A 57671-nucleotide genomic window follows, 5' to 3' on the forward strand; every position below is an offset into this window, starting at 1 on the left:
ATTTGAGAATAAGAAATTTGTGTTGCGGCTCGCAATCCACGCGAACCGCAACACTTTAATGCGACGAAAAATAGTTGGAGTTAAGTATCTCCTACCTAGAGATACTTTTTTAAGATTCCGCAAAGATAAAACATTTATTTGAAACAGCAAAAAACATTTTAACTATTGACACTGTTAAAAATATCGTGTAAAATATACACTAAAAGTATAAATTACTGATTGTATGGTTATTGCTTGGAATGTTAATTTGATTTTATGTCAATATTTAAGTGTTTTTAACCTTATTGGGCGGGGGTATATTTGATAACATTCAAACATTACCAATTTTAAACTTATATATACTTATATGTGTAAACATTTCTGACAAATCGACTATTCAATTGTTATAATGAATATTGCACTTAGTATCTCTAGGTAGGAGATATTTTACTATGGAACTATCGATGTGTGGAAGGATATGTGTTTCCTTTATCTGCTTGGATGTTAGCGTTTTATTTTGTTGCGTTTATGCCGTATGTGAAGGGAATGCACATTGTTTTTGACATGGGGTAGCTGCTATGACAGTGCTTAATATTGAATTAATATAACTATAATCTTTACATCAATGAAAAAGAGGATTGCAGTAGCGTTATTGTCATTACTGGCAGTTATGCAATTCAGTGCATCAGCTCAAGAGGTGGCTGTTAAGACCAATTTGATATATGATGCCACACTGACTATCAATGCTGGAGTCGAGGCTCGCTTGGCGCCAAAATGGACTTTTGACCTATCGGGCAACTTCAACGGCTGGAAGGTAAATGAACACTATTGGAAGCATTGGCTCATTCAACCCGAAGCCCGTTATTGGCTATGTGAAACATTCCAGGGGCATTTCTTTGCAGCTCACGCATTGGGCGGACAGTTCAATCTGGGCAACATCCACAACTCAATCAAGTTTCTCGGAAGCGATTTCAGCAAGCTCACCGACCGCCGTTACCAAGGCTGGATGGTAGGTGCCGGAGTGGCCTACGGTTACTCTTGGATTCTCAACCGTCACTGGAACATCGAGGCTGAGTTTGGATTCGGTTACATCTACACCCATTACGATGTATATCCATGTGCCAAGTGCGGAACCAAGATTGCCAAGGATCGCTCCCACAACTATGTAGGGCCCACCAAGGCGGCAATTAACCTTGTTTACACATTCTAATTCACGATTTCAACAAGCAAAATCATTTCAGCATTTACAACAATGAAACTCAAGAATATCATCATGTCATGCGTGGCGCTGTTCATGGGCCTCTATGCCCAGGCTGCCGCTACATCGCTGCTTGCCGGCTCCGTGAAAATCGACGACCTTAAGGTTGAGCGCTCCGAGAGTCGTTTGTTGGTGTCGATGAACATCGATGTCGCCGCCTTGAAGCAGGGCGCGAGCAGGGAAACCGTACTAACTCCCGTCCTCAAGGACGACGAGGGCAACCGTGTCGCATTCCCTTCGGTTACAGTGGCCGGACGCAACCGCTACTACAGCCATCTCCGCAACGACGGCAACAATCCCACCCCCAATCTCTACCGCTCGGGCAAGACTTCAGTGATTCCCTACTCGGCCAACGTGGCCTATGAGCAGTGGATGGAGCAGGCTGAGCTCGCCATCGAGGAAGATGAATGCGGATGCGCAGGCCGCACCCTCCTTTCATCCGACGAACTCCTTCAGCAGCTCGACTTCAAGGAGAGGGTATTCGCTCCGCAGTTTGTGTTCATCACTCCCGAAGCCGAAGTGGTGAAGGCGCGCGAGCTTCGCGGCTCGGCCTACATCGACTTCCCCGTCAACCGCACTGAGATATATCCCGACTATCGTCGCAACCCCGAGGAGCTTGCCAAGATTCGCAAGACTATCGATGTCGTGCGCAACGATGCCGACACCCGCATAACCGCCCTCTCAATCAAGGGTTACGCTTCGCCCGAAGGCTCATACTCCAACAACGTGCGCCTCGCCAAGGGCCGTACCGAAACTCTGAAAAACTACGTGCAGAGCCTCTACGCCTTCGAGCCGGGACTCATACGCACATCTTTCGAGCCTGAGGACTGGGAAGGCCTCCGCCGTTATCTCGAAACATCAGGCATCGAAAACCGCGACCTCATTCTCGCACTTGTCGACAGCGACCTCGAGCCCGACGCCAAGGACGCCCGCATCAAGCGTGACTTCCCCAAGCAGTATGCATTCCTTCTCGCCGAAGTATATCCCGGACTCCGTCACTCCGACTACACAGTCGAATACGTAGTGCGCTCCTACACCGATGTCGAGGAGATAAAGGCCCTCATGCTCACCGCCCCGCAGAAACTCTCCCTCCAGGAGCTATTCCTCGTGGCTCAGTCAATGGAGCCCGGAACGCCCGAGTACATGGAAGTGTTTGAAATCGCCGTGCGCATGTACCCCGACGATCCCGTGGCCAATCTTAACGCCGCCAACTCCGCAATGCAGATTGGCGATTACGCGAAAGCCGCACGTTACCTCCTCAAGGCGGGCAACGATCCTCAGGCCATCTACGCGCGCGGTGTCCTTGCCGGACTTCAGGGCGATTACGATGCCGCCGAGCGCTACCTCAAGCAGGCCGCTCGCCTGAAAGTTGCAGTCGCTCCCGATGCCGTAGAGCAGCTTGAAGAGATGAAAAAGTACAACTCTAAAAAGTGACCAATCACAATTAACCCGATATAAATACTATAGCAAATAAAAAAATCAAATCATTTAACGAATCATTATAACGATGAAACACTTTAGCAAATTATTCGTAAGCGCATTCGCCGCCTTCTCAATGGTGGCTTGTAGCGAAGACCTTCCCGAGGGTGGCAACAATAATTTCTATCCCGGAAGTGAAGACGACAAGGCTTATATTCAGGTTGATGTTAAGCTTCCCTCTGCTCCCGGCAGCCGTAGTGAAACCATTCCCGGTGGTGACGGCAGTCAAAGTGATGCTGGTGTTGAAGTAGGTAAGGACTATGAAAACAACGTACACACAATCCTCCTCGTTCTTGCCACTCCCGATGGCGGGTATGTTGACCACGGTCTTGTAGGCGGTCTTGGCACCAACGACAACAACAATCCTTCTACTGCAGTAAAGCCCAACGTAAAGGCTACTGCCTCTATTTCGCGTTCCAATTTGCAGGCTTTCTATGACAAAGATAACGTAAACCTGCTTCCTGAATATTCTGAAGGAATAAATGTATATGTTATCTGCAATCCTCTGCAGGAAATGATTGAAGTTCTTAACAAGGCTACTCGCTTATCTACTGAATGGCTCGATGCAAAATATAAGATAAAGGATGATGTCAACAGTGCTATATGGGCCAAGAAATCATTCCTTATGGCAAGCCATGATGTTGCCAAGCGTAAACTTCCTGCAACATTCGCTGCATGGGACAACTATGCTTCTGAAAACTCTCCATTTGACCTTTGCGGCAATAATGAGAATGGCGTTGACAATTCTCTTAACCAGACCACAAATTACATCGATGTAGAGCGTGCTGCCGCCCGTTTCGACTTCAAGGATGGAAGTGAGCTTGGCAATAACACCTACGACCTTGGCAAAACCACTGCCGATAAGGAAGTGATGAAGGTGCAGCTCGTGCGCATGTCACTTGTCAACCTCAGCAAGGAGTTCTTCTTCCTTCGTCACACCTCAACCGACGGAACTTTGGCTGGCGCAATGATCGGCGGTCCTGAATATGGTCGTTATGTTGTTGACACCGATGCTGAATTCAAAAAGAATGAAAAGCTCATCGAGCATGCTGCTGAGTTCCCCAACTACGTTTTCTATCCTATGTTCAATTCCGAAGGTAAAATCGATGAAAATCAGCGTAACTTGTGGCATAATCACACTCTCGATGACGTACTTAACGGGGCCGAACAAGACACTGATGATTCTTGGAACAATCCTAAAGATGGTAAGAAGCCTTACGGCGATTATGTAATCTGGCGTTATGCTGTAGAAAACACTATCCCCGCAGTTGAAGATTATCAGCGCAACGGTATATCTACCGGTGTTGTATTCAAGGGTAAGCTTTTGTCAGGTAGCAATACTGCCACAAAACACCCGAAATTGAACACTGCCATTAATGGTACCTACACCGTGCCTATGAAGGACGGAAAAGTTAATGGTTACGTTTACACTGTTGACGGAAAGACCTATCCTATTATCTATGAGTTCCAGTCACAGATTTATGTAGGATGGAACGATGAGGTTATGGTACATGCCGCTGAGTACGGTCCCGGTTCTCCCCTTCACACTGCAGCTACTGTCGCTCCCGCAGGTGGCAAGAGCGTCAACGAGCTCTACCAGGCTCTTGTTGCAGCCGTACAGGAGAACGACAAGGCCAAGGAAGAAGCTGCACTTGCTGCATTCCGTGCCGGTGCTACCGCTGCCGGATTCACTCTCTATCAGGCAAGCAGTGACGATAAATTCAATTCAGGTTACTTCTTCTACTATTACTACTGGAACCGTCACAACGACAACGATATGCCCGCAACAATGGGCCCGATGGAGTTTGGCGTAGTGCGCAACAATGTCTACAAGCTTGCCGTAACCAACATCAAGCGTCTTGGTCACCCCCGCATCACTCCCAATGATCCTGACCCCGTTACCCCCGACACCCCCGATGAAAAGGGCGATGTTTACCTGACTGTTTCTTGCCAGGTACTTCCTTGGACGGTTCGCGTCAACAACATTGAATTCTGATAAATCAATATGAATTTTTCAAAATATCGAAATAAAATGTCACGATGGCTCGGTGCGGCATGCTTTGCCGCACTCGGTGCCGCCGCTATGTCATCGTGCAGCGACGCAATCTACGACGACCTCGATCCCTGCCGCATTGGCGTGGAACTGAGATTTGTCTACGACTACAACATGGAGTGGGCCAACGCCTTCCCCGCCAAAGTCGACTGCGTAACGCTGTACATCTATGACGCCGACGGACGCTATCTGGCACAACGATCCGAAACTTCCGAAGCATTGCGCGACGAGAACTACCGCATGATTCTCGACCTTCCGCAAGGCTCCTACCGAATGGTAGCCTATGGCGGCACGACATGCGACAAACACTCGTTTTCGCTTGTCAACAAGCCCGACCAAGGATCGTTGATTACCGACCTGAGAGTCGCTATGGACGACTGGTGCATCAACTCCTCACGCGAGTCGTCAAAATCGCTGCATCCCCTTTTCTGGGGTACTCTCGACGTGACGGTAAGTGGCGACGATTACACTCAAGCCACTCTGCCGATGATGAAGGACACTAACAACCTCCGCATACTGCTCCAGCATGTTTCGGGAAAGCCCGTCGACAACCGCGACTTTGACTTCAAGGTCACCGACGACAACACTCTCCTCGGACATGACAACGCACCCCTCCCCGACGGTGGCATCACCTACCGCCCGTGGACCCGGGGTCAGGCCGTGGCCGGTTCCAACACCGACGGCTCCAATGTCGAGGTTGCCTATGCCGAGTTGTCTATGTCACGACTCGTGACTCAAAACGCTCCCCGTCTTGTCATCACCCGTCACGCCGATGGCGGTGAAGTGGTCAACATTCCCCTCATCAACTACCTGCTCCTGCTCAAAAGCGACCTTTACGCCAAGATGCCGGCTCAGGAGTTCCTTGACCGTGAAAGCGAGTGGTCGATGCTCTTCTTCCTCACCGGTGGTGACAACGAAGGCAACGGCGCCACTTGGCTGAAGACCCACATCGTCGTCAACGACTGGATTGTAAGATTGAATGACATTGACATGACGGAATGAAATCTTTGACCCGATACAAATATTATTTCACACTGATGATTGCCCTCGTCGTCGGAATGACTCTCCCGTCTTGTTCCGACGACGGCCAAGGGCCCGATGTCGTCAGCCCGCAGCAGTTGATCAACTACACGGTCACTCTACGTGTGGCAGGCGACACTCAGGGCTCTCGTGCCGATGGTTTTGACGATAACGACTACACCGGCGGAGGCGACGACGGTGATCTCGAGGATCCTGTAGGCGACTTCGAGAAGCTCGACCGCGTAAGGCTCATTGTCACCAATGAAGCCGGAGTTGTCGAGGCCAACTATGTCACCTTCTCCCACGAGATAACCGTGAAGCTCACCACCGGTAAGAAGAAGCTCTACATCATCGGCAACGAAGGCTCTTGGGACGACTTTGGCTCATTTGCCTCAGGCGTCAACTGGCTTTCGGCCGCCAAGGGCGACAACATCGGCGATGTCTACAGCGCAATGCTCAACCTCTCGGCCGATCACTCCGTGATGGAAGGCACTCGACTCCCCATTACCGGAACAGCCGATGTGGAGCTCACCGAGCCCAAAACGCCTGAGGATATCAACCAGTCCACCGAGGTTTGGCTCCACCGCGCAGCCGTGAAGTTCACCTTCCGCATGCGCAACAACACCTCGCGCAAGTACACGGTTACCGACTTGAGCCTCGGCGGAATGTCGACTGCAATGTACCTTATGCCCAAAGGAATAACTATGGGCGGTAAGGACGGCAAGACCATCACCGCATTTGACGCAGTGCCCGATGCCGCCACCTACGACATCGTGCGCACCCTCGCTGTGGAGCTGCCCGCAAAGGCCGCCGACGCCACCGACGGTGAGTGGATTCTCCTCTTCGACAAGCCCCTTTATGCCCTCGAAGGCAAGCTTTTGGAGAACAACGCCCCCAAGAACTATCCTTTATCGATAACCCTTGATGGACTTATAAGCTCTGAAATGAACTTGAAAGAGGTGCAGCTCCCCCGTGGCACACATGTATATGTCAACATCACGCTCAACAAGATTGAAGACCTCGATTTTGATTGGCAGATTGATTTGGTTCCATACGCAGGTGTGACGCTTGAACCCGATTTCGGTCTTGATGCCGATGATTGAACCCATTTATTATTGAATAGAAAACTGACTGAACAATGAGATTTAACTTCTTATATATAACGTTGGTACTCGGCTTACTGTTGGGGCTTGTGTCGTGTCAGGACGACCGCCTTTACGATGATTCGGTCATCCCCGAAGGCGAAACTCTTGTTTCGGCAACCCTCAACTTTGAGTCATTCACTCCGGCTCTTGAATCACGTGCCGCCGGCGATGCCATTAAGGCTATCAAAACGCTGAGCATACTGATTTATGACACGGAGGGTAATTTACTGGAAACACACACAAAGGATGAGTTAACTGATTACAAAGAGGAAACCAACACCAATTATCCCGAAGATTGGCCCGATAAAAACGGAGTCGACAATCCCGGTTATCCCGAGCAAGGTGTTGAAGGCTCGACACCTCGTGCCACATTCAAGTTTAAATTGCCTATGGGCCGATACTATATCTATGCCGTAGCCAATTATGATTTGACGGGAAAGGATGTTTCCACTGTGGAAAAGTTGAAAAACATTAAGCTCACGTGGGACAAAACCGCAATAGCCAACAACAGTGAGATGTTTGGTTATTTCACTTTGACCAATACTGTAGGAGCTGATAAATTTCAGCCTGACGCACCGATCACATTGAATAAGTCGGTTTCCACAATTCACTCTTGGATTAAGCGTGCTGCATCCAAGATTACCATAGCTTACGATGCCAAGAACATGAAAAACGGTGTCTTTGTTTACCTTAAAAATGCTACGATAAAGGACATCCCCGCTTCATGCTTCCTTGGCGCTGATAACACCCCCTCCTCAGCCGATGACCTTATCGCTGAAGGTGAGTCGTTTAAGTACTACAAAGGTGACACTCCTCCGGCTTATGATGAAAAATATCCTGCACGATTGACACGTGGAGGTGAAACTTCTACATTCGGTAGCGACCATGCTGAAAAGTCTGATGCTCTCTTCTTCTATGAGAATATGCAAGGTAAGGGCAAGGACAAGCGTCAGGATGCCGATGGCAACAACATTCTCGATGCTCCCGGTTTGCCCGGTGATGAGAAGTATGTCCTTAAGGATGATAAGCCTTACGGTACCTATATAGAAGTTGAGGCTTATTATGTGCAGATTAATGCCGGACATGTAAGTCGAGGCGATATCAAATATCGTTTTATGCTTGGCAAGGATGTCACCACCGATTATAATGCTGAACGAAATCATCACTACAAGCTTACTCTTAAGTTTAATGGTAACGCCAATGATGTCGATTGGCACATAGAATACAAGGAGGATAAGCCCGGTATTGAGCTTCCTGAAAGATTCTATATCTCCTATCTATACAATCATAGCACTATGCTTCCTGTCAAAATTAATACGGGTGGTCGTAAGGTTGATTGGATGCGGGCTGATATTATAGAAAATAATTGGAAACCTGATGGGGCTCCTAATGATGGATCTATATATTACGGCGGTTCTGTTAAAAATCCAGTTGCCGATGGTACGAAATATAAATACAATGGTTTCCTGTCATTGCATAAAACTACCGACACTCGATTGATTAGCACTGATGTTACTGGTGGCAATAAAACATTTTATGAAAAAGCTCCTAAAAGAGGTGAGCGTATTTATGAAAATTTCGGTTTTGATAATAGCTATACAACTGAAGGGAGTGAGTCAGATGATAAATATAATGTATTGCCTGAAAATGATGACCCTAATCAGATAAATTTGGAAATACCTTTATACACTCGTGCTAAGCAGATGATAAAAGCCACAGGATATACAGGTAATAATCCATACGTGGCTTATCAGCGTACGGCTCGTGTCAAGGTATCGGTTAAGCTCTCCGGATTGGCTGATCCTATAAGTGAGGAGGTTGAGATTCGTCAGGTTCGCCGTATCGTTAATCCAAAGGGTGTCTATCGTGATGTAAACACTACTAATCCCGACTTTAAGGTCGAGCTTAAAGTTCAGGAAGGTGAGGAATCGACCGAGTTTACTAATCTTGCTTCTGAAGGTAAGTGGAAGGCTTATGTTGTTGTTGGAGATCGAGGTTTGGTAACTCTTAATGGAGCTACTGCTTTGAGTGGTGAGGAAGACGGAGCTGTGGGTGGTGACACCGGTTCCGACATCGCATTCAATATCCACTTCAATAACACTACTCCTGCCGGACAATCAAAGTTTGCCATAGTCAGGGTTGAGTACCATAACTACTCATGCTATCACCTCATATTTATCCGTCAAGGCGATGCTCCGACGGCATTGCTTAGCGGTGGTGCTAAATGGCACGCTAAAAATCTTAGAACGGCAACTGCCGAAGCTGAATCTCCCCTCGATGAAGGTTCATTGTTTAAATGGGGAAATCTTGACGAACCTATAGATGCTGAAAGTAATCAGTCAGATCTTAATTATGGTAAAATTCCGGCTCCCGGCGATTTTAAAGCTCCGGGAAATCTAACGCTTGTTGATGGAACAAGCAAAGCATGGAGTGAGATTACATCTGAAAAGGACTATAAAATAGCAACTTTTAATTATCAAGGTCCCGGGAGAATAGCTGATTTGGATGATTATGCCCAATTGTACCAAAACGAGTCCATTGAGCAAGGTTACGGTGTCCTATATGGTGATGGAGCTACTGGAACTGCTACGAATATTGATGTTGCCTATGGCTATGGATACTATCGTGCTGATAAAGCTTCATGTGGCATGAGAGGATGCTTTGTTTATAATAAGTCAGAAACCGGAGAATATAGTGGAGTCAATGTATTTTTCCCAATAGGTGCATCGGGTTATGGTAATCGTAAGTCCAGTGAATCAGGTATGTTAAGGTATTCATCAGCTCGAGTAAATTATTATCCGGAACATGCGACTTTTGCAAGGAGTGTTGAATGTCGACCGTTATTTTATGATTTATATCGTAGGCCAGGCGGTGTTTATTGGATTAATACACCTGTTCTTGTAACACAAGAACAATCCTCTACTGAAGGGAACTTATATTATTCTTTTGATGCCGACACCGAAGCCACCAAGGGTAAAAATTATACGAATGGGTGGGATTTTAATTATTTTACATTCGACTTTTTCCCGATTACTTATGCTAATGTATTTACTGGAGGATGGCTTGCTGATCTGATGAATGATTCAAATGCATTGTTTATTCGATGTGTTGATTAAATAATATACCTTTCCGATATATGTGCTGTGCCAACTAAAAATTGGCACAGTTTTTTTATCCCCGCATACCCCGGGCACACCTCCACGCTCGCGATATGCAACCCGCAAGGGGTAGCACCTTGGCATGTATCTCCCATCCACGGGTGACGCTGACGCTCACCCTCGCCCTGGATGACGCTCACCCTCGCCCCGGGTGCCGCTAACGCTTCACCACGCCCCGCGTCAGCGCCGGGCGCAAACCCCCGCACCATCAGACCCCCGCGTTAGCGCCAAAGCTGCAGAGCAGCTTAATAACGTTAGGCCCGCGCAAGGCCGCCGTTAGGCGTCCGCAGCACGGGTATAGGGTACAGGGTACATGTGTTAAAAAGTATCGGCGGCCGGATGCTGGGTGCATCCGACCGCCGGTTATGTGTCGTGTTGACGATGTGCGTCAATCAAATACGCCCTCGATGCTCTCCTCGGTGCCGCTCTCGTCGACATACTCGCCGAAGTACTCTTTGTGGCAGAGGTCGATGTCGGCCGGGAACTCAAACTTTGTGTCCTGGCTATAGGGTAGTGACGGGTCGGCGTAGACCTGCTTCATGTATAGTCCGTAGATAGGCAGGGCCATTGAAGCGCCCTGACCCATGGCCATGCCGTTGAAGTGGATATAGCGCTCTTCGCCGCCTACCCACACTCCCGACACGAGGCGCGGGGTGAAGCCCATGAACCATCCGTCGGAGTTGGAGTTGGTTGTACCGGTCTTGCCGCCCATCTGAGCTGTCAGGTTGTAGGGCGGGCGGCGCAGGCGGTTACCCGTACCGCCGTCGACCACGTTGAGCAGAATCGACAGAATCTTGTAATAGGCTTCGCGGCTGATGACCTCGGTGTGACGCGGGGTAAACTCCGATATGATGTTGCCGTTGTTGTCGGCTATCGCGGTCACGAATAGGGGGTCGACGCGCATTCCGTTGTTGGCAAACGCCGAGTAGGCCGTAACCATCTCCTTGACCGACACATCGCACGGGCCGAGACACAGCGACACCACCGGGTCGAGATGGTTGGTGATGCCGAAGTTGTGCATGTTGCGCACAAGTGTGGCGGGCGAGAGCTGGCTCATCAGTCGGGCCGAGATCCAGTTGTTGGAGTTGGTAAGCGCCCAGCGTATGTCGACCATTTCGCCCACACGGGCGCTGCCGGCGTTACGCGGTGACCATGGATTGCCGTTCTCGTCGTAAATGGTGGGCTGTTCGTTCAGGAACTCGTCACATGGGGTGTAGCCCTCCTCCATGGCGTAGGTGTAGAGAAACGGTTTTATTGTCGAACCTATCTGACGGCGTCCGGTCGACACCATGTCATATTGGAAGAATCGGAAGTCGGGGCCTCCCACGTAAGCCTTCACATGTCCCGTCATGGGGTCCATCGACATGAATCCCGAGCGCAGGAAGTGCTTGTTGTAGAGAATCGAGTCCATGGGAGTGAGCGTCGTGTCGATTACTCCCGCGTAGGTAAACACCTTCATGTCGACAGGCGTGTTGAATGCCGTCTTGATTTCACTCTCGCTGCATCCGGCCTTTTTCATCATGATGTAACGGTCGCTCTGCTTCATCGAGTGGTCGATGAGAGCGGCGAGCTGCGATGACGACAACTCCTCGCGGTTGGTGGTGTAGGGTGCGCCCTTTACATTGCGCTTTTCGCGGAAGAATGCCGGCTGCAGTGTGCGGCTCAGGTGGGTGTTGACGGCGTTTTCGGCATATCGCTGCATGCGCGAGTCGATTGTGGTGTATATCTTGAGGCCGTCGTTGTAGATGTCATATTTTGTTCCGTCGGGCTTGGGGTTCTTTTCGATCCAGCCGAAGAGCGGGTTGGTTTCCCATGCAATTGAGTCGTCGATAAACTTCTGCTTCTCCCATCCTCGGTAGGCGCTGCGTTCGGGCTTCTTGGCACGCAGGATTCTGCGCAGCTCCTCGCGGAAGTAGGGGGCAGGGCCCTCCTTGTGGTCGACGCGGTGGAAGTCGAGCTTCAGCGGCAGTTGCTTCAGCGAGTCGAGCTCTTCGCGCGACAGCATGTCCTCCTTGTACATCTGCTCCAGCACCACGTTGCGGCGTTCGCGCACGCGCTCGGGCTTGCGCACCGGGTTGTAGTATGACGGATTCTTCACCATTCCCACAAGCGTGGCAGCCTCCTCGACGGTGAGGTCCTTGGGATCCTTGCCGAAGTACACGTAGGCCGCCGACTTGATGCCTACGGCGTTGTAGAGGAAGTCAAACTGGTTGAGATACATCTTTATGATCTCGTCCTTGGAGTAGAAGCGCTCGAGCTTCACGGCTATCATCCACTCGATGGGTTTCTGCAGGGCGCGCTGGAACAATCCCTCGCTCGACGGCGAGTAGAGCTGCTTGGCAAGCTGCTGGGTTATGGTCGAGCCGCCGCCCGCATTCTTCTGTCCCATGAAGATGGTCTTCACCATCACTCGGCCGAGAGCCTTAAGGTCGATTCCCGAGTGATCCTCAAATCGCGAGTCCTCGGTAGCGATGAGTGCGTTGATTACGTTCTGCGATATGTCGTCGATGTCGACATAGACGCGGTTGCCCGTGTTGCTGAAATAGCGGCCCAGCTCCTCACCGTCGGCCGAGTAAACCACCGAGGCAAATCGGTCCTTGGGATTCTTCAGCTCCTCGACCGGAGGCATGTAGCCGATTATTCCGTTATATACGCAGAAGAAAAATATGAATACAGCGGCGACAAGTATTGCAAATGCCGACCACATCAAAGCTATTATTGCGCGTGATTTAGTTGATTTACCCTTCATGAATGCAAAGGTATGGAATTTTGCGTTAGGGTAGGCTTTTTTTGCCTTTGATTTGCATGTCATGGACTATTTTTTCACATATATGTACAATATTGACTTCCACATTGACGAAAAATTCATTAATTTGCAACGCCAAAAATTATTATCACATGAAAATAATCCGAATTGTCACTATTTCGGCCATGCTGCTTGTCGGAGCCGCGGCCGCAATGGCGCAGGGAACTCTCGACGACTACAACCGGGCCTATTCGCTGCGCGAAAAATTCAATGCCAAGCATGTCTACTACTCCAATGTCACCCCTTCGTGGATAGGCGACAGTCACAGCTTCTGGTATGTGCGTGAAACCCCCGAGGGACGCATATACACGCTGGTCGATGCCGACAAGAAGTCGCGTCGCGACCTGTTTGACCACAAGAAGCTTGCAGCCGCTCTTGCCGATAAGAGCGGCAAGGAGGTGAAGGCCGATGCTCTCTATCTTAACGCAGTGCGTCCCAACGGAGCCAAGGCCGACACCGTCGACTTTATTTGGAACAACCGTTATTGGAGCTATGCCGCCAAGAAGGGCGTGCTCACCGACCGTGGCGAAGTGCCTCCGCGCGGACCGCAGCGACACTGGATGGAGGTCGACGACGAGAAGGGTGCCGGGCCTATTGCGTCGCCCGACGGCACCAAGGAGGCTTATATAAAGAACGACAACGTGTATGTGCGTGACCGTGCCACCGGCGCCGAGAAGCAGTTGAGCCTCGACGGAACGCTGGGCAACTACTATTCATCCTACATCCGTTGGTCGCCCGACAGCAAGAAGGTTGCCGCCATGAAAATACGCCCCGTGGAGAAGCGTTATGTCTACTATGTCGAGTCGTCGCCTGCTGATCAGCTTCAGCCCAAGCTACACAAGCAGGAGTATGCCAAGCCCGGCGATGAACTGCCGTTTAAGGTGCCGTGCATCTTCGATGTCGAGAGCGGCAAGGCCGTTATCCCCGACACGGAGCTGTTTGATTCGCAATACGACCTGTTCGGCCCTGAATGGAACGACGACAGCAAGGCCGTGACATTTGAGTACAACCAGCGCGGACACAAGGTGTATCGCGTGCTCGAACTGTCGGCCGAAACCGGCCGCGTGCGCCCCATTGTCGAGGAAACGAGCGACAAGTATGTCAACTATCCGCGTCGCTTCCGTCACGACCTGGCCGACGGCAAGCGTATGATATGGATGAGCGAGCGTGACAACTGGAATCACCTCTATATGTATGACCGTGACGCTGCACGCCCCACCCATCAGATTACACGTGGGGAGTGGTATGTGCGTGATGTGCTGAAAGTCGACGAGGCCAACGGCCGCATCTACTTTTCGGCCAACGGAGTTAACACCGACGAGGATCCCTATTTCATCCGTTACTATTCGATCGACTTCGACGGCAATAACCTCACCGACCTGACTCCGGCCAAAGGTACCCACAAGGCGGGATTCTCGCGTGACATGAAATACCTGGTCGATGTCTACTCTACTGTGGCTGACGCTCCGGTGGCTGTGCTGCGTAACGCTGCCGACGGCTCGGAGGTGATGCCGCTTGAAACAGCCGACATAACCCGACTTAAGGAGAACGGATGGAAGGCGCCTGAGGTGTTCACCGCTCCCGGACGCGACGGAAAGACCCCGATGTGGGGACTTATCGTGCGACCTACCAACTTCGACCCGTCAAAGAAATATCCCATCATCGAATACATCTATCAGGGCCCCGGCGACCAGTATGTCCCCAAGGCGTTCCGCCCCTATGACTGGTACATGACATCCATCGCCGAACTCGGATTTATCGTGGTGATGGTCGACGGAATGGGTACATCGTTCCGCTCGCGCGAATTTGAGAACGTGTGCTACAAGAATCTCAAGGATGCCGGACTTCCCGACCACATGGCGTGGATTAAGGCCGCTGCCGAGAAATATCCCTACATGGACATCGACAGGGTGGGCATATACGGCTGCTCGGCCGGCGGACAGGAGTCGACCAATGCGTTGCTGCTCTATCCCGATTTCTACAAGGCTGCCTATTCGGCATGCGGCTGTCATGACAACCGCATGGACAAGATATGGTGGAATGAGCTTTGGCTCGGTTATCCCGTGGGCGACCAGTACAAGGAGGGTTCCAATGTCGAGAATGCGCATCTGCTTCGCCGTCCGCTCATGCTTGTCGTTGGCGAACTCGACGACAATGTCGATCCTGCGTCGACAATGCAGGTGGTCAATGCGCTCATCAAGGCCAACAAGGACTTTGAGCTCGTTGTCGTTCCCGGTGCTCACCACACCATGGGCGAGGACTTCGGCGAACACAAGCGTTACGACTTCTTTGTGCGCAACCTGCTTAACGTGAATCCTCCTGCATGGAGTGACATCACTTACAAGTAAACGCCTTTATAAGCTGCATTATCTGCGTGGCGGTGCTGCGCAGGTTGCGTGACGCTGTTTCGCGTTGCATCGCCTCGTCGAGTGAAACTGGCGAGGGCTGAATTGAAAATACTCCCGACATACCGGCGCGGTCGAACTCTTCACAGTGGTCGATCGCGCCGCTTAGCGCAATGACCGGTACTGCGGCACGGCGAGCGTGACGCAACACCCCCATCGGGACTTTGCCGTGAAGTGTCTGCGCGTCCATGTGCCCTTCGCCGGTTATTACGAGGTCGGCGTCACGCAGTTCGTCGTCAAATCCCGCAAGGTCGAGCACCATCTCTATGCCCGAGCGCATTTCGGCGTTGAAAAATGCGGCAAACATGGCTCCCAATCCTCCTGCGGCACCTGCTCCCGGCAAGTCGGCTACATCGATGCCTAAGTCACGCGTTACGCAGCGTGACCAGTTACGTAACCCGAGGTCGAGTTGCTCGATCTGTTGAGGTGACGCACCTTTTTGAGCCGCAAATGTGAATGCGGCTCCCGATTCACCGTAAAGCGGGTTGTCGACATCGCACATCAGCGTGAACCTGCAGTCACGCAATGCGTCAGCGTCACGTGACGCGACTATGTGGGCCAATTCGGATAGTGACGCACCCGATGGCGTAAGAGTTTTGCCGTTACGATCGAGGTGCCTGTAGCCGAGAGCTGCGAGTATTCCAAGGCCGGCATCGTTGGTTGCACTGCCTCCAAGCCCTATGATGAAGTTGCGGCATCCGCGGCTGAAGGCATCGGCGATTATTAATCCCGTGCCGAATGTCGACGAGGCCATTATGTCACGCTCGTCGCGTGACACTGTGTTCAGCCCGCTTGCGGCAGCGGTTTCTATTATGGCGGTTTTGCCCTCGGCGGTTTCCGCGATTGCGTATTTTGCCGTCATTTTCTTCATCAGTGGGTTCACGGTGTCGATGGTGACGATTTGTGCGTCAAGCCTCTCGGCTACGGCCTCTACGCTCCCTTCGCCTCCGTCGGCAAGAGGTATCTCGACCAATGTTGCGTGGGGAGCTGCGTCACGTACTCCGCAGGCTATTGCGTGAGCCGCTTCGGTTGAAGTGAGCGAACCCTTGAAAGAATCGGGTGCGATGATAATTTTCATGCGTCAGATTGTTTTACCGACAAATATACCTAAATTTGTGATATAATTGGATTATATAGCCATTATATAATTATGGCAGGAATGCGCATTACACTGTTGACCGGTTGGCTCGCGGGTATCGCTATTGCGGTGATGCTCGGCGGGTGTGGTGTGTCGCGGCTTGCCGAGGCCGACATGATGATGTCACGCGGCGAGTATTACGATGCGTCACGTGCTTATCGCAAGGTCTACAACAGCCTCGCCAAGAAAGAGCAACGCGCTCTCAGGGGCGAGGTGGCATTCAAGATGGGGGAGTGTTCCTTCCGTATAAACCGCATGGCTAATGCGTCACAGGCATTTCGCAATGCCATCCGTTACGGTTACAGCGATTCTACCGCGTCACTCTACTTGGGGCGCGCCTTGCAGGCCGAGGGTGAATACACCAAAGCCATTGAGGCTTACAACGACTATCTTGCCACTTCACCACGTGACGCCAAGATGGCCGAGAACGGCATCGCCGGGTGTCGTCACGCTTTGTCGACACGGTCGGTTGCGTCACGTTATGTGGTAAAGAACCCCAAGCTGTTCAATTCCAATCGTTCCGACTTCGCCCCGTTTCTTGACCCGGTGCGTGACATACTCTATATCACCACTACCAACGAGCGCGTCAACGGCGATGCGCGAAGTGAGATAACGGGCATGAAAAACTCCGACCTGTGGATGTCACGCCGCAATGAACAGGGCGACTGGATGCGCCCCGAGCCTCTCGAGGGCGATGTAAACAGCGAGCATGACGAGGGCATAGCCGCGTTGTTGCCCGACGGCATGACGATGTATCTCACTGTAGCGAAGCGTGACATGAACCGTGACACCGCTGTAGGCATATACACTTCCAGGCGAAGTGACGCACAATGGAGCCGCCCCGTGAGATTGGAAATAGATGATGACTCGGTGGCGAGTTACGGACATCCGTCACCGTCGCCCGACGGAAAGTGGCTCTACTTCACCTCTGACCGTCGCGGAGGTTACGGAGGCAAGGATATATGGCGCATGAGGATTGACCGTGACGGTGCAAGACCTGAGAATCTCGGCCCGTTGATCAACACCGCCGGCGATGAGATGTTTCCCACAGTGCGTGACGACAGCCTGCTCTACTTTGCAAGCAACGGTCATCCCGGTTACGGAGGCCTTGACATATATTGCGCCCGGTTGTTGCCTTCGGGTGCATGGAACGTTGTCAACATGGGAAAGCCTGTGAACTCGGCCGGCGATGACTTCGCGATAACGTTTGGTGAGGGTGAGAGCGGCTTTTTCAGCAGCAATCGCGGTGACCGTCGGGGTTACGACCACATATACTCATTTGTGTTGCCCGATTTACGCATATCCATCGGCGGCCATGTCACCGACCGCGATGAGGAGCCTATAGGGGGCGCTGTTGTGAGGATAGTGGGTGACGACGGCACCAACCGCAAAGCAGTGGCGCGTAACGACGGTTCGTTTTCACTGCCGTTGCAGCGCGGGGTGCGTTACGTGATGCTCGCGACTGCTCCGGGCTATCTTAACGCAAAGCAGGAGTTCATCTCCGATGACGCTGAAGAGGATGCCGAATATGCCGTGGATTTCATGCTTGCATCGCTTACCCGACCCAATGTCATCGACAATATATTCTACGATTTTGACAAGGCGACATTGCGTCCCGAGTCGCGGCAGGCTCTTGATTCGTTGGCGCAGGTGTTGCACGACAATCCCAATGTAACGATTGAACTTGCAGCACACACCGACCGCAAAGGCTCGGAAGAGTATAATGTCGCACTTTCGCAGCGTCGTGCTCAGTCGGTGATAGATTACCTCATAGCGTCAGGAATCGACAAAGAGCGCCTGAAGCCTGTAGGTTACGGTGAATCGCAACCTAAACGCGTGACACGACGCCTGCACCGCCTCTATCCTCAATTTGCCGAAGGTGATGTACTCGATGAAGAGTATATCGGACGACTTGATGAGGCGAATCAAGAGATAGCCGACCAAATAAATAGACGAACCGAATTTCAAGTATTATCCATAGACTATAAAATGTATTGATTATGAGTGAATTCCGCACTATAGTACAACCGCTTGAGAATCAGCAGGGATTGATCGATCATTCCCACCCGGTGGTCATGCTCGGTTCCTGCTTCAGCGATAACGTGGGGCAGCGCCTTTGCGACGGCCTTTTTGATTGCATTGTCAACCCATGCGGTACATTGTATAATCCGGCAAGCATAGCCAATGCCGTGCTCGATCTGCTCTACGACCGTGACTATACGATTGATGATCTGTTTCAGCACGAAGGAGTGTGGCACAGTTTTTCGCATCATTCAAGATTTTCGGGTACCGACCCTGACCAAGTGCTTGAATCAATCAACGAGTCGGCCGACAGGGCCCGCAAGGCGTTGTCGAATGCATCGGCGATTATCGTGACATTCGGCACGGCCTACCTGTTCAGATTGCGCGAAAATCATCGAGTGGTTGCCAATTGCCATAAAATGCCGGCGACTATGTTTTCACGCGAAATGCTTCCGGCCGATAAGATAACCGGATTGTGGCGCAAGATGGTAAAAGAGATAACCGCGCGTTACCCCGGAATGAAGGTTGTATTTACCGTAAGCCCCATACGCCATCTTGCCAACGGAGCGCACGGCAATCAGATAAGCAAGTCTACATTGTTGCTCGGAGTGGATGCGCTGGCGCGTGAAATGCCTGAATCGGTGGTCTATTTCCCCGCCTATGAAATAATGATGGACGACTTGCGTGACTATCGCTTTTACACCGCCGACATGACTCATCCCTCGGATGTTGCGGTTGATTACATATACGATGTGTTCCGCCGTTCATTCATGACCGATGACACGCGTGACCTCGAGCAGCAGTGTCTTAAACTGTCACGCCGCTTGAAACACCGTCACATTTCGGCAACCACCGAAGCCGTGGACGGTTTTGAGGCAGGGACACAGGCGATGATTTCGGAACTTGTTGCAGTTCATCCCGAGTTGCGTCATGTACTACATCAATAGATAGTAGGATACAGGCACAAAAAAGAGGGGTCGCATTTCTGCGACCCCTCGGGTACCTGAAGTGGGACTCGAACCCACACAGCCGTAATGGCCAAGGGATTTTAAGTCCCTCGTGTCTACCATTCCACCATTCAGGCAGCTTACGGCGCGACAAAGATAGTAAGTAATTTTGGATTACGCAAATTGCGTATTTAATTTCAGAAGACGATAGTGTAGCCGCCGGCTGAAGCGCGCACCGCGCGATAGCGGCGAAGCCCGTATTTATGCTCGTGTGCCGGACCCGACAGCGGACTTCCGTTGAACTCGCACACATCGTAGCGTGAGCCGCATTTGTGACAAACGGCTTGTAGTGTCGATGTGTCGAAAACTACACGCACATTAGGAGTACATTCTACCGGACAGGCGAGGTCGTAGGCAAGGGGAGAGCCGCTCATGTCGGTCACCAACAGGATTCCGCCAAATCCCGTGTAAGTCATGGCCGTGTAAGGAAAATCGGCAGGCTGTTTTTCCGACTTGATGAAGTAACGGAATTGTCCCACGGTGTGTACGCCGTATGTGTCCCAATATCCTTGATTGCCGAGGTCGATATTTACAGCCGTTACAGGAATGCGGTCGTCATTGACATCGGAGCATGACAACAACGCAAACATGGCGACAATCACTGATATATATCGGAGCATATTTATCTTCCGAGGAGCGAGTTTAAGGCGTTGTGATAAGTTGTGAAGTCAAATTGCGACAGCACTTTGTCGTAGAGTGCCTTGACCGCGTCATTGTAAAGATTGCCTATCGAACCTTCGTGGGTGTGGTGTACCTCGGTAGGAGGTACAAACTCTCCGCGCTCAATGGCGAGTCCCACCTGCTTGTAGGCGTCACGGAACGGCACGCCCTCCAGCGTGAGGCGATTCACTTCCTCAACCGAGAACATGAGGCTGTAGCGCGAATCTTTGAGGATTTCAGTGTTCACCTTGACCTCCGACAGCATCTGCGTAACCATCGATATTATCTCAATGAGCGAGTCAAATGCCGGCAGGAAGTTCTCCTTTATCAACTGCAGGTCGCGGAAATATCCTGAAGGCAGATTGTTGGTGATCAGCGTTATCTCATAGGGCAGTGCTTGCAGCTTGTTGCATTTGGCCCTTGTGAGTTCAAATACATCGGGATTCTTCTTGTGGGGCATGATCGACGAGCCTGTCGTGTATTCATCGGGCAGCTTTATGAACCCGAAGTTCTGGGAGTTGAACATGCAGGCGTCAAATGAGAGCTTGGCAATTGTGGCGGCAATGCCTCCGAGAGCCTGTGCTACGACACGTTCAGTCTTGCCTCGTCCCATCTGGGCATATACGACATTGTAGTCCATCGAGTCAAATCCGAGCAGGCGTGTGGTCATCGTGCGGTTGAGGGGGAATGACGAACCGTAGCCGGCAGCCGAACCGAGAGGATTTCGGTTGGTCACCGAATAGGCGGCACGAAGCACCGTTAGGTCGTCGACGAGTGATTCGGCATAGGCTCCGAACCAAAGTCCGAACGATGAGGGCATCGCCACCTGCAGATGCGTGTAACCGGGCATTAATACATCCTTGTAGCGTTCGCTTTGCTCGATCAGCACGTTAAATAGCCCGGTCATGGCCTTTGTGACATCCTCGATGCGTGAACGGATGTATAGCTTCAGGTCAACGAGCACTTGGTCGTTGCGAGAGCGGCCCGAATGAATTTTCTTGCCTATGTCGCCGAGTTTGCGCGTGAGCATCAGTTCAACCTGCGAATGCACATCCTCGATGTCGTCCTCAATCTTGAAGTCGCCTTGTTCGATGACTTTGTAGATGTTACGCAGTTCGGCGGTCAGGGTTTCCAATTCAGGCTTGGTCAACAAGCCTATTGACTGAAGCATTGTTATGTGGACCAGAGATCCGAGCACATCGTAAGGAGCGAGATACAGATCCATCTCGCGGTCGCGTCCTACGGTATATGACTCTACATCATGGTCTACGGTGACCGATTTTTCCCAAAGTTTTGATGACATTGCAGGTTGGGTTTTAGAGGTTAAAAATCAGCCTGTCTGATGTGGCCAGACAGGCTTTATAGTTAATGAAGCCGATTCTGTTATGAACGGGCAAGATTCTTTACCATGTCGCCGAATTTGTCAGCGGCTTCTTGCAGTTTCGGGCCTACCATCGGGCGAAGCATTGCAGGAATCTCAACGTCGATCGCTGTGATTATTTCGGTCGATTCGGGAGTCTTGGCATCAAGATTTATCGACATGATAAGAGGCACCGGTGCGCTTTCGGCGGTAAATGCCACTCGCTTGTCGGCTACACGTTCGGTAATCTTGAGAACCATGTCGCCCATGGGGGCAGCGGTTATTATGATTGAGTCCTCGGTGAATCGTACGGCACCGAGCTTGGCGCGTACTTCTTCGGGAAGTGCATCAAGGCGTTCTTGGAAAGCGGCAGGATTGCTTACACGCTCATAGACTGAAGATACGGGCATAGCCACTTCAGTCGGCTTACTTGAATAAGTTGTCATAAGTCGTCAGTGGGTTTAGTTTTATATGTGGCCTTTGGTAATGACAGGCGCGAATATTAATCGGCTTTGGGTGCAGGTGACCACGCTGCCGGATCTTTGCGCCATTGCTTCAATGTTTCGAGGTCATCGGGCTTGATATAGTCGGTTTCGAGCGCAGCCTCAAGCATTGAGTTGTAGTTGCTGAGGGTGATGAGCTTTACGCCGGCCTCGTTGAAGCGCTTTACGGCTACGGGGAATCCGTAGGTGAATATTGCGGCCATGCCCACAACCTCGCATCCTGCGGCACGGATTGCCTCGACTGCTTTAAGGCTGCTGCCGCCGGTCGATATAAGGTCTTCGATTACAACAACCTTCTGTCCGGGCTTAAGATTGCCTTCGATGAGGTTTTCGAGTCCGTGATCCTTAGGAGTAGAGCGTACATATACGTAGGGGAGGCCGAGAGAGTCGGCTACGAGAGCACCTTGTGCGATAGCGCCTGTGGCTACGCCGGCTATTGCATCGGGAGCCTCAAAGTTCTCGAGAATGATGCGGCACAACTCAACTTTGATGAAGTTGCGCAACTCCGGGTAGGATAGGGTTTTGCGGTTGTCGGTGTATATTGGAGAACTCCATCCTGAAGCCCATGTGAAAGGTACATCGGGCTGAAGCTTGATTGCACTGATTTTCAGAAGCTTTTCGGCTACTAAACTTTCTAACTTTTTCATCTTGACTAAAATTTGATATATTATTGTGCAAAGATAGTGCTTCTATGCAAAAAATGCAAATGGAGATGCGCTTAAGAGCCGGTACGACAATAAATGTTAGGCAGGGCGGTCAATTGTTGAGTGATTTTCTTTAGCTCTTGAGGGAGCGATGGGGCTCCATCGTGACCGAAAGAGATGAAGAAAATCGCCAACGAGTGGCCGAGGCGAAGGTAACCTTCCTCGCAGACCAAAAATCGCTCCGCACTATGCGCCCCTGCCGTTAATATTTATTATCGAACCGGCTCTAAAAAAAGCGAAATAAAAGTGTACGGCGATACGGAATTATTGCTACATTTGCACATTGGAAAAAGTTAATTACGACATGTCAGAAAACAAACTTAAACTAAGCGATATCTATCGCGCCGCCCATGTGCTTAAGGGCGTTGTGCGTCACACTGAGCTTATTGCCGCTCCCAAGCTTAATCCGGAGTGTGATCTCTATTTGAAACCCGAATGTCTTCAGCATACAGGTTCATTTAAGTTGCGTGGCGCTTACTTCAAGATTTCCCAGTTGTCGCCTGAGGAGAAGGCTCACGGTGTAATTGCATGTTCGGCCGGAAATCATGCCCAAGGTGTCGCTCTCGGCGCAAAGGCCAATGGCATCAAGTCGCTGATATGCTTGCCCGAAGGCGCGCCTATAAGCAAAGTCGAAGCCACCAAGAGATATGGCGCCGATGTGTGCCTCGTCCCCGGAGTGTATGACGACGCCTACAAGCGTGCGCTTGAGCTACGTGACGAGCACGGTTACACGTTTGTGCATCCGTTTGACGACCCGCTGGTGATAGCCGGACAGGGAACAATCGGCCTTGAAATACTCGACGAAATGCCCGATGTGGAAGCGGTGATAGTGCCTGTGGGCGGTGGCGGACTTATTTCGGGAGTCGCTTTTGCCATAAAGGCTATAAGCCCCGATGTCAAGGTGTATGGCGTGCAGGCTGCCGGTGCGCCCAGCATGGTTCAGTCGCTTAAGAATGACAAAATCGAGTGTCTTTCCAATGTGTCGACGATTGCCGACGGTATTTCGGTCAAGGAGCCGGGTGTTAACACATTTGAGCTGTGTCGTCAATATGTCGACGAGATCGTGACGGTGAGCGAGGATGAAATCGCGGCCGCCATATTGGCGATGATTGAAACCGAGAAGCTTGTTGCCGAAGGTGCCGGTGCGGTAGCCGTAGCGGCTGCTATGTTCAACAAGGTGCCGGTCAAGGGCAAGAAGACCGTGTGTCTTGTGTCGGGCGGAAATATCGATGTGACGATTCTGAGCCGCGTAATCAATCGAGGATTGATAAAGACCGGTCGCAACTATGCCGTGACAATCGACCTTTCAGACAAGCCCGGAGTGCTTGCCGAGGTGAGCGACATCATAGGAAAGCTCGGCGGTAATATAATATCGGTAACTCATGAGCGCATAAGCGTCGACACTCCCATCACGAGCTGTACGTTACGCCTCGTAATGGAAACCCGTAATGCCGAACACATCGACTTCATCCGTAAAGGTCTGATTGCAGCCGGATACCAGATATTGAGCTAAAGTATTTTTGAGTTTATATCCACAAATATGCCAAAAGGGAAAATTATGTGTCCTTTTTGGCATATTGTTTTCCTGTGAGTTGCATATAGTTTGGATTAGTAGTAGATTTGTTTAATAATTTCATCACCTATTAATATTTTATGAATTTTAAAGCAACGGCATGTATTGCCTTGGGGTGTGTGTCGCTGACGATGGCGGCGCAATCGACTCCGGTCGACACACTCACTCTTTCGCTTGACCAGTGTCTTGAAATAGCTCTCAATGACAACCCCACGATAAAGGTTGCCGATATGGAGATTCAACGAGTGGATTATGCCAAGAAGGAAACGATTGGGCAGCTTTTGCCAACAATAAACTTCGGAGCAACTTATAACCGTATGGTGGCCAAACAGGTCGCCTACATGAATATGGACAATTTCCCGGGAATGGGAGGTGGAGAAGGAGAGGAGGGTGAAAAACCTGAAACTCAAGCTGCCTCACGGTCAAAGGGTGCGGGAAACAATGGAATCAAAATGGGTCTTGACAACAGTTATCAGGCAGGATTCAACGCATCGGTTCCGTTGATAGCTCCCCAGTTGTGGAAAACGTTAAAACTAAACGACAGCCAGATTCTCCAAAATGTGGAGGCTGCACGTGCATCACGCCTTTCGCTTGTGAATCAGGTGAAATCGGCCTACTATGCATTGCTGTTGGCCAACGACAGCTACAAGGTTATCCTGGAGAACTATGATAACGCAAAGTTCAACCATGAGGTGTTTCTTAAGAAATTCCAAGTGGGTACTGCATCGGAATATGATGTGTTAAGATCGTCGGTGCAGGTTAAGAATGTGGAACCTGAGCTGTTGCAAGCTGAAATTGCGATAAAGCAGGCTCGATTGCAGTTGGCCATATTGATGGGCATGGATGCATCGATTCCCATCAAGGCTGCTACACAGCTGTCGGATTATGAAGAGAGCATGTATGATGTGACGCTTTCAATCGACAAGTCGATCGACCGTAACACCGACCTGCGCTCGCTCGACCTGCAGACACGCACGCTGCGTGACGCGCTTACCGTGCAGAAGATGGCATGGTTCCCCACGCTCATGTTTACCGCCAATTACAACTGGACATCATCGTCCAACGGCAATGCGTTGCGTAACTTCCGCTGGAATCCCTATTCGGTAGTAGGCGTTACGTTGTCGATTCCTCTCTTTGAAGGCGGCCAGCGTTACCATCGCATAAAGCAGGCCCGCATTCAAGTCGATGAAATGGCCTGGCAACGTGAAAACCTTGAACGCTCCATCAGAATGCAGGTGGATTTGGCTATGGATAATATCCAGAAAAACGTTCGTCAGATTGCGAGCAACTCCGAGAGCGTGGTTCAGGCCGAGAAGGCTCACTCGATAATGGAGAAGTCGTTTGAGATAGGCGCTGCAAGCTATCTCGACCTCCGTGATTCGGAATTGGCGTTGACGCAGGCGCGCCTCGGTTACTATCAGTCGATATATAACTTCCTGATAGCAAACAGCGAGCTTGAGAATCTGCTTGGCAATGCCGACATTGAGAAATATGAAAAATCGAAATAAAGAAATTAATCCACAATCAAAAACAATATAAAATCATGTCAATAAAACTGTACTATGCGGCTGTGGGCGGAATGTTGAGCCTGCTTGTATTGTCGGGCGGTGTGTTAACCTCCTGCAGCGGTTCGGGAGAAAAGAAGGAAGAATCCAAAGTCGATGAACGCCCCAATGTGGAAATACGCAAGGTTCACGAACAGGAAGTGCCCCAGATTGTGTCATATACGGCTACCGTGGAAGCTTATAAGACCAACAACATATCCACTTCAACCCCCAACCGTATAAAGTCGATACTTGTCGATGTGGGCTCGAAAGTGGCCAAAGGCCAGAAGGTGGTAGTGCTTGACGATGTCAACATCGACCAACTGAAAGTGCGTCTTGACAATACCAAGCGCGAGTATGAGCGTGCATTGGAACTATATAATATCGGAGGCGGCACCAAGCAGTCGGTCGATCAGATGAAGACAGAGCTTGATGCGGCTACCCGTCAATATGATAACATGGTTGAAAACACCATACTCGTATCGCCTATAAACGGTGTAGTCACAGCAAGGAATTACGATCCGGGTGACATGACCGGTACACAGCCCATCCTCACCATCGAGCAACTGCAGCCGGTGAAGGTACTTGTAAATGTCAGCGAAAGTGAGTTTACCAAGGTGTACAAAGGCATGAAGGTGGATGTCTACCTTGATGTGTACGGCGAGGAGCGTTTTGAGGGAGTTGTGGAATTGATACATCCTACAATCGACCCGTCGACACGCACGTTCACTGTTGAAATCAACATCGCTAACCGTGACGAGCGCATTCGTCCGGGAATGTTTGCCCGCGTAGTCATGAGCTTCGGTGTCGAAACCCGCGTGGTGGTTCCCGACCGTTCAATCGTGAAGCAGACCGGCTCGGGCGAGAAGTTCATATACGTCTACAGCAATGGCAAGGTATCGTTCAACCGTGTTGAACTTGGACAGCGCATCGACAACTCCTATGAAGTGCTGTCGGGAGTCGAGAACGGTGCCGATGTGGTCATTGCCGGACAGAGCCGACTTGCCGACGGAATAGGGGTAAATGTAATCGGCGACAACAAGTAGAGAGTGACTTCGTTTCAACAATCTAAAAAGAAGAATATCCAATTATGAGCATATACTCAAGTGCGGTGAAACGCCCGATCATGACGACGCTCTGTTTTGTGGCTGTCGTCATCATGGGTTTGTTTTCACTCTCGACCTTACCAATTGACCTGTATCCCGATGTCGAAACCAATACTATAATGGTGATGACATCATATCAGGGAGCCAGTGCAGCCGATATCGAGCAGAATGTTACGCGTCCGCTCGAGAACAGCCTTAATGCCGTAAACGACCTTAAGCACATAACTTCAAAGTCACGCGAGAATATATCGGTGATTACGCTTGAATTTGAATACGGCAAGGACATCGACGTGCTTACCAATGATGTGCGCGACAAGCTCGACATGGTTAAGAGCGCACTGCCCGATGCCGCCGAGAATCCTATAATATTCAAGTTCAGTTCCGACATGATTCCTATTGTGATTCTTTCGGTTCAAGCCAAGGAGAGCATGCCGGGTCTGTACAAGATTCTTGACGAGAATGTGGCAAATCCTCTTGCACGTATCAGCGGTGTGGGTTCGGTGTCGATATCGGGAGCTCCGAAGCGCGAGATACACATATATGTCGACCCGCAACGACTGGAGGCTTACAACCTGTCGGTAGAAACGATTTCATCGCTTATCGCGGCTGAAAACCGTAACATCCCGGGCGGTTCGTTTGATATAGGTAGCGACACCTATTCACTGAGAGTGCAGGGTGAGTTCAACTCTACCGACCATCTGAAGGACCTGGTCGTAGGCACACAGAATGGGCGCAATATATATCTGCGTGATGTGGCGCGTATAGAGGACTCGCTTGAGGAGCGCGCCCAGGAAACCTACAACAACGGTACGCAGGGAGCTATGATTATCGTACAGAAGCAATCGGGTGCCAATTCGGTTAATATATCGGAGGAGGTAATGGAGATGCTTCCGTCGCTTCAGAAGCGTCTGCCGACCGATGTCAAGCTCGGTGTGATTGTGGATACATCCGACAACATTCGCAATACAATCGCGTCACTTGTCGAAACCGTGCTTTATGCGTTGCTCTTTGTGGTAATCGTCGTGTTCACATTCCTCGGACGATGGAGGGCTACGCTCATCATCACGATTACTATTCCTATATCGTTGATTGCATCGTTCATCTATCTTGCCATGACGGGCAATTCGCTCAACATCGTTTCACTGTCGGCGCTTTCAATCTCAATCGGTATGGTGGTCGATGACGCCATTGTGGTGCTTGAAAACGTTACGACTCACATTGAGCGCGGTTCCGACCCGAAACAGGCTGCGGTTCATGGTACAAATGAGGTGGCCGTGTCGGTTATCGCATCAACGTTGACCCTTATCGCCGTGTTCTTCCCCTTGACGCTTGTTACCGGTATGACCGGAGTGTTGTTCCGTCAGCTCGGATGGATGGTGACCATCATGATGATAATATCGACAGTGTGTGCGTTGTCGCTTACTCCCATGTTGTGTTCACAGCTATTGCGCAAGGATGTAAAGCACGGCAAGGTCTACACAGTGTTGTTTACCCCTATACGCAAAGGTCTTGATGCATTTGACGACGGTTATGCATGGTTGCTTTCAAGGGTTGTAAGGCATAAGACCATGACATTGATTGTGTGTCTTGTTATATTCCTTGGTTCGCTTGTGCTTGTGCGTTACGTGGGCACCGAGTTCTTCCCCGTGGCCGACGACGGCCGCTTATCGGTGAAGCTTGAACTCCCCATCGGCTCGAGAGTGGAGCTCTCCAAGGAGGTGATGGCCCGATTGTATAAGGAGTGGAAAGAGAAGTACCCCGAAATCAAGATCATGAACTATACCACAGGTTCGGCTTCGAGCGACAATACATTCGGTTCGTTGCAGGACAATGGTCCGCACATCATATCGTCAAATGTGCGATTGCTCGACCCGGGCGACCGTGACCGCAGTATCACCGAGATTGCCGCATTGATGCGTGAGGACCTGAAGCGTTATCCCGAGTTCCGTAAGGCGCAGGTGACTGTCGGCGGCGGAATGGGTATGGGCGGTCAGTCGCAGCTCGACTACGAGGTCTACGGATATGACTTTACCGAAACCGACTCGATAGCTCAAAAGCTTGTGTCGATTCTCGGAAACATCGAAGGAACGGCCGATATACGTGTGTCACGCGCCGATTATCAGCCCGAATATCAGGTTGACTTCGACCGTGAGAAGCTCGCCATATACGGCTTGAACCTCCAGACGGCGGCTACCTATCTGCGTAACCGCATCAACGGTGCCATAGCGTCGCAATATCGTGAGGACGGTGAGGAGTATGACATAAAGGTGATGTATGCTCCCGAAAAGCGAACATCGCTTGAGGACATCGAGAACATTCTGCTCTATTCGCCCAACGGAAATGCCGTGCGCATAAAGGATGTGGGCAAAGTGGTTGAACGTTTTACTCCTCCTACGATTGAGCGCAAGGACCGTCAGCGCATCATTACCGTAACTGCGGTTGTGGCCGATGCCCCGATGAGCGAAATTGTCGAGAAGGCTCAGGTGGAGATTGACAAGCTTGAGTTGCCTTCAGGTGTCAATATCGACATATCGGGTAGCTACGAGGACCAGCAGGACTCTTTCCGCGACCTGTTGATGCTTGCCGTGCTTATCGTCATACTGGTATATATCGTAATGGCTGCACAGTTTGAGAGCTACACCTATCCCGGCATCATCATGACCTCGCTCATGTTTGCATTCTCGGGTGTATTCATTATATTATATCTGACGGGTCACACACTCAACATCATGTCGATGATCGGTGCCATCATGCTTATCGGTATTGTAGTGAAGAACGGTATCGTGCTTATCGACTACATATCGCTTAACCGTGAGCGCGGAATGTCGATCAGGACGGCTGTGGTGCTTGGCGGTAAGTCGCGTCTGCGTCCCGTTGTGATGACAACGCTTACAACCATCCTCGGTATGGTGCCTATGGCTGTCGGCACGGGACAAGGTGCTGAAACATGGCGCCCTATGGGTACTGCGGTTATAGGCGGTCTTACATTCTCCACCATTCTTACGCTGTTGTTTGTTCCGGCACTCTACTGTCTGTTTGCTTATGTCGGAGTAAAACGCAACCGTCGCAAGATGAGAGAAATTGTGGTAGTCGACAATAAGGTTGTGAAATCATAAATGAAGGAAAAACAATGAAAGCTATACTGATAACATTTGACCAGGCCTATTATGAACGCATAATAGATATGCTTGAGAAAAGCAACTGCCGCGGATTCACCTCATGGCAGGAAGTCAAGGGACGAGGCTCAGTTGCCGGAGAGCCGCACTACGGGTCGCATGCATGGCCTTCGCTTGCTTCGGCTATAATCACGATGGTTGAGGACAGCCGTGTCGACACTGTGCTTGACAAACTTCATACAATGGATGTGGAAACTCCCAAACTCGGACTGCGTGCATTTGTGTGGAATATAGAGCGAAGTATATGATAAATTGCATGACAATTGCAATTTGATAAAATAATATGATGAATATACGCCGAATTTGATAAATTCGGCGTATATTTGTATCGGATTATAATAATTTTGTGCTTTTAAGTGCATAAGCGGTAAAATATTTAATAAATATACAAAATGGAATCAAAGAAATTCATACTGCAAGAAAAAGATATTCCCACAGCGTGGTATAATGTTATGGCCGAAATGCCGGTAAAGCCTCGTCCGATGCTTAATCCGGCGACAAAGAAGCCGCTGACACCCGAGGATCTCTATCCGTTGTTCTCGGAAGAGGTTTCGCGTCAGGAGTTCAACGATACCGACAAGTGGATTGAAATACCCGAAGAGGTGCGTGACATGTATCGTATATGGCGTCCTACACCTCTTGTGCGCGCCCGTGGCCTTGAAAATGCTCTTGACACACCGGCTCACATCTACTTCAAGAACGAAAGTGTAAGTCCTGTAGGCTCGCATAAGCTCAATTCGGCAATACCTCAGGCTTACTATTGCAAGAAGCAGGGTGTTACCAACATCACGACTGAAACGGGAGCAGGACAGTGGGGCGCTGCATTGTCGTTGGCCGCCAAGCATTTCGGTCTTGAACTCGCCGTCTACATGGTCAAGGTGTCATATCATCAGAAACCCTATCGTCGCTCGATAATGCAGACCTACGGAGCCGAGGTTATAGCCTCGCCGAGTATGTCGACAAAGGCCGGACGAAAAATCATTACCGATCACCCCAATTATCAGGGTTCGCTCGGAACCGCCATATCGGAGGCTGTCGAATTGGCAATGTCTACACCCAACTGTAAATACACGCTTGGTTCAGTGCTCAACCATGTCGCACTGCATCAGACTGTCATAGGTCTTGAGGCTGAAAAGCAGATGGAGATGGCCGGTGAGTACCCCGATATCGTGATAGGCTGCTTCGGTGGCGGAAGTAACTTCTCGGGGATTTCGTTCCCGTTCCTGCGCCACAACTTCAGCGGCGAACGTTCGACACGTTTCATTGCCGCCGAACCCGCGTCATGTCCCAAGCTCACACGAGGTGTGCTGCAATATGACTTTGGTGATGAAGCCGGTTACACTCCGTTGATTCCCATGTACACGCTTGGACATGACTTCTCGCCCGCCAATATACATGCCGGAGGTCTTCGCTATCACGGAGCCGGTGCCGTTGTGAGCCAGCTGCGTGAAAACGGTCTTATCGAGGCTGTAGACATTCCACAGCTTGAAACGTTTGCTGCCGCTACTTTATTTGCGCAGGCCGAGGGTATAATTCCTGCTCCCGAGAGCTCTCATGCCATCGCTACTGCAATACGCGAGGCCAAGAAAGCAAAGGAATCGGGTGAATCCAAGGTTATACTGTTCAACCTTTCAGGTCACGGACTCATTGATATGGCTGCTTATGATCAATATATATGCGGCGACCTGCAGAACTATGAGATTCCCGAATCGGAAATTGAAGCCAATGTATCGAAGCTTGAAAAGCTGCTTTGATATTCTATAGGAATAGAAGACAACAACGCCCGTAATCATAATGATTACGGGCGTTGTCATATATTGTATTGACTGTTGTTATTCGGAGAGTTTTGCGTCCATTGCGGCTGCGGCATGTCGTCCGTCACCCATGGCAAGGATTACGGTAGCACCACCGCGCACGATGTCACCTCCTGCATATATGTCGCTGAGCGACGACTGCATTGTGCCTTCGTTGACTACGATTGTGCCTCGGCGTGACACTTCAAGTGCGGGGATTGCATTGGGGATTAACGGGTTTGGCGATACTCCCACGCTCACAATAACCAGATCGACGGGGATGTCGATTATCGCGCCTTCGATGGGCACCGGTGAGCGTCGGCCTGACGCGTCGGGCTCGCCGAGTTCCATTTTCTGCACTCTCATCATGTTAACGCGGCCTTTTTCATCGGCGAGATACTCAATGGGATTATGCAGGGTGAGGAACTCTACGCCTTCCTGCTTGGCGTGCTTCACTTCTTCGGCTCGTGCCGGCATTTCGGCTTCGCCGCGACGATATACCACCATGGCCGATTCAGCGCCCATGCGTCGTGCGGTGCGCACTGAGTCCATAGCTGTGTTACCGCCTCCTATTACAGCTACCCGCTTGCCTTTAAGGATGGGTGTGTCGTGGTCGGGACGGCCTGCACCCATAAGGTTGATACGGGTGAGATATTCGTTACTTGACATAACGCCGATGTAGTTCTCTCCGGGAATGCCCATGAAGCGGGGCAGACCGGCTCCTGAAGCTACGAATATGCCTTTGAAGCCCATTTCGTGAAGGTCGTCGTAACTCAATGTTTTGCCTACGATGCAATCCTTTACGAAATTTACTCCAAGAGCGGCAAGGGCGTTTATTTCGACATCGACCACTTCGTTGGGAAGTCGGAATTCCGGGATTCCGTATTTAAGTACTCCGCCTATTTCATGCAGGGCTTCAAATACGGTTACATCGTAACCGCGTTTTATCATGTCGCCTGCAAATGACAGTCCGGCGGGGCCCGAACCCACTACGGCGACCTTGATGCCGTTCTTGGGAGCTGTTTCGGGCACGGCGTGACATCCGCACAGGCGTTCGTTGTCGGCGGCAAAACGCTCGAGGTATCCTATGGCTACCGGTTCCTTCTTCATCTTGTGGTAGATGCAACGTGACTCACATTGCTTCTCCTGGGGGCATACACGACCGCACACAGCAGGAAGCGCGCTTGTTTCTTTCAAGACCACGGCTGCCGCATGGAAATCCTTACGCTCGATATTCTTGATGAATCCGGGGATGTTGATGCTTACTGGACATCCGGTTACACATTGGGGATCGGGGCAGTCCATGCATCTTGTCGCTTCAAGCACTGCCGCTTCAGCCGATAGACCCTGATTGACCTCCTCGTTGCAGGTTATGCGGTAGGCGGGGTCGAGCTCGGGCATCTTCACTCGGGGAATTGATGTGCGCTCTTTTACCGGAGTGGCTTTACGGAGCTCTTCGCGCCACTGTGCGTCACGTGGCGATGATGTATAGTTATTGTTTGCCATAGCAGTGTCTTATTAGTTAAATGAACGTAAACGCATAAGCATCTCATCGAAATCGACTTGGTGTGCGTCAAATTCGGGGCCGTCGATGCATACAAATTTAGTCTTGCCGCCTACAGTCACACGACAAGCACCGCACATTCCCGTGCCGTCGACCATGATTGTGTTGAGCGAGCACATTGTGGGTATGTCGTATTTCTTGGTGAGCAGTGAAACGAATTTCATCATTATGGCGGGACCTATGGTGACTACAAGGTCGACTTTTTCGCGGTTGATTACGCTTTCAACACCGTTGGTGACAAGTCCCTTTGTGCCGTAGCTTCCGTCATCGGTCATGATTATGACTTCATCGGAGTAGGGGCGCACTTGCTCCTCAAGTATTATAAGCTCCTTGGTGCGTGCGGCCAAAACGGTTATCACCTTGTTGCCGGCCTCTTTCATCGCTTTTATGATGGGTAGCAGGGGAGCTACTCCCACGCCGCCTCCGCAGCACACTACGGTGCCTACTTTCTCGATGTGGGTGGCTTGTCCGAGCGGACCCACTACATCGGTGAGCGATTCTCCGGGTTCAAGACTGCATATTTTGCCTGAAGACACGCCTACATTCTGCACTACGAGGGTTATTGTTCCTTTCACGGTATCGGCATCGGCAATCGTCAACGGAATGCGTTCGCCATTTTCGCAAGCACGCACAATAACGAAGTGTCCGGGCTTGCGTGACCGTGCTATTGCCGGAGCTTCCACTACAAGCTTGACAACGTTCTCGGAGAAGTGTTCCTTCTCAAGGATTTTGTTCATGAGTGTTCTTTTATGAAATATGATGATGACAATTTATTTATCTACGGCAAAGATAAGTAAAAATATCTAAGAGAATACAATAATTATGAATTTATGTAAAAGCAAAGGGTGTTGTCTCGCGACGACACCCTTTTTTAATCTACAATCTATAAAAACATATATATTTTGAAAAAACGGTCAATAATTGATTTTTAGAATCAAAATTTTAATGAACACTCAAATATATGTCAAATATTTTTAACATCCAAGTAATATGTTTAAGAACATAAAGGGTCTAAAATACACTTATTTACCAGGCAATCTCACTGGACGGAGTATCCAGGGGAACGGTTCTTTCAATACTATGTTTTTATCTGATTTTATTTTATGGTAGGCAGCGGCTGCTTCTTCGGCTGTTTCATAGCTCCCTGCTATCACATAGTAGAGCGGTTCGGCCGTTTCTACAACAATGGCATCATGACCGTTGTCGCGAAGCCGGTTCATCAATGATTTGGCGTTGAACACCTGCTTGAACTGATTCACCACTATCGAGTAGGGCTTGAACTGTTCGGGTGTGCCGCATCCTTCGGTGAGGCGTACATTGACCGTGCTCAACGGGATTGAATCGGTACCTACAATAAGTCGTGAGCTTATTGCCTCTTTGCGTATGCGGTCGTATATCGTGTCATCGATTCCGCTGTTTTCATCGGATTTTTCTTTTGCTGCCTGATAGGCTGCTCTGTAGTTGGCTTCCGATGTCTTGCATCCCGAAAGCATGGCTATCGCAGCTATTGCCGCGATTATAAGTGATGTTACTCGTGTCATGATTGTCATTGTTGTATTTTCTTACTTAGTTCTATTACTTCGAGGTCCTTTATCGTGCCGTTGTCGATGGTGAGCCTTACAAGTGTGCGCACTTGTTGCCACCCTTGCTGTCCGGCTGCTCCTGGATTTATGTGCAGCATTTCGAGTTCGGGGTCATATATCACTTTAAGGATGTGACTGTGTCCCGTGACCATCAATTTTATGCACTTGGCACGTAACAGGGGTTTTACTCCGCGTGCGTATTTTCCCGGATATCCGCCGATGTGAGTCATCCACACGTTGACACCTTCAATTGTGAACTCCTGGACTTCGGGGCATCGTCGTGTCACTTCGCCGTGGTCTATGTTGCCTGATACGGCCCTCACTACCGGAGCGACTCCTTCAAGCTTTTGCAGCAACCCGATGTCGCCGATGTCACCCGCATGCCATATTTCGTCACATCCGGCAAAGTGCGTGGCGTAGCGATCGTCCCAGCAAGAGTGGGTGTCCGATAGGATTCCTATGCGTTTCATTGGCTATTGCTTGATGATGCGGACATACTGCAGCAATGCCGTGTTGACATTGCCGTTCATGTTGTCGATTTCATGTCGGATGCTCAGTTCGTTGATGCCTTCCTTCAGCTTTATGCGCAGCATGTTGCTGAATCCGGTTGATAGCCATTCGTCAATACCGCGTTGCGGCATAACTATAGCTCCGGCCTCCTGCCCGTTGATGTAGAGCATTCTTATGGCACACTTGTTTTCGGTGTTTATGGGGCCTTCGCCGTTGGCATATCTAACATCGAGCAGATAGTCGCCGCCTGTGTCAACATTCACGCGGAATGTGACATCGGTGTTCTTCTGTGGCGACAGCTCGATGAAGCGTGACGCTTTATCCTTGTCCTTGATGAATGATGTGCCTGTCTTGCCTATCTTGTCGGCGTTGACTACGGTCAACGAGCCTGCCGGAATGTATTCATAAGGCTTGCATGAGAAGCCACTCCATGTTTCCTTGAGCACTGGAACGATATCCATGAGCGAGTAATTGTCGTCGGGGATGAATGTCGCAACAGGAGTGGTTATCTGGTCGAGGAACGTGCTGTTGACGGTCAGTCCGTAGGATATTCCGGGAGAGTAGTTGCGAATCTCGCCTTTGTTGTCGACCCAGTCGACAATAGGGGTGGCAGGCATCCAGGCCTGAGGCTGACTGTTTATGTCCTGAGGCTTGATTGTGTTGTCGGCCATTGTTATAAGCACCTCCACATTGCCGGTGACATCGCCTTTCAGGAAGTAATCGTCGTCCTTTTCACCGTTCACGGTGAATGATTTTATGCGGTCGCCGGTGCCTATTACCTTGACGGTGAGCGTGGCGTCGCGATATTTAAGGTTGGTCAAGGTCTTTTCGCCCGTGAACGACGGCGGAACTACCGGTGAGAACCTTATACCGTCGGGCTCGAATGTCATGCCCATTATTATGCGGAATATCATTGCAGCATTGCCGGCCGCACTCCACAGCTGGCTGTCGGAGTTGACTGCGGTTCCGCGATAGTCGCCGTTGGATGCTACAAAAAGCTCCTTGTTGGTGCCGAAGAATGCCGCAGCCCTGTAGAGGGCGGCAAGACCCTTGTTAAGGGCGAGAATATTGCCGGCCTTTGCCGCTGCGATGTTCCAATAGGCTTGTACAAACGGCCACACTGCATCGTTGTGATAGGGCTTTATGTCGGGCATCTGGGGATATACCGATGATATTCCATAAGGCGTGTAGGGAGTCTTGGAGATTATCGAGCGAGCCATTTCGGGGTTGGCGATGTCAAACACGATTGACAGCGCCTGCCCGAGATTGTCGACAGCCTGTGACTGGATGGGATATATTCCCCCGTAAAGATATTCGCTATAATATCCGAGATTGGGTATCCACAGGTTGTTGTTGATCGAGTTGGCAATCTCCTTGTCCATGCCCATCCATAACGGAGTGTAATCCGATTCCAGCTCCTTAATCATGGCATCGCGTACACGGAATGCCTCGGCATACATGACATTTGTTCCAAGACACATCGATTCATATATGTCCTTGGGCTGCATCCAGCGTGGATAGGTCTGTTCCCTCCAGTCGAGATAGCTTTGCTCGCCATGCATGAGCTTGAAGTTGGAGTCCCACACGACTTTCATGTCGTCGTTCAATGTGTTGTCGATCGCTTCAATGGCTTCTTTGAGCATAGATTTGTCGCCGGTCACCTTATATACTTCCCATGCTGCCATGGCCCACACTATGCGGTCGCTTGACACGGGCCATGAACCGCCGGTGCCGGTGTCCTGTACTATTACAGTGCCGTGAGGAGTTTCCTTTAGCTTGGCCTTAAGGCTGCGATAGGAGTTATCGGGGTCGAGCAGCGCGAGGGCGAGATATACCGAGTAGCTTACATCTCGGGTCCACACTCCGTCCCATTCCTTACCGGCACGATAGGTCGAGTCGGGGCGAAGGTTGCTTGCAATGTCGCATATTGCCATGTTGTACAACGCGTCGACGAGCAATTGATCGGAATGATACCTCGGGAACCGGCTGTCGATTGAATCGACTTTCCACCCGGTGGGATTTTCAGGACGCTCGGTGGTGGGATTCAGATTCAATGTAACTTCATAAATACCGTCACCTCTATCCTTCAGCTTTCGGTCATGCTTTCCGTAGAGATTCTCAAAATCCCAGCTCAACGGGTCGACGCTTCCGGCAACCCACACGCCTTTGAAGTCGTCCTTGTAGATTGTGTCGTTGGTAGGCGTTACATAGTATCCTTGTTTCTTGAAACTGTTGAGCACAGGATTCATGTTGACTTTGAGAGTCCATTTTGTGTCCTTGTTGAGCTTCCCGGCGAGTTTTTCTTTTATGGAGTCGAATTTCTCAATAGCTTCTCCGAATGTGAATACCGTGTCGGAGCCTATAAGTACCGTGTGGCTTTTGCCTTGCGGCAATTCGTTGTCCCTGCTGTTAAGCGAGAATCGGAAGTGCAGCAGTTGGGATATGCCGCTCTCCTCGGGTGAGGTGTAGTTGCTCTCGATCTCAACCGGGCTTATTGCCCGTGCAGTGTGTGGCCCTTGCGTCACACGGTCGGTGTAGACGGTGAATATATCCGATGAATATATCACATCGTCAGGTTGGCCGGGAGTGTTGTTGCAACCTGTAATAATTGACAATGCCATCATCGAATTGATTATTGCAGTTGAGCGTTTCATATTGGATGTAAATTTATTGTTGTTGATTGTTGCCCTACATTACGCTTCGTCGCAAGTCGAGTGTACGTAGTGGTGTGATGCGTGACATTCATGTATGGAGTGGTCGACGATTATGTGACGGTTGGCCATACCTGATATGGTGGACATTTCGTGTGACACAAGTATTATGGTTGTGTTGCGTGCTATATCGGCGATTATGTCATAGAGATGATGTTCAAATGCCTTGTCGATGTAGCTCAGCGGTTCATCCAGCACAAGCACTTCAGGATTGGATATTAAAGCTCGTCCGAGCAGTGTGCGCTGAAGCTGTCCGCCCGATAGATCGCCTATCGACGCATCGGAGTGAGCGTCGAGCCCCATGAGAGAAATTGTGTCGGAGATGCGTTTGTCACACTCGTCACGCTGGATGTTCTTTTCGGCAAGCAATCCCGATGCGATGGTTTCCCTTACGGTTATCGGGAATCGGCTGTCGATGAGGTTTTTCTGCGGCAGGTAGCCTATGGGGAGTTTTTTGACCTCCACGTTGTCGCGACGATAAGTGACTCTTCCTTGGGTGGGCTTGAGCAGATGAAGGATTATGCGGAGAAGGGTTGTCTTTCCTCCGCCGTTGGGTCCGGTTACGGCGACAAAGTCACCCTTGTGGATGTCGAGGTTGACATCCTTTAATATGACTTTGTTGTCGTAACGCTTCCACACATGGTCGAGCGTTATTATGCTATTGTCGGGATATTGCATTTGCAATGCTTCTCATTTCTTTGTCCCACTCGTAGTTGAGCGGGTTTATGTTTACGATTTCAGCTTTTATCTGTTCGTTGGCCACTTGAGCCTGTCGTGAGTCGATGTCCTTCTGGAAAAACAGTGTTTTCACATCACGGACGATGGCCTTGTCGATTGTCGACTGCATCATCTTCACCGACGCCTCCTTGCCCTCGGGGCTCAGACTTATTTGTTCCAGCCCATAGTCACGCGCAAAGTAGCTCAGAGATGGGTGCCACACAACGAATGCCGAGCCGCGATAGGGCTGCAGCTGCTGTGAAATCTCCCTGTCGAGTGAGTCGAGGCTGCTGAGGAAATTCTTGAAGTTGCGTGAATAGTAGGCTTTGTTTTCGGGATCTAGATCTACGACCGCCTTGTACATGTTGGACGCAATTGTTTTGGCGTTCTTGACCGAAGTCCAGGTGTGGGGGTCGATGTCGGAGGCGTGCTCTACATCGCCGTGGGAATGGGTGCCGCGTATGAGCGAAATACCTTCGGAGTTGTCAAACAGCTTCAAGCCCGGGTTGTTGTTCTGCACCTTGTTTATGATTGCGCTTTCAAATGCCACATTGCCGATGCGGAAGTAGGCTTTGCTGTTTTCGAGATTCAACAGATGGGTCAGGCTCGGGTCGTAGGACTCGGGATTGGCGCCGTTGCTCAACAGGCACTTAATCTCCCATTTGTCGCCCACTATTTTTTCGAGCATGTATTTTTGAGGCTGTATGCTTACCGTTATGGTGGGCTTGGATGTTGAGGCCGATGTGCATGACCGCAGGAACAGACCCAAAGCTGCCACAATAAGCAACGATGTGAGTATATACTTGAAGATTGACCTTTTCATTCTAATGTAAATAGGTTGCAAATGTAGTGATTCTCGAAGTCATAAACAAATTCATTCGGCACGGTACACGTGCTTGTAAAGCAATGCCCGTGCGCGGTCGGGGTCGATGGCGGCCGATGACATCAGTTTCATCTCAATGCTTTGACTTTCGGGAGTGTAGGGCGGCTGGATGTATTTGTAGTCGGAGTGGAGCATGAAGCCGTGACGGCGATAAAATCCTATGCGTCGTGACGCGAGCGGATTGGAATCCTCAGGCTCCACTTCCAATACCACGGGTTTGTCGGCGAGTTCCATCAACATGTTGAGCGCGTCACTGCCTATTCCTTGGCCTCGGAGCTCGGGGTTGGTGGCGAAGTGCTCTACGTAGAGCATGTCGTCGAAATCCCATGTGGTTATGAATCCGGCAAAGCCGTTGTCGGTTTTTATGACATAAGCGTTAAACGGGCTATCGTGATCGTCGATAAGAGCCATGATGCTGTCGACAGGTCGTCGCTCGTCGGCCGGAAATGACGCATTATAAAGAGCGATTAATTCCTCGGGGACAGAGTTGCTGTAGGGTAGGTGGTATAGTGTTGTATTCATTCTGCAAAGTTATGATTCAAATTACATATTTTTTTAATTAAAAATGATAAAATAAATTTTATTATGTAAATTTGCTATTCAAATTTTAAACAAAATAAAATATATAATAGAACAATAACCTTAAAACGTTAGTTTATGGCAAGAGCTCAATTAGATACCCTTGACTACAAAATTTTGCAAATGTTGTCGGTTAACGGTAGAAAACCGTTCTTGGAAATCGCTCGTGAATGCAATGTGTCGGGTGCTGCAATACATCAGCGCATTCAGAAACTTATGTCAATGGGTGTGCTTAAGGGGTCGGAATGTCTTATCGATCCTGCATCGGTGGGATATGAAACATGCGCCTATATGGGCTTCTTCCTTAAAGATCCGTCACGCTTCGATGAGGTGGTGGAGAAGCTTAAGGCAATACCTGAAGTGGTGGAGATACACTTCACTACGGGACAATATGATATGTTCATAAAACTGTATGCCCACAATAACGACCATCTTCTGCACATAATTCATGAGCAGCTACAGGGTTTGGGCCTTGCACGCACCGAGTCGCTGATATCGTTCAAAGAGGTGCTCAAGCGACAAATACCTGTGTCGGAGCCGGGGGATTAGAACAAAAGCATGGCGGGAATGCTTATAATGATATAAACATTAATTTATCATGATCGATTCTTTGTTGTTGAACGCCATTTCCTGGGCTCGTGAGGCCGGGGCTGTGCATCTGAGATATTTTCGCGGTAATCAGCTTGAAATAAAGTCAAAGTTTAATGACAGTGACATAGTGACGGCTGCCGACAAAGCTGCAGAAAAACTCATTATCGACCATATAAGGTCGACATATCCCCACCATTCGATACTTTCGGAAGAGTCGGGAGTGGAAAATCACGACAGCGAATACCGATGGGTAATCGACCCGCTCGACGGTACGACCAACTTCAGTCAGGGATTGCCACAATTCTGTGTGTCGATAGGCATCGAGCATAACGGTGTCACTGAGATTGGTGTCGTTTACGCCGCCTATCTCAACGAACTGTTCCATGTCATAAGAGGACGCGGAGCTTATATGAACGGCGAACCTGTAAAGGTGTCGGGAAAGACTCGGCTTGACCAGTGTGTGGTCGCTACCGGATTTCCTGTCGACAAGGATCGCAATCCCGATAACAATGTCGACAATCTGACACGGGTGCTTCCGCATGTGCGCGGTATGCGTCGCCTCGGATCAGCGGCTATCGACCTGTGTTATGTAGGCGCCGGTTTCCTTGACGGTTATTGGGAGCTGAATCTTCACCAGTGGGATGTCAGTGCCGGATTACTGTTTGTAGAGGAGGCAGGAGGAAGCTATACACATTTCCGCACCGACCGAAACGTATCGGTGCTTGCCGGAACCCCTTCCATACACGACCAACTGCTGCCGATGTTGTCGACTGAAGCTGCAACGAAGTGATTTGGCGGTAAAAAGGGAAGCTTAATGGGTTATATTTTGTAACTTTGCACTTTAAACAGAAAATTAAACAAAAATGGAAAAGATAATACTTACGGGTGACCGTCCTACCGGCAAACTCCATCTCGGACATTACGTAGGGTCGCTGAAACGACGCGTGGAGCTGCAGAATTCGGGCGAATATGATAAGATATTCGTGATGATAGCCGATGCGCAGGCTCTTACTGACAATGCCGACAACCCTGAAAAGGTGCGACAGAACATAATCGAGGTTGCACTTGACTATCTTTCGGTGGGAATAGACCCTGAAAAGACTACGATATTCATCCAGTCGCAGGTTCCTGAGCTTGCCGAGCTTGCTTTCTATTATATGAATCTCGTTACTGTGTCGCGTGTGCAGCGAAATCCCACTGTAAAGACCGAGATAAAGATGCGTAATTTCGAGCAGAGCATTCCTGTGGGATTCTTCTGCTATCCTGTAAGCCAGGCATCTGACATAACCGCATTCAAGGCTACTACAGTGCCGGTGGGCGAGGACCAGGCTCCGATGATCGAGCTTACTCGTGAAATAGTGAACCGATTTAATAATGTATACGGTGAAACTCTTGTCGAGCCTGAGATATTGCTTCCGTCTAACGCCGCATGTCTGCGTCTTCCCGGAACCGACGGCAAAGCCAAGATGAGCAAGTCGCTCGGAAACTGCATCTATCTTAGCGATACAGCCAAGGAGGTTTCCAAGAAGATAAAGAGCATGTACACCGACCCCTTGCACCTGAATGTGGCCGACCCCGGACATCTTGAGGGCAATTGTCCGTTCATCTATCTTGACGCATTTTGTCGTGATGAACATTTTGAGAGATATTTGCCCGAATATAAGAATCTGGATGAACTGAAGGCTCACTATACACGTGGCGGACTTGGCGACGGTACTGTCAAGAAGTTCCTTACAAAGGTGATAGAGGAGGAGCTTGCCGAAATACGTGAACGCCGCAAGAAATATGAGCAGGACATTCCTGCGGTATACGATATATTGAAGCGTGGCTCGGAAGTGGCTCGTGAGGCCGCTGCGGCAACATTGGCCGATGTGCGCAAGGCGATGCGCATCAACTACTTTGACGACGAGGAACTTGTCAAGGAGCAGGCTCGCAAATATCAAGGATAAACATTAGAATTAATATTTAAATAAAGACGGGGCTTGAAATGATTGCCATTTCAAGCCCCGCTTATTTTGTGGATTGTCGGCGTTACTTCTGTTCGGCGTCACGCTCGGCTTCGGTTTCTATTCTGTTTTCAAGTTCGGCGTCATACCAAGTGGAGTACATGAGATAGTTCTTCGCTATTTTGCGGTTAATCTCCTTGCTCTGCTCGGGGTCTACCATCTTGATGAATTTAGCGGGCGCGCCTCCCCACAGCTCGTTGGGGCCTATCTTGGTGCGTGACAGTACAACACTTCCGGCGGCCACGAGAGCGCCTTCGCCAACCTCGGCGTCATCCATCACCACTGCGCCCATTCCTATAAGGGCGAAGTCGTGTATCTTGGCTCCGTGAATCGTTACGTTGTGGCCTATTGACACATCGTCGCCTATCTCTATGGTCGATTTCTGATAGAGGGTGTGCAGCACCGATCCGTCCTGGATGTTTACGCGATTACCTATCTTTATTGAGTTGACATCGCCGCGCAGCACGGTGTTGAACCAGATGCTGCAGTCGTCGCCCATCACGACATCGCCTATGATGGTGCAATTGTCGGCGAGGAAGCAGTTTTTGCCGATTTCAGGGGTGTATCCCCTTACCGATTTTATTAATGCCATTATGATTGTTGATTAAAGTTGATTATTTGCGTGATATGGGCTGAGTCTTGGCCGCCAGCCATGCAGTTTCTTTCTCGTTCAATGAAGGAGTGAGCAAGTCATACACCTTCTTGTGGTACTCGTTGATCCATTTAATTTCGTCGTCATTGAACATCGAGGTTTCGATGAGGTTGATGTCGAAGGGGAACAGCGTCACGGTGTCGAAGCGGAGGAAACGCCCGAATTCGGTTTCGCGGTCAACTACCGTAAGTATCATGTTCTCGCAACGTATTCCGTATTTGTCGGTGACATACAGTCCGGGCTCGTCGGATGTCACCATGCCGGGCGCAAACGGCACTGTCGTAAGGTGGTCGATGCGGTTTCGGAAACTCTGAGGCCCTTCGTGTACGTTCAGGAACGAGCCCACACCATGGCCTGTGCCGTGCAGATAGGTTTTCCCTTCTTTCCACAGATATTGATGGGCGAGAATGTCGAGCTGTACGCCACAAGTTCCTTCGGGAAATACGGCTGAGGCAAGTGCGATACAGCCTTTCAGCACGAGAGTGAAGTCGTGACGCTCGTCGGCCGTGGGGTTGCCGAGCGATACGGTGCGGGTTATGTCGGTCGTTCCGTCGAGGTATTGCGCTCCTGAGTCGACAAGCAGCAGGCCGTCGGGGTATATCTCGGCATCCGACTCCTCGGTGGGCTCGTAATGCACAATAGCTCCGTGTCCCTTATATCCGGCTATCGTGCCGAAGCTGTCGTCGAAATAGTCGGGTTGCAGGCTGCGATTGCGGGTGAGTATCTTGCACACGCCTGTTTCGGTCAGTCGCTTGCCTTGCGACAGCGTTTCCTCTATCTCCATGAACGAACGCACAAGCGCAATTCCGTCGCGGAGCATTGCCCGATGCAGCCCTTCTATCTGGACATCGTTGCGGATGCCTTTCAGCAGGGGTATGGGAGAGCGACCGAGAAGGATGCGCTTTCCAAGTGCGGTGACGAGTGCGCTTGACGATAATCCCGGGTCGACAAGGACCTTTGTAGTGAGCGGTAACGCGCTTGCAAATTTCAGCACACTGTTGTAGGGAGCTATACTGATGTCGTTACCTGCAAGATATTCCCGCACACTGTCGGTGACCTTTACATCGTCGATAAACAGGGTGGAGCCGGTCTTGCCAAGGTAAAGGAATGATGTAACGACAGGATTGTAGGCCACATCCTTTCCGCGCAGATTCAGTGCCCATGCTATTTCGTCAAGCGCCGATATCAATATGGCGTCGGCTCCGGCCTCCTTCACGCGCGCGAGTATCTTTCCTATTTTGTCGCGAGTGCTCTCGCCGGCATATTTCATATCATGTATGAAGGCTTTGTCGGAGGGTAGGGGCGGACGGTTGGCCCACACTTCATCGGCGGGCGTGAAGTCGGTTACGAGGTTTATCCCCACCTCACCGAGCTTCTCCTTCAAGTCGCGCTCCGAGTTTATTGAAAAGAGCATGCCGTCGATGCCTACAGTGGAGCCGGAGGGGAGGGTGGTGCGTATATAGTCGGTGATTGACGGCGTTATGGCAAGGCCGTCCTTCATTAATGTTATGCCGGTTTCGTCGAGCTGCTGTGCCGCCTGCAGGAAGTAGCGTGAGTCGGTCCACAGCTTGGCGTCGTCAAGCGACACTACGAGTGTTCCGGCCGAGCCGTTGAATCCGCTTAGGTATTCGCGAAGATGCCAGTGATCGGCCATGTATTCGCTTTGGTGCGGGTCGACATGGGAGATGATCGTAAGGTCGATGCCCCGTGTGCGCATAGCCTGGCGCAGGGCTTCGAGTCGTTGGATGATATTGTCTTTCATTTTATGAATAATGGTTGAATAATGCAAATCTACGAAAAAAATGTCAGCTTACATTCGTGACAGACCGAAAATATGTATTACCTTTGCAACGCTGAAGAGTCAGCTGACATTGTCGCGATGTTGGCCATTGAAGTTATATCGCTGATAATTAAATAAAATGATAATGTTTTGAAATTTTCGCATTGAAAAATTTGGAGAACTGAAAAATACTGCGTAACTTTGCACCCGCTTGACAGACGAAAAGACGCCAAGCAATAAGATACTTAATGCCTCTTTAGCTCAGTTGGCCAGAGCACGTGATTTGTAATCTCGGGGTCGTTGGTTCGAATCCGACAAGAGGCTCAAAGGAAGAAGTAAATTTTGAATTCCCCTAATTAAGAAAAGTATCTCGGGCGAATACCAGAGTGGCCAAATGGGGCAGACTGTAAATCTGCTGGCTTATGCCTTCGGTGGTTCGAATCCATCTTCGCCCACACAATGCGGAAGTAGCTCAGTTGATAGAGCATCAGCCTTCCAAGCTGAGGGTCGCGAGTTTGAGCCTCGTCTTCCGCTCTAAAGACATTTTGCCAATGTAGCTCAGGGGTAGAGCACTTCCTTGGTAAGGAAGAGGTCGCGGGTTCAAATCCCGCCATCGGCTCAAATGATAAATTGGCAGCCTCGGATGCGTATGCGCTTTCGCGGCAGCTTTATTGAAAGAAATATTATTCAACACAAAAATAACAAAAGTTATGGCTAAAGAAAAATTCGAAAGAACCAAACCGCATGTTAACATCGGTACAATCGGTCACGTTGACCACGGTAAGACTACTCTGACCGCAGCTATCACTAAGGTGCTCGCTGAAAAGGGTCTTTCCGAAGTCAAGTCATTCGACCAGATCGACAACGCCCCCGAGGAAAAGGAGCGTGGTATCACAATCAACACTTCGCACGTTGAGTATGAAACTGAGAATCGTCACTATGCTCACGTTGACTGCCCGGGACACGCCGACTATGTAAAGAACATGGTTACCGGTGCTGCTCAGATGGACGGTGCTATCATCGTAGTTGCTGCAACTGACGGTCCTATGCCCCAGACTCGTGAGCACATCCTGCTCGCTCGTCAGGTGAACGTTCCCCGTATCGTAGTATTCCTTAACAAGTGCGATATGGTTGACGACGAAGAGATGTTTGACCTCGTTGAGATGGAAATGCGTGACCTTCTTTCGTCTTACGAATATGACGGTGACAATACTCCTATCATCCGTGGCTCTGCTCTTGGTGCTCTTAACGGTGAGCCCCAGTGGGTAGAAAAGGTTATGGAACTTATGGCTGCTGTTGACGAATGGATTCCGCTGCCTCCCCGTGACATCGATAAGCCTTTCTTGATGCCTGTTGAGGATGTGTTCTCAATCACCGGCCGTGGTACAGTTGCTACCGGTCGTATCGAAACTGGTGTTGTTAAGGTAGGTGACGAAGTTCAGATTATGGGTCTTGGTGCTGACCTCAAGTCGGTTGTTACCGGTGTTGAGATGTTCCGCAAGCTCCTCGATCAGGGTGAAGCCGGTGACAACGTAGGTCTTCTTCTCCGTGGTATCGACAAGAAGGATATCAAGCGTGGTATGGTAATCTGCCACCCGGGAGTTGTTAAGCCCCACAGCAAGTTCAAGGCTCAGGTTTATATCCTGAAGAAAGAAGAAGGTGGCCGTCACACTCCGTTCCACAACCACTATCGTCCTCAGTTCTACATCCGTACACTCGATGTAACCGGTGAGATTACTCTTCCCGAAGGTGTAGAAATGGTAATGCCCGGTGACCACGTAACTATCAACGTTGAGCTCATCAACCCGGTAGCTTGCGACCTCGGTCTTCGTTTCGCAATCCGCGAAGGTGGCCGCACCGTAGGTTCAGGTCAGATCACTGAAATCCTTGACTAATTTAGGAAATAAAAACTCGGTTCTCGTGTAAAAGCGAGAACCGATATACACAGGACTAGCTCAGTCGGTAGAGCACCGGTCTCCAAAACCGGGTGTCGGGAGTTCGAGCCTCTCGTCCTGTGCAAAGACAGAAAAAATGAAGAAATTAAAACTACTTACCGATATACAGGAGTCTTATACCGAGCTTCGATATAGGACTTCTTGGCCTACAAAGAGTCAGCTAATCAAAAGCAGTGTTATCGTGCTGATAGCTTCCGTCATTATTGCATTGATAATACTTGTCATGGATCAGATTGTTGACCATTTAATGCACTTCATTTACGGACTTTAACGCTTAAAACGTAGTAGTACCTATGGCTGAGAGAAAAAAAGAATGGTATGTGCTTCGCGCAATATCAGGAAAGGAGGCTAAAGTCAAGGAGCTTCTTGATGCTGCAATCAAGAACACTGACTTGGGCAACTACGTATCGCAAGTGTTGATTCCCACCGAAAAAGTAGTGACTACACGTAATGGAAAAAGGGTTGTGAAAGAACGCAATCTTTATTCCGGTTATGTGTTTGTGGAGGCTGATCTTCAAGGCGAGGTGATGCACGAATTGCGCAACACCACCAATGTAATCGATTTCCTCGGCGGACGCGGAAAGGGCTCTCAGCCCGAACCTCTTCGTCACAGCGAGGTGATGAGAATGCTTGGCGCCGCCGACGAGATCAACGACTTGAACGATGACGGTTTCAACGACTTCATGGTCGGCGAGCATGTCAAGGTGACTTTTGGCCCGTTCAGCGGCTTCAACGGCGAAATCGTAGATTTGGACGCCGAGAAGCGCAAGCTCAAGGTCGAAGTCAAGATATTCGGTCGCAGCACTCCCTTGGAATTGGAGGCATCGCAAGTAGAGCGAGAATTGGCCAAATAGCGGTTACGAGCTTTTTGACCAAAATTCGCACGTTTAACCCAACAAAATTTGTATTAAGAAATGGCTAAAGAAATTGCTGGACAAATCAAATTGCAGATTAAAGGTGGAGCAGCAAATCCATCGCCCCCAGTAGGTCCCGCCTTGGGTTCTAAGGGCATCAACATCATGGAATTTTGCAAGCAATTCAACGCCCGCACCCAGGACAAGGCAGGCAAGGTGCTTCCGGTTGTAATTACTTACTACACCGACAAGAGCTTTGACTTCATTGTTAAGACTCCTCCTGTAGCTATTCAGCTCCTTGAGGCATCAAAGATCAAGAGCGGTTCAGCCGAACCCAATCGTAAGAAGGTGGCTGAAATCACTTGGGATCAGGTGAAGGCGATTGCTGAGGACAAAATGCCCGATTTGAACTGTTTTACTGTAGAATCGGCAATGCGTATGGTTGCCGGTACAGCCAGAAGTATGGGTATCACCGTTAAGGGAGCTTTCCCTGAAAATAACTAATAAACTTCAATTGACATGGGTAAACTTACTAAGAATCAAAAGTTGGCTTTACAGAAGATTGAAGCTGGGAAGGCTTACACATTAGCGGAGGCGGCTGAGAAGGTAAAGGAAGTTACTTTTACTAAATTCGATGCTTCGCTTGATATTGATGTACGTCTTGGCGTAGACCCTCGTAAGGCTAATCAAATGGTGCGTGGCGTGGTGACACTCCCTCACGGAACCGGCAAGAAGACTACTGTACTCGTGCTTTGCAACCCCGATGCGGAAACTGCCGCTAAGGCTGCCGGAGCCGACTATGTAGGTCTTGACGAATATATCGACAAGATCAAAGGTGGTTGGACTGATGTTGATGTAATCATTACTCAGCCCGCTATCATGGGTAAGATTGGTGCTCTCGGTCGCATCCTCGGTCCTCGTGGCTTGATGCCTAACCCCAAGAGCGGTACCGTTACCAATGATGTAGCAAAGGCTGTTGAGGAAGTGAAGAAGGGTAAAATCGACTTCAAGGTCGACAAGAACGGTATCGTTCACTCTTCAATCGGAAAGGTTTCTTTCACTCCCGAACAGATGAAGGACAACGCACGTGAGTTCATCAATACCTTGATCAAGCTTAAGCCTGCTACTGCAAAGGGCACCTATATTAAGAGTATTTATCTTTCAAGCACTATGAGTCCCGGCATCAAGGTTGACTCTAAGTCAATCGATGTTTAACATTTAAAGACTACGCAAAATGAGAAAGGAAGATAAAGACATTATTATTGCCCAAATTGCTGACACGGTTAAGAATTACAGCTGCTTCTACCTCGTGGAAACAGCCGGATTGAACGCTGAAAAGACCAGCGACCTCCGCCGTGCTTGCAACAAGGCCGACATTAAGCTTCTCGTCGTTAAGAATACGCTTCTTCACAAGGCTCTCGAGTCACTCGAAAACGCCGAAACGTATTCCGAACTCTATCCCAGCTTGAAGGGCTCAACATCGGTGATGTTCTCCAATGTTGGCAATGCTCCCGCAAAGCTCATCAAGGAAGTCTTGAAGAAGGACAAGGATGCTACACTCCCCCGTTTTAAGGCCGCTTACGTAGAAGAAACCGTTTACGTAGGTGCTGACCAGCTCGACACACTTGCAAACATCAAGAGCAAGAACGAACTTATTGCCGATGTTATCGCAATGCTCGAGGGCCCTGTACAGGGTGTTATCTCCGCGCTTGACGCCGGAACAACCATCCACGGACTTCTGGATGCTATTGAGGAAAAGAACGCATAATAAGCGTTTGACGCCTCAATAGACAAAACAATAAAAAAATAATAAATAGAAAAAACAATAACTTTTAAAATTTTAAGACGATGGCAGATATTAAAGCTATTGCTGAAGAATTAGTCAATTTGACCGTAAAGGAAGTAAGTGAACTCAAGGCTATCCTCAAGGATGAGTATGGTATCGAGCCCGCAGCTGCAGCTGTAGCAGTAGCAGCTCCCGCAGCCGGTGGCGCTGCTGAGGCTGAAGAGAAGTCCTCATTCGATGTTATCCTTAAGTCGGCCGGCGCAAGCAAGCTTGCAGTTGTTAAGCTTGTTAAGGAACTCACCGGACTTGGCTTGAAGGAAGCTAAGGAACTCGTTGACGGTGCTCCCAGCACAGTTAAGGAAGGTCTCGCCAAGGCTGACGCCGAAGGTCTGAAGAAGCAGTTGGAAGAAGCTGGCGCTGAAGTTGAACTTAAATAATATTGCCTGAACCTCAGGTAATTAGGTTAAGAATCATATCTTATAATGATTCTTAACCTTTTTGTGTTATATTTTAATTTGAGTTCCCTTAACGTTTTTATTTTAAATGTCAGTTTCATTAACAAAACCCCGTATCAATTTTGCATCGGTAAAGAATCCCCTTCCTTACCCTGATTTTCTCGAGGTTCAGCTGAAGTCATTCCAGGATTTCCTTCAGCTCGACACCCCTCCTGAAAAAAGAAATAATGAGGGACTTTATAAGGTGTTCGCCGAGAATTTCCCGATTGTGGACACTCGCAATAATTACGTACTTGAGTTTCTCGACTATTACATCGACCCCCCGCGCTACACAATCGAGGAGTGTCTTGAACGAGGACTCACCTACAGCGTGCCCCTCAAGGCTAAATTAAAATTATATTGTACTGACCCCGATCACGAAGATTTTGAACCTAAGATACAGGATGTATTCCTTGGGCCGATTCCTTATATGACGGCGCAGGGTACATTTGTAATCAATGGAGCTGAACGAGTTGTCGTGTCGCAGTTGCACCGTTCTCCCGGTGTGTTCTTCGGACAGAGCACTCATGCCAACGGCACTAAGCTCTATTCGGCACGAATAATCCCGTTCCGTGGGTCTTGGATTGAGTTTGCAACTGACATCAACAACGTGATGTACGCTTACATCGACCGTAAGAAGAAACTTCCCGTTACCACTCTCTTGCGTGCGATAGGTCTTGAAAGCGATAAGGACATCATCGAAATCTTCGGCCTTGCTGAAGAGATCAAGGTCAATAAGACCAATCTTAAGAAGGCAATCGGACGCAAGCTGGCTGCCCGTGTATTGAAGACATGGGTTGAGGACTTCGTTGACGAAGACACCGGCGAGGTTGTGTCGATAGAGCGCAACCAGGTCGTGATTGACCGCGAAACCGTGCTCGAGGAAGAGCACATCCAGGAGATAATTGATGCAGGTGCGCAGACCGTACTCCTCCACAAGGAAGACGCCAATACCAGCGACTATTCGATAATCTTCAACACTCTACAGAAAGATACAAGTAACTCCGAAAAGGAGGCTATTCAATATATCTACCGACAGCTGCGCAACGCGGAGCCGCCGGATGATGCGTCGGCCCGTGAGGTAATCACCAACCTTTTCTTCTCGGAAAAGCGTTATGACCTTGGCGAAGTGGGTCGTTACCGCATCAACAAGAAGCTCAATCTCGGTACTTCGATGGATGTGAAGGTCCTTACCAAGGAGGATATAATCGCCATCATAAAGTATCTCATCGAGCTTATCAACTCAAAGACCGATGTCGACGACATCGACCACTTGAGCAACCGTCGCGTGCGTACCGTAGGCGAGCAGCTCTACAACCAGTTTGGTGTGGGACTCGCTCGTATGTCGCGTACAATCCGCGAGCGCATGAATGTGCGTGACAATGAGGATTTCACTCCCATTGACCTTATCAATGCGAAGACAATCTCTTCTGTTATCAACACATTCTTCGGTACCAATGCACTTTCTCAGTTCATGGACCAGACCAACCCCCTTGCCGAAATGACCCACAAGCGCCGTATGTCGGCCCTTGGCCCCGGCGGTCTTTCGCGTGAGCGCGCAGGTTTTGAGGTTCGTGACGTTCACTACACCCACTATGGCCGTCTTTGTCCTATCGAAACGCCTGAAGGACCTAACATCGGTCTTATCTCGTCATTGTGTGTGTATGCTAAAATAAACGACCTCGGATTTATCGAAACTCCCTACCGCAAGGTTGAGAACTCCAAGGTCAACATCAACAACGATGAAGTCGTATATCTGACTGCCGAAGTCGAGGAGGGTCAGGTGATTGCCCAGGGCAATGCTCCTCTTAACGATGACGGTACGTTTGTTCGCGAGCGTGTTAAGGCTCGTCTTGACGCCGACTTCCCCATCGTAGCTCCGAGCGAGGTCAACCTGATGGATGTATCGCCCACTCAGATTGCTTCTATCGCAGCATCGCTCATCCCGTTCCTTGAACATGACGATGCCAACCGTGCGTTGATGGGATCTAACATGATGCGTCAGGCAGTGCCTCTGTTGCGTTCCGAAGCTCCTATCGTGGGCACTGGCCTCGAGGGACAGCTTATCCGCGACTCTCGTACTCAGATTACCGCCGAAGGCGACGGTGTCATCGAGTTTGTTGATGCTACAGTGATACGTATTCGCTATGACCGCACCGAGGATGAAGACTTTGTCGCATTCGAGGATTCGGTTAAGGAATACCACATACCAAAGTTCCGAAAGACCAACCAAAGCACCACCATCGACCTTCGTCCTATATGCGAGAAGGGTCAGCGTGTGACTCCGGGTCAGATTCTCACCGAAGGTTACTCGACCGAAAACGGTGAACTTGCTCTCGGCCGTAACCTGAAGGTGGCTTTCATGCCTTGGAAGGGTTACAACTACGAGGATGCTATCGTGCTTAATGAGCGCGTGGTTCGTGAGGATATCCTCACCTCGGTTCACGTTGACGAGTATTCGCTCGAAGTGCGTGAAACCAAGCGCGGTATGGAGGAACTTACAAGCGATATCCCCAATGTCAGCGAAGACGCTACCAAGGATCTCGACGAGCGCGGTATTATCCGTGTCGGCGCCCATGTAGCTCCCGGTGACATAATGATAGGTAAGATTACTCCTAAGGGAGAATCCGATCCCACACCTGAGGAGAAGTTGCTTCGCGCCATCTTCGGTGACAAGGCCGGTGATGTGAAGGATGCTTCTCTCAAGGCAACTCCCTCGTTGAAGGGTGTTGTAATCGGCACCAACCTCTTCTCTCGTGCCGCCAAGAAAAAGAAGACCAAGAGTGCCAACGCACAGCTTCCCAAGCTTGACGAAGAGTATGAGGAAAAGCAGGCCGAGCTGATGGACATTCTCGTCAACAAGCTCATGGTGCTCACCGAAGGCAAGACCTCGCAAGGGGTCAAGGACTTCCTCGGCGCCGATATTATCGCCAAGGGTGCCAAGTTTACACCTGCCGCTCTGAAGGGTATAAACTATGACACTGTCAACCTTTCAAAGTGGACTGCCGATGCTCACAAGAACGACATGATCCGTGCCACTATTGTGAACTATCTCCGCAAGTCAAAGGAGATCGATGCCGAGCTTCGTCGTAAGAAATTCGACATCTCGATCGGTGACGAGCTTCCCTCCGGAATCATGCAGATGGCTAAGGTATATGTTGCCAAGAAGCGTAAGATCAGCGTAGGTGATAAGATGGCCGGTCGTCACGGTAACAAGGGTATCGTGTCGCGTATCGTGCGTCAGGAGGATATGCCCTTCCTTGCCGACGGTACTCCGGTTGATATCGTGCTTAACCCTCTGGGTGTGCCTTCTCGTATGAACCTCGGTCAGATTTTTGAAACAGTTCTCGGTTGGTCGGGAGCTATTCTCGGCGATAAGTTTGCCACTCCTATTTTCGACGGTGCAAGCCTCGACGACCTTAACGAGTGGACCGACAAGGCCGGACTTCCCCGCTACGGAAAGACCTATCTTTACGATGGCGGCACCGGTGAGCGCTTCGACCAGCCTGCAACCGTAGGTGTCATCTACATGCTTAAGCTCGGCCACATGGTTGAGGACAAGATGCACGCACGTAGCATCGGTCCGTACTCGCTCATCACGCAGCAGCCTCTTGGAGGTAAGGCCCAGTTCGGTGGTCAGCGTTTCGGAGAAATGGAAGTTTGGGCGCTCGAGGCATTCGGCGCATCCCACATTCTCCAGGAGATTCTGACTATCAAGAGTGATGATGTAAACGGCCGTAGCAAGGCTTATGAGGCTATCGTCAAGGGCGAGCCCATGCCTCAGGCCGGAATCCCCGAGTCGCTTAACGTGCTTCTCCACGAGCTTCGCGGTCTTGGATTGAGCATCAACTTAGAGCAATAATTAATCACAGTAAAGAAAGGAAACACTAAAATATGGCTTTTAGAAAAGACAATAAATCAAAAACCGATTTCTCAAAGATTTCCATCGGACTTGCTTCGCCCGAGGAAATCCTTGAAAAGTCGAGCGGTGAAGTTCTCAAGCCCGAGACTATCAACTACCGCACCTACAAGCCCGAGCGTGACGGTCTGTTCTGCGAAAAGATATTCGGTCCGGTAAAGGACTATGAGTGTCATTGCGGAAAGTATAAGCGCATCCGTTACAAGGGCATTGTGTGCGACCGTTGTGGTGTCATGGTTACCGAGAAGAAAGTGCGCCGTGAACGCATGGGTCACATAAAGCTCGTCGTTCCCGTGGCTCACATCTGGTATTTCCGTTCGCTTCCCAACAAGATCGGTTATCTGCTCGGTCTTCCCTCAAAGAAGCTCGATGCTGTGATTTACTATGAGCGTTACGTGGTCATCCAGCCCGGACAGGCCGAAAACGTTCAGACACTCGACCTTCTCACCGAGGAGGAATACTTTGAAATCCTCGACAAGCTTCCTAAGGAAAATCAGTTGCTTGACGACACCGACCCCAATAAGTTCATCGCCAAGATGGGTGCCGAGGCAGTATATGACCTGCTCACTCGTCTTGACCTCGACTCGCTCTCTTACGAGCTCCGTCACCGTGCTAATACCGACGGTTCGCAGCAGCGTAAGACCGAGGCGTTGAAGCGTCTTCAGATTGTGGAGTCGTTCCGTGCGTCAAAGCACCGCAATAAGCCCGAATGGATGATTCTTCAGGCGGTTCCCGTGATTCCGCCCGAACTCCGTCCTCTCGTGCCCCTCGACGGCGGTCGTTTCGCTACCAGCGACCTTAACGACCTCTATCGTCGTGTGATCATCCGTAACAATCGTCTTAAGCGTCTTATCGAAATCAAGGCTCCCGAAGTCATCCTCCGCAATGAGAAGCGCATGCTTCAGGAGGCTGTTGACTCGCTGCTCGACAACTCTCGCAAGTCGTCGGCAGTTAAGACCGAGGCCAATCGACCCCTGAAGTCGCTCTCCGACTCTCTCAAGGGTAAGCAGGGCCGCTTCCGTCAGAATCTTCTCGGTAAGCGTGTCGACTACTCTGCACGTTCGGTAATCGTTGTTGGTCCCGAGCTTAAGATGCACGAGTGCGGTATTCCCAAGAATATGGCTGCCGAGCTTTACAAGCCCTTCATCATCCGCAAGCTCATCGAGCGTGGCATCGTGAAGACTGTGAAGTCGGCCAAAAAGATAGTTGACCGCAAGGAACCTGTCGTATGGGACATCCTTGAGCACGTTATGAAGGGTCACCCCGTTCTGCTCAACCGTGCCCCGACACTTCACCGTCTTGGTATCCAGGCATTCCAGCCCAAGATGATTGAAGGAAAGGCTATCCAGCTCCATCCGCTCGCATGTACGGCATTCAACGCCGACTTCGACGGAGACCAGATGGCTGTTCACTTGCCTCTTGGCAACGAGGCTGTGTTGGAAGCCCAGATGCTTATGCTCGGTGCTCACAACATCCTCAACCCCGCCAACGGTGCTCCTATCACAGTGCCTTCGCAGGACATGGTACTCGGTCTTTACTACATCACCAAGCTCCGCAAGGGCGACAAGGGTGAAGGCCTTAAGTTCTACGGTCCCGAAGAGGCTCAGATTGCTTACAATGAAGGCCGCGTGACTCTCCATGCTCCCGTTTCGGTAGTTGTGGACGATGTCGATGAAAATGGCAACCCCATCACTCATCTTGTTGAGAACACTTCAGTAGGCCGCGTGCTCGTAAACCAGTACGTGCCTAAGGAAATCGGTTATGTCAACCAGATTCTTTCCAAGAAGTCATTGCGCGACATCATCGGTAAGGTTATCAACACTTGCGGTGTGACCCGTTCGGCTCAGTTCCTTGACGACATCAAGAACCTCGGATACTACATGGCATTCAAGGGCGGATTGTCGTTCAACCTCGGTGATGTGCTCATCCCGCCGGAAAAGGAGCAGCTTGTAGCTGAAGGTAACGAGCAGGTTCAGGAAGTGATGAACAACTATTCGATGGGATTCATCACCAACAACGAGCGTTACAACCAGATAATCGATATATGGACGCATGTCAACTCTCGACTCACCGATACGCTTATGAAGCAGATGACAGCCGCCAACCAGGGCTTCAACTCTGTATTCATGATGCTTGACTCGGGTGCCCGTGGTTCTAAGGACCAGATTCGTCAGTTGGCCGGTATGCGTGGTCTTATGGCTAAGCCCCAGAAGGCAGGTGCCGAAGGAGGTCAGATTATCGAGAACCCGATTCTTGCCAACTTCAAGGAGGGCCTTTCAGTGCTTGAGTACTTCATCTCAACCCACGGTGCCCGTAAGGGTCTTGCCGATACCGCATTGAAGACCGCCGACGCAGGTTACCTTACCCGTCGTCTTGTCGATGTGGCTCATGATGTCATCATCCATGAGGAGGATTGCGGTACGCTCCGTGGTCTTGTATGCACCGAAATCAAGAACAACGAGGAAGTTGTGGCATCGCTCGGCGAGCGCATCCTCGGCCGTGTATCGGTTCACGACATCATCGACCCCATCTCGGGTGAGCTTATCGTTGCCTCGGGTGAGGAAATCGATGAAGTTGCTGCCAATCGCATCAACGAGTCGCCCATCGAGTCGGTTGAAATCCGCTCGGTACTTACCTGTGAGTCCAAGAAGGGTGTTTGCGCCAAGTGCTATGGACGCAACTTGTCCAACAACCGTCTTGTGCAGAAGGGTGAGGCTGTCGGCGTGATTGCCGCTCAGTCAATCGGTGAGCCGGGTACTCAGCTTACTCTTCGTACATTCCACGTCGGTGGTGTCGCTTCAAACATCGCTGCCGTATCTACTATAACCTCACGCTATGAAGGCGTGCTTGAAATCGAGGAACTCCGCACGGTTGAAACTGCTGAGAAGGGCGCCAACGGAAAGCCCGTACATGTAGTGATTGGCCGTCTTGCCGAGATGCGTATCATCGACCCCAACACCAAGATGATGCTCACCAACGCCAACATTCCTTACGGTTCTAAGCTTTACTTCGGCAATGGCGACACTGTCACCAAGGGCGATGTAATATGCGAATGGGACCCCTTCAACGCCGTCATCATTTCGGAAGTAGGTGGTAAAATTGAATTCCAGAATCTTGTCGAGAACGTTACATATCGTGTAGATTATGACGAGCAGACAGGACTTGAGGATAAGATAATAATCGAGTCAAAGGATCGTA

The 57671-nt window shown here is 50.2% G+C and carries 43 protein-coding genes and 6 tRNA genes (1 of these 49 running past the window's edge); 32 read left to right on the forward strand and 17 right to left on the reverse strand.

The features are described 5' to 3' along the window. The first annotated feature begins 604 nt into the window (after window positions 1–604). From E7746_RS01285 to E7746_RS01310, 6 genes are all read left to right on the forward strand, one after another. Window positions 605–1189 carry a DUF3575 domain-containing protein gene (locus E7746_RS01285; RefSeq protein WP_123395248.1) on the forward strand — a complete coding sequence of 195 codons (585 nt, stop codon included), beginning with the start codon at window positions 605–607 and terminating at the stop codon, window positions 1187–1189. Between the two features lie 63 nt (window positions 1190–1252). Next, entirely contained in the window at window positions 1253–2671 is a 1419-nt protein-coding gene (locus E7746_RS01290; protein ID WP_136411275.1) for a DUF3868 domain-containing protein, read from the forward strand. A 73-nt stretch (window positions 2672–2744) separates the two neighbouring features. Continuing rightward, window positions 2745–4712 carry an Mfa1 family fimbria major subunit gene (locus E7746_RS01295; protein WP_202877163.1) on the forward strand — a complete coding sequence of 656 codons (1968 nt, stop codon included), beginning with the start codon at window positions 2745–2747 and terminating at the stop codon, window positions 4710–4712. Between the two features lie 36 nt (window positions 4713–4748). Further along, a complete protein-coding gene (locus tag E7746_RS01300) occupies window positions 4749–5771 on the forward strand; it encodes a FimB/Mfa2 family fimbrial subunit (protein ID WP_238337287.1) in 1023 nt (340 codons plus the stop codon). Further along, window positions 5768–6892 (forward strand): hypothetical protein, encoded by a 1125-nt coding sequence (locus E7746_RS01305; protein ID WP_136409595.1) that lies wholly within the window; start codon window positions 5768–5770, stop codon window positions 6890–6892. The genes E7746_RS01300 and E7746_RS01305 overlap by 4 nt, the downstream gene beginning before the upstream one ends. Window positions 6893–6927: 35 nt before the next feature. Further along, window positions 6928–10050 carry a DUF4906 domain-containing protein gene (locus E7746_RS01310; RefSeq protein ID WP_136409596.1) on the forward strand — a complete coding sequence of 1041 codons (3123 nt, stop codon included), beginning with the start codon at window positions 6928–6930 and terminating at the stop codon, window positions 10048–10050. A 430-nt stretch (window positions 10051–10480) separates the two neighbouring features. On the opposite strand, the gene E7746_RS01315 is transcribed toward E7746_RS01310, so the two are convergent. Continuing rightward, window positions 10481–12841, reverse strand: coding sequence for a transglycosylase domain-containing protein (locus E7746_RS01315; protein WP_370271124.1), 2361 nt, complete (start codon window positions 12839–12841; stop codon window positions 10481–10483). Between the two features lie 149 nt (window positions 12842–12990). Between E7746_RS01315 and E7746_RS01320 the strand changes: the two genes are divergently transcribed. Further along, window positions 12991–15246: a S9 family peptidase gene (locus E7746_RS01320; protein ID WP_136409597.1), complete on the forward strand. Its 2256-nt coding sequence runs from the start codon at window positions 12991–12993 to the stop codon at window positions 15244–15246. Here the strand turns inward: E7746_RS01320 and E7746_RS01325 are convergent. Continuing rightward, entirely contained in the window at window positions 15233–16381 is a 1149-nt protein-coding gene (locus E7746_RS01325; protein WP_136409598.1) for a glycerate kinase family protein, read from the reverse strand. The genes E7746_RS01320 and E7746_RS01325 overlap by 14 nt on opposite strands. 81 nt (window positions 16382–16462) lie before the next feature. On the opposite strand from E7746_RS01325, the gene porE reads away from it, so the two are divergent. Both porE and E7746_RS01335 read left to right on the forward strand, forming a co-directional pair. Beyond that, window positions 16463–18439 carry a PorE family type IX secretion system protein gene (gene porE, locus E7746_RS01330; RefSeq protein ID WP_136411277.1) on the forward strand — a complete coding sequence of 659 codons (1977 nt, stop codon included), beginning with the start codon at window positions 16463–16465 and terminating at the stop codon, window positions 18437–18439. A gap of 2 nt (window positions 18440–18441) precedes the next feature. Next, the gene (locus E7746_RS01335; RefSeq protein WP_136409599.1) at window positions 18442–19410 is read left to right on the forward strand and encodes a GSCFA domain-containing protein; all 969 of its coding nucleotides are present in this window, start codon (window positions 18442–18444) and stop codon (window positions 19408–19410) included. A 53-nt stretch (window positions 19411–19463) separates the two neighbouring features. Here E7746_RS01335 and E7746_RS01340 read toward each other — a convergent pair. From E7746_RS01340 to pyrE, 5 genes are all read right to left on the reverse strand, one after another. Continuing rightward, window positions 19464–19547: transfer RNA gene (locus tag E7746_RS01340), tRNA-Leu, on the reverse strand. 60 nt (window positions 19548–19607) lie between these two features. After that, complete coding sequence (locus E7746_RS01345) at window positions 19608–20090, reverse strand: hypothetical protein (protein ID WP_123395257.1); 483 nt, start codon at window positions 20088–20090, stop codon at window positions 19608–19610. Window positions 20091–20092: 2 nt separating this feature from the next. Next, on the reverse strand, window positions 20093–21433 hold the full coding sequence (gene argH / locus E7746_RS01350) for an argininosuccinate lyase (RefSeq protein ID WP_136409600.1): 1341 nt from the start codon (window positions 21431–21433) through the stop codon (window positions 20093–20095). Window positions 21434–21513: 80 nt separating this feature from the next. Then, window positions 21514–21936, reverse strand: a complete 423-nt coding sequence (locus E7746_RS01355) for a hypothetical protein (RefSeq protein ID WP_136409601.1) — start codon at window positions 21934–21936, stop codon at window positions 21514–21516. Between the two features lie 56 nt (window positions 21937–21992). Then, the gene (gene pyrE, locus E7746_RS01360) at window positions 21993–22640 is read right to left on the reverse strand and encodes an orotate phosphoribosyltransferase (RefSeq protein WP_136409602.1); all 648 of its coding nucleotides are present in this window, start codon (window positions 22638–22640) and stop codon (window positions 21993–21995) included. Between the two features lie 361 nt (window positions 22641–23001). Between pyrE and ilvA the strand changes: the two genes are divergently transcribed. From ilvA to E7746_RS01390, 6 genes are all read left to right on the forward strand, one after another. Next, the gene (gene ilvA, locus E7746_RS01365; protein WP_136409603.1) at window positions 23002–24210 is read left to right on the forward strand and encodes a threonine ammonia-lyase; all 1209 of its coding nucleotides are present in this window, start codon (window positions 23002–23004) and stop codon (window positions 24208–24210) included. A 140-nt stretch (window positions 24211–24350) separates the two neighbouring features. Continuing rightward, the gene (locus E7746_RS01370) at window positions 24351–25778 is read left to right on the forward strand and encodes a TolC family protein (protein ID WP_136409604.1); all 1428 of its coding nucleotides are present in this window, start codon (window positions 24351–24353) and stop codon (window positions 25776–25778) included. A gap of 35 nt (window positions 25779–25813) precedes the next feature. Then, window positions 25814–26860, forward strand: coding sequence for an efflux RND transporter periplasmic adaptor subunit (locus E7746_RS01375; RefSeq protein WP_370640283.1), 1047 nt, complete (start codon window positions 25814–25816; stop codon window positions 26858–26860). Between the two features lie 44 nt (window positions 26861–26904). Continuing rightward, window positions 26905–30036: an efflux RND transporter permease subunit gene (locus E7746_RS01380; RefSeq protein ID WP_136409605.1), complete on the forward strand. Its 3132-nt coding sequence runs from the start codon at window positions 26905–26907 to the stop codon at window positions 30034–30036. 14 nt (window positions 30037–30050) lie between these two features. Beyond that, a complete protein-coding gene (locus E7746_RS01385; protein WP_136409606.1) occupies window positions 30051–30344 on the forward strand; it encodes a PG0541 family transporter-associated protein in 294 nt (97 codons plus the stop codon). A 144-nt stretch (window positions 30345–30488) separates the two neighbouring features. Beyond that, window positions 30489–31850, forward strand: a complete 1362-nt coding sequence (locus E7746_RS01390) for a TrpB-like pyridoxal phosphate-dependent enzyme (protein WP_136409607.1) — start codon at window positions 30489–30491, stop codon at window positions 31848–31850. Window positions 31851–31928: 78 nt separating this feature from the next. On the opposite strand, the gene gltA is transcribed toward E7746_RS01390, so the two are convergent. The 8 genes from gltA to E7746_RS01430 form a co-directional block, all read right to left on the reverse strand. Then, window positions 31929–33395, reverse strand: coding sequence for an NADPH-dependent glutamate synthase (gene gltA / locus E7746_RS01395; RefSeq protein ID WP_136409608.1), 1467 nt, complete (start codon window positions 33393–33395; stop codon window positions 31929–31931). Between the two features lie 12 nt (window positions 33396–33407). Further along, on the reverse strand, window positions 33408–34190 hold the full coding sequence (locus E7746_RS01400; RefSeq protein ID WP_136409609.1) for a sulfide/dihydroorotate dehydrogenase-like FAD/NAD-binding protein: 783 nt from the start codon (window positions 34188–34190) through the stop codon (window positions 33408–33410). 285 nt (window positions 34191–34475) lie between these two features. Further along, window positions 34476–34994 carry an SPOR domain-containing protein gene (locus E7746_RS01405; RefSeq protein ID WP_168184274.1) on the reverse strand — a complete coding sequence of 173 codons (519 nt, stop codon included), beginning with the start codon at window positions 34992–34994 and terminating at the stop codon, window positions 34476–34478. A 5-nt stretch (window positions 34995–34999) separates the two neighbouring features. Next, window positions 35000–35506, reverse strand: coding sequence for a metallophosphoesterase family protein (locus E7746_RS01410; protein ID WP_136409611.1), 507 nt, complete (start codon window positions 35504–35506; stop codon window positions 35000–35002). Between the two features lie 3 nt (window positions 35507–35509). Then, complete coding sequence (locus E7746_RS01415) at window positions 35510–38200, reverse strand: glycogen debranching protein (RefSeq protein ID WP_136409612.1); 2691 nt, start codon at window positions 38198–38200, stop codon at window positions 35510–35512. 39 nt (window positions 38201–38239) lie between these two features. Further along, a complete protein-coding gene (locus tag E7746_RS01420; protein WP_136409613.1) occupies window positions 38240–38935 on the reverse strand; it encodes a metal ABC transporter ATP-binding protein in 696 nt (231 codons plus the stop codon). Beyond that, on the reverse strand, window positions 38916–39797 hold the full coding sequence (locus tag E7746_RS01425) for a metal ABC transporter solute-binding protein, Zn/Mn family (protein WP_136409614.1): 882 nt from the start codon (window positions 39795–39797) through the stop codon (window positions 38916–38918). The genes E7746_RS01420 and E7746_RS01425 overlap by 20 nt, the downstream gene beginning before the upstream one ends. Window positions 39798–39848: 51 nt before the next feature. Further along, entirely contained in the window at window positions 39849–40379 is a 531-nt protein-coding gene (locus E7746_RS01430; protein ID WP_136409615.1) for a GNAT family N-acetyltransferase, read from the reverse strand. 135 nt (window positions 40380–40514) lie between these two features. On the opposite strand from E7746_RS01430, the gene E7746_RS01435 reads away from it, so the two are divergent. The 3 genes from E7746_RS01435 to trpS all read left to right on the forward strand — a co-directional run bounded on the left by E7746_RS01435 (window position 40515) and on the right by trpS (window position 42976). Next, entirely contained in the window at window positions 40515–40985 is a 471-nt protein-coding gene (locus E7746_RS01435) for an Lrp/AsnC family transcriptional regulator (protein WP_136409616.1), read from the forward strand. A gap of 49 nt (window positions 40986–41034) precedes the next feature. Then, window positions 41035–41817 carry an inositol monophosphatase family protein gene (locus E7746_RS01440; protein WP_136409617.1) on the forward strand — a complete coding sequence of 261 codons (783 nt, stop codon included), beginning with the start codon at window positions 41035–41037 and terminating at the stop codon, window positions 41815–41817. A gap of 73 nt (window positions 41818–41890) precedes the next feature. After that, complete coding sequence (gene trpS / locus E7746_RS01445) at window positions 41891–42976, forward strand: tryptophan--tRNA ligase (RefSeq protein ID WP_136409618.1); 1086 nt, start codon at window positions 41891–41893, stop codon at window positions 42974–42976. A gap of 82 nt (window positions 42977–43058) precedes the next feature. Here the strand turns inward: trpS and E7746_RS01450 are convergent, their stop codons facing one another. Both E7746_RS01450 and E7746_RS01455 read right to left on the reverse strand, forming a co-directional pair. Further along, the gene (locus E7746_RS01450) at window positions 43059–43625 is read right to left on the reverse strand and encodes a gamma carbonic anhydrase family protein (protein WP_136409619.1); all 567 of its coding nucleotides are present in this window, start codon (window positions 43623–43625) and stop codon (window positions 43059–43061) included. Between the two features lie 22 nt (window positions 43626–43647). Beyond that, window positions 43648–45447: an aminopeptidase P family protein gene (locus E7746_RS01455; RefSeq protein ID WP_136409620.1), complete on the reverse strand. Its 1800-nt coding sequence runs from the start codon at window positions 45445–45447 to the stop codon at window positions 43648–43650. Between the two features lie 268 nt (window positions 45448–45715). Between E7746_RS01455 and E7746_RS01460 the strand changes: the two genes are divergently transcribed. From E7746_RS01460 to rpoC, 14 genes are all read left to right on the forward strand, one after another. Then, window positions 45716–45789: transfer RNA gene (locus tag E7746_RS01460), tRNA-Thr, on the forward strand. Window positions 45790–45837: 48 nt separating this feature from the next. Then, window positions 45838–45920: transfer RNA gene (locus E7746_RS01465), tRNA-Tyr, on the forward strand. A 6-nt stretch (window positions 45921–45926) separates the two neighbouring features. Further along, window positions 45927–45999 (forward strand) — tRNA-Gly (locus E7746_RS01470). Window positions 46000–46012: 13 nt separating this feature from the next. Then, window positions 46013–46084: transfer RNA gene (locus tag E7746_RS01475), tRNA-Thr, on the forward strand. Window positions 46085–46175: 91 nt separating this feature from the next. Further along, complete coding sequence (gene tuf / locus E7746_RS01480) at window positions 46176–47360, forward strand: elongation factor Tu (RefSeq protein ID WP_123395280.1); 1185 nt, start codon at window positions 46176–46178, stop codon at window positions 47358–47360. Between the two features lie 49 nt (window positions 47361–47409). Next, a tRNA-Trp gene (locus tag E7746_RS01485) sits at window positions 47410–47482 on the forward strand. A 14-nt stretch (window positions 47483–47496) separates the two neighbouring features. Next, entirely contained in the window at window positions 47497–47691 is a 195-nt protein-coding gene (gene secE / locus E7746_RS15360; RefSeq protein ID WP_123395281.1) for a preprotein translocase subunit SecE, read from the forward strand. A gap of 22 nt (window positions 47692–47713) precedes the next feature. Continuing rightward, on the forward strand, window positions 47714–48274 hold the full coding sequence (nusG, locus tag E7746_RS01495; RefSeq protein ID WP_123395282.1) for a transcription termination/antitermination protein NusG: 561 nt from the start codon (window positions 47714–47716) through the stop codon (window positions 48272–48274). A gap of 60 nt (window positions 48275–48334) precedes the next feature. After that, window positions 48335–48778, forward strand: coding sequence for a 50S ribosomal protein L11 (rplK, locus tag E7746_RS01500; protein WP_135946554.1), 444 nt, complete (start codon window positions 48335–48337; stop codon window positions 48776–48778). 15 nt (window positions 48779–48793) lie between these two features. Then, window positions 48794–49489 (forward strand): 50S ribosomal protein L1, encoded by a 696-nt coding sequence (rplA, locus tag E7746_RS01505; protein ID WP_123395284.1) that lies wholly within the window; start codon window positions 48794–48796, stop codon window positions 49487–49489. Between the two features lie 19 nt (window positions 49490–49508). Further along, the gene (rplJ, locus tag E7746_RS01510) at window positions 49509–50042 is read left to right on the forward strand and encodes a 50S ribosomal protein L10 (protein WP_136409621.1); all 534 of its coding nucleotides are present in this window, start codon (window positions 49509–49511) and stop codon (window positions 50040–50042) included. Between the two features lie 80 nt (window positions 50043–50122). Then, a complete protein-coding gene (gene rplL, locus E7746_RS01515) occupies window positions 50123–50497 on the forward strand; it encodes a 50S ribosomal protein L7/L12 (RefSeq protein WP_123395286.1) in 375 nt (124 codons plus the stop codon). Between the two features lie 106 nt (window positions 50498–50603). After that, window positions 50604–54416 (forward strand): DNA-directed RNA polymerase subunit beta, encoded by a 3813-nt coding sequence (rpoB, locus tag E7746_RS01520; protein ID WP_123395287.1) that lies wholly within the window; start codon window positions 50604–50606, stop codon window positions 54414–54416. Between the two features lie 32 nt (window positions 54417–54448). Beyond that, on the forward strand, window positions 54449–57671 hold the 5' portion of the coding sequence (rpoC, locus tag E7746_RS01525; protein WP_123395288.1) for a DNA-directed RNA polymerase subunit beta'. The gene runs 1067 nt beyond the window's last position; only the first 3223 of its 4290 coding nucleotides appear in the window; it begins with the start codon at window positions 54449–54451; the stop codon falls past the right edge of the window.

The organism is Muribaculum gordoncarteri (genome assembly GCF_004803695.1).
In the GTDB taxonomy this organism is placed as follows: domain Bacteria; phylum Bacteroidota; class Bacteroidia; order Bacteroidales; family Muribaculaceae; genus Muribaculum; species Muribaculum gordoncarteri.

Excerpts from the sequence above, each read along its gene's own strand:
- E7746_RS01285 (WP_123395248.1), top strand. The coding sequence starts at position 605 with ATGAAAAAGAGGATTGCAGTAGCGTTATTGTCATTACTGGCAGTTATG.
- E7746_RS01290 (WP_136411275.1), top strand. The coding sequence starts at position 1,253 with ATGTCATGCGTGGCGCTGTTCATGGGCCTCTATGCCCAGGCTGCCGCT.
- E7746_RS01295 (WP_202877163.1), top strand. The coding sequence starts at position 2,745 with ATGAAACACTTTAGCAAATTATTCGTAAGCGCATTCGCCGCCTTCTCA.
- E7746_RS01300 (WP_238337287.1), top strand. The coding sequence starts at position 4,749 with ATGTCACGATGGCTCGGTGCGGCATGCTTTGCCGCACTCGGTGCCGCC.
- E7746_RS01305 (WP_136409595.1), top strand. The coding sequence starts at position 5,768 with ATGAAATCTTTGACCCGATACAAATATTATTTCACACTGATGATTGCC.
- E7746_RS01310 (WP_136409596.1), top strand. The coding sequence starts at position 6,928 with ATGAGATTTAACTTCTTATATATAACGTTGGTACTCGGCTTACTGTTG.
- E7746_RS01315 (WP_370271124.1), bottom strand. The coding sequence starts at position 12,841 with ATGAAGGGTAAATCAACTAAATCACGCGCAATAATAGCTTTGATGTGG.
- E7746_RS01320 (WP_136409597.1), top strand. The coding sequence starts at position 12,991 with ATGAAAATAATCCGAATTGTCACTATTTCGGCCATGCTGCTTGTCGGA.
- E7746_RS01325 (WP_136409598.1), bottom strand. The coding sequence starts at position 16,381 with ATGAAAATTATCATCGCACCCGATTCTTTCAAGGGTTCGCTCACTTCA.
- porE (WP_136411277.1), top strand. The coding sequence starts at position 16,463 with ATGCGCATTACACTGTTGACCGGTTGGCTCGCGGGTATCGCTATTGCG.
- E7746_RS01335 (WP_136409599.1), top strand. The coding sequence starts at position 18,442 with ATGAGTGAATTCCGCACTATAGTACAACCGCTTGAGAATCAGCAGGGA.
- E7746_RS01345 (WP_123395257.1), bottom strand. The coding sequence starts at position 20,090 with ATGCTCCGATATATATCAGTGATTGTCGCCATGTTTGCGTTGTTGTCA.
- argH (WP_136409600.1), bottom strand. The coding sequence starts at position 21,433 with ATGTCATCAAAACTTTGGGAAAAATCGGTCACCGTAGACCATGATGTA.
- E7746_RS01355 (WP_136409601.1), bottom strand. The coding sequence starts at position 21,936 with ATGACAACTTATTCAAGTAAGCCGACTGAAGTGGCTATGCCCGTATCT.
- pyrE (WP_136409602.1), bottom strand. The coding sequence starts at position 22,640 with ATGAAAAAGTTAGAAAGTTTAGTAGCCGAAAAGCTTCTGAAAATCAGT.
- ilvA (WP_136409603.1), top strand. The coding sequence starts at position 23,002 with ATGTCAGAAAACAAACTTAAACTAAGCGATATCTATCGCGCCGCCCAT.
- E7746_RS01370 (WP_136409604.1), top strand. The coding sequence starts at position 24,351 with ATGAATTTTAAAGCAACGGCATGTATTGCCTTGGGGTGTGTGTCGCTG.
- E7746_RS01375 (WP_370640283.1), top strand. The coding sequence starts at position 25,814 with ATGTCAATAAAACTGTACTATGCGGCTGTGGGCGGAATGTTGAGCCTG.
- E7746_RS01380 (WP_136409605.1), top strand. The coding sequence starts at position 26,905 with ATGAGCATATACTCAAGTGCGGTGAAACGCCCGATCATGACGACGCTC.
- E7746_RS01385 (WP_136409606.1), top strand. The coding sequence starts at position 30,051 with ATGAAAGCTATACTGATAACATTTGACCAGGCCTATTATGAACGCATA.
- E7746_RS01390 (WP_136409607.1), top strand. The coding sequence starts at position 30,489 with ATGGAATCAAAGAAATTCATACTGCAAGAAAAAGATATTCCCACAGCG.
- gltA (WP_136409608.1), bottom strand. The coding sequence starts at position 33,395 with ATGGCAAACAATAACTATACATCATCGCCACGTGACGCACAGTGGCGC.
- E7746_RS01400 (WP_136409609.1), bottom strand. The coding sequence starts at position 34,190 with ATGAACAAAATCCTTGAGAAGGAACACTTCTCCGAGAACGTTGTCAAG.
- E7746_RS01405 (WP_168184274.1), bottom strand. The coding sequence starts at position 34,994 with ATGACACGAGTAACATCACTTATAATCGCGGCAATAGCTGCGATAGCC.
- E7746_RS01410 (WP_136409611.1), bottom strand. The coding sequence starts at position 35,506 with ATGAAACGCATAGGAATCCTATCGGACACCCACTCTTGCTGGGACGAT.
- E7746_RS01415 (WP_136409612.1), bottom strand. The coding sequence starts at position 38,200 with ATGAAACGCTCAACTGCAATAATCAATTCGATGATGGCATTGTCAATT.
- E7746_RS01420 (WP_136409613.1), bottom strand. The coding sequence starts at position 38,935 with ATGCAATATCCCGACAATAGCATAATAACGCTCGACCATGTGTGGAAG.
- E7746_RS01425 (WP_136409614.1), bottom strand. The coding sequence starts at position 39,797 with ATGAAAAGGTCAATCTTCAAGTATATACTCACATCGTTGCTTATTGTG.
- E7746_RS01430 (WP_136409615.1), bottom strand. The coding sequence starts at position 40,379 with ATGAATACAACACTATACCACCTACCCTACAGCAACTCTGTCCCCGAG.
- E7746_RS01435 (WP_136409616.1), top strand. The coding sequence starts at position 40,515 with ATGGCAAGAGCTCAATTAGATACCCTTGACTACAAAATTTTGCAAATG.
- E7746_RS01440 (WP_136409617.1), top strand. The coding sequence starts at position 41,035 with ATGATCGATTCTTTGTTGTTGAACGCCATTTCCTGGGCTCGTGAGGCC.
- trpS (WP_136409618.1), top strand. The coding sequence starts at position 41,891 with ATGGAAAAGATAATACTTACGGGTGACCGTCCTACCGGCAAACTCCAT.
- E7746_RS01450 (WP_136409619.1), bottom strand. The coding sequence starts at position 43,625 with ATGGCATTAATAAAATCGGTAAGGGGATACACCCCTGAAATCGGCAAA.
- E7746_RS01455 (WP_136409620.1), bottom strand. The coding sequence starts at position 45,447 with ATGAAAGACAATATCATCCAACGACTCGAAGCCCTGCGCCAGGCTATG.
- tuf (WP_123395280.1), top strand. The coding sequence starts at position 46,176 with ATGGCTAAAGAAAAATTCGAAAGAACCAAACCGCATGTTAACATCGGT.
- secE (WP_123395281.1), top strand. The coding sequence starts at position 47,497 with ATGAAGAAATTAAAACTACTTACCGATATACAGGAGTCTTATACCGAG.
- nusG (WP_123395282.1), top strand. The coding sequence starts at position 47,714 with ATGGCTGAGAGAAAAAAAGAATGGTATGTGCTTCGCGCAATATCAGGA.
- rplK (WP_135946554.1), top strand. The coding sequence starts at position 48,335 with ATGGCTAAAGAAATTGCTGGACAAATCAAATTGCAGATTAAAGGTGGA.
- rplA (WP_123395284.1), top strand. The coding sequence starts at position 48,794 with ATGGGTAAACTTACTAAGAATCAAAAGTTGGCTTTACAGAAGATTGAA.
- rplJ (WP_136409621.1), top strand. The coding sequence starts at position 49,509 with ATGAGAAAGGAAGATAAAGACATTATTATTGCCCAAATTGCTGACACG.
- rplL (WP_123395286.1), top strand. The coding sequence starts at position 50,123 with ATGGCAGATATTAAAGCTATTGCTGAAGAATTAGTCAATTTGACCGTA.
- rpoB (WP_123395287.1), top strand. The coding sequence starts at position 50,604 with ATGTCAGTTTCATTAACAAAACCCCGTATCAATTTTGCATCGGTAAAG.